Source organism: Rhizobium sp. CCGE 510 (genome assembly GCF_000292525.1).
In the GTDB taxonomy this organism is placed as follows: Bacteria; Pseudomonadota; Alphaproteobacteria; order Rhizobiales; family Rhizobiaceae; genus Rhizobium.
The window spans coordinates 1-40,495 of sequence record NZ_AEYF01000009.1 but is presented as its reverse complement, the minus strand read 5'-3'; the positions used below and the strand labels follow the sequence as shown (position 1 = coordinate 40,495).

40 protein-coding genes and 1 pseudogene are annotated in these 40,495 nt (G+C 61.1%); 12 read left to right on the top strand and 29 right to left on the bottom strand.

Annotated elements, in window-relative coordinates; all coding sequences use genetic code 11:
- Positions 1 to 232: 232 nt before the first annotated feature.
- The 11 genes from RCCGE510_RS05845 to RCCGE510_RS05795 all read right to left on the bottom strand — a co-directional run bounded on the left by RCCGE510_RS05845 (position 233) and on the right by RCCGE510_RS05795 (position 10,631).
- Complete coding sequence (locus RCCGE510_RS05845) at positions 233 to 1,108, bottom strand: FHA domain-containing protein (protein ID WP_007628075.1); 876 nt, start codon at positions 1,106 to 1,108, stop codon at positions 233 to 235.
- 2 nt (positions 1,109 to 1,110) lie between these two features.
- On the bottom strand, positions 1,111 to 2,016 hold the full coding sequence (locus RCCGE510_RS05840; RefSeq protein WP_007628072.1) for a type II secretion system F family protein: 906 nt from the start codon (positions 2,014 to 2,016) through the stop codon (positions 1,111 to 1,113).
- Positions 2,013 to 2,876 (bottom strand): type II secretion system F family protein, encoded by an 864-nt coding sequence (locus RCCGE510_RS05835; protein ID WP_007628070.1) that lies wholly within the window; start codon positions 2,874 to 2,876, stop codon positions 2,013 to 2,015. Before RCCGE510_RS05835 ends, RCCGE510_RS05840 begins: the two co-directional genes overlap by 4 nt.
- A 110-nt stretch (positions 2,877 to 2,986) precedes the next feature.
- The gene (locus RCCGE510_RS05830; RefSeq protein ID WP_007628068.1) at positions 2,987 to 4,885 is read right to left on the bottom strand and encodes an ATPase, T2SS/T4P/T4SS family; all 1,899 of its coding nucleotides are present in this window, start codon (positions 4,883 to 4,885) and stop codon (positions 2,987 to 2,989) included.
- Between the two features lie 20 nt (positions 4,886 to 4,905).
- Positions 4,906 to 5,844 carry an RcpC/CpaB family pilus assembly protein gene (locus tag RCCGE510_RS05825; RefSeq protein ID WP_007628067.1) on the bottom strand — a complete coding sequence of 313 codons (939 nt, stop codon included), beginning with the start codon at positions 5,842 to 5,844 and terminating at the stop codon, positions 4,906 to 4,908.
- Positions 5,841 to 6,758, bottom strand: a complete 918-nt coding sequence (locus RCCGE510_RS05820) for a hypothetical protein (RefSeq protein ID WP_007628066.1) — start codon at positions 6,756 to 6,758, stop codon at positions 5,841 to 5,843. Before RCCGE510_RS05820 ends, RCCGE510_RS05825 begins: the two co-directional genes overlap by 4 nt.
- Position 6,759: 1 nt before the next feature.
- On the bottom strand, positions 6,760 to 7,440 hold the full coding sequence (locus RCCGE510_RS05815) for a TadE family protein (protein ID WP_007628064.1): 681 nt from the start codon (positions 7,438 to 7,440) through the stop codon (positions 6,760 to 6,762).
- Positions 7,412 to 9,052, bottom strand: a complete 1,641-nt coding sequence (locus RCCGE510_RS05810; protein ID WP_007628062.1) for a Tad domain-containing protein — start codon at positions 9,050 to 9,052, stop codon at positions 7,412 to 7,414. The genes RCCGE510_RS05815 and RCCGE510_RS05810 overlap by 29 nt, the downstream gene beginning before the upstream one ends.
- Positions 9,049 to 9,846: a TadE/TadG family type IV pilus assembly protein gene (locus RCCGE510_RS05805; RefSeq protein ID WP_007628056.1), complete on the bottom strand. Its 798-nt coding sequence runs from the start codon at positions 9,844 to 9,846 to the stop codon at positions 9,049 to 9,051. The genes RCCGE510_RS05810 and RCCGE510_RS05805 overlap by 4 nt, the downstream gene beginning before the upstream one ends.
- A 5-nt stretch (positions 9,847 to 9,851) precedes the next feature.
- Positions 9,852 to 10,415 (bottom strand): prepilin peptidase, encoded by a 564-nt coding sequence (locus RCCGE510_RS05800; RefSeq protein WP_007628055.1) that lies wholly within the window; start codon positions 10,413 to 10,415, stop codon positions 9,852 to 9,854.
- Positions 10,416 to 10,427: 12 nt separating this feature from the next.
- Complete coding sequence (locus RCCGE510_RS05795; protein ID WP_007628054.1) at positions 10,428 to 10,631, bottom strand: hypothetical protein; 204 nt, start codon at positions 10,629 to 10,631, stop codon at positions 10,428 to 10,430.
- Positions 10,632 to 11,033: 402 nt separating this feature from the next.
- On the opposite strand from RCCGE510_RS05795, the pseudogene RCCGE510_RS05790 reads away from it, so the two are divergent.
- Positions 11,034 to 12,418, top strand: a pseudogene (locus RCCGE510_RS05790) (ATPase, T2SS/T4P/T4SS family).
- A 346-nt stretch (positions 12,419 to 12,764) separates the two neighbouring features.
- On the opposite strand, the gene RCCGE510_RS05785 reads toward RCCGE510_RS05790, so the two are convergent.
- The 7 genes from RCCGE510_RS05785 to RCCGE510_RS05755 form a co-directional block, all read right to left on the bottom strand.
- Positions 12,765 to 13,658: a LysR family transcriptional regulator gene (locus tag RCCGE510_RS05785; RefSeq protein ID WP_007628050.1), complete on the bottom strand. Its 894-nt coding sequence runs from the start codon at positions 13,656 to 13,658 to the stop codon at positions 12,765 to 12,767.
- 341 nt (positions 13,659 to 13,999) lie between these two features.
- A complete protein-coding gene (locus RCCGE510_RS05780; protein WP_007628048.1) occupies positions 14,000 to 14,941 on the bottom strand; it encodes an XdhC family protein in 942 nt (313 codons plus the stop codon).
- A 57-nt stretch (positions 14,942 to 14,998) separates the two neighbouring features.
- Positions 14,999 to 17,380, bottom strand: a complete 2,382-nt coding sequence (locus RCCGE510_RS05775; RefSeq protein ID WP_007628046.1) for a xanthine dehydrogenase family protein molybdopterin-binding subunit — start codon at positions 17,378 to 17,380, stop codon at positions 14,999 to 15,001.
- Positions 17,377 to 18,369: a xanthine dehydrogenase family protein subunit M gene (locus tag RCCGE510_RS05770; RefSeq protein ID WP_007628044.1), complete on the bottom strand. Its 993-nt coding sequence runs from the start codon at positions 18,367 to 18,369 to the stop codon at positions 17,377 to 17,379. Before RCCGE510_RS05770 ends, RCCGE510_RS05775 begins: the two co-directional genes overlap by 4 nt.
- Positions 18,366 to 18,857 carry a (2Fe-2S)-binding protein gene (locus RCCGE510_RS33130; protein WP_007628043.1) on the bottom strand — a complete coding sequence of 164 codons (492 nt, stop codon included), beginning with the start codon at positions 18,855 to 18,857 and terminating at the stop codon, positions 18,366 to 18,368. The genes RCCGE510_RS05770 and RCCGE510_RS33130 overlap by 4 nt, the downstream gene beginning before the upstream one ends.
- A 233-nt stretch (positions 18,858 to 19,090) precedes the next feature.
- Entirely contained in the window at positions 19,091 to 19,789 is a 699-nt protein-coding gene (locus RCCGE510_RS05760) for a DUF4405 domain-containing protein (RefSeq protein WP_007628041.1), read from the bottom strand.
- Positions 19,786 to 20,283, bottom strand: a complete 498-nt coding sequence (locus RCCGE510_RS05755) for a cytochrome P460 family protein (protein ID WP_007628039.1) — start codon at positions 20,281 to 20,283, stop codon at positions 19,786 to 19,788. The genes RCCGE510_RS05760 and RCCGE510_RS05755 overlap by 4 nt, the downstream gene beginning before the upstream one ends.
- A gap of 137 nt (positions 20,284 to 20,420) precedes the next feature.
- Between RCCGE510_RS05755 and RCCGE510_RS05750 the strand changes: the two genes are divergently transcribed.
- From RCCGE510_RS05750 to RCCGE510_RS05740, 3 genes are all read left to right on the top strand, one after another.
- Complete coding sequence (locus RCCGE510_RS05750) at positions 20,421 to 21,044, top strand: nucleotidyltransferase family protein (protein WP_007628037.1); 624 nt, start codon at positions 20,421 to 20,423, stop codon at positions 21,042 to 21,044.
- Between the two features lie 383 nt (positions 21,045 to 21,427).
- The gene (locus RCCGE510_RS05745) at positions 21,428 to 21,610 is read left to right on the top strand and encodes a hypothetical protein (RefSeq protein ID WP_007628035.1); all 183 of its coding nucleotides are present in this window, start codon (positions 21,428 to 21,430) and stop codon (positions 21,608 to 21,610) included.
- A 56-nt stretch (positions 21,611 to 21,666) separates the two neighbouring features.
- Positions 21,667 to 22,827 carry an MFS transporter gene (locus tag RCCGE510_RS05740; protein ID WP_240539631.1) on the top strand — a complete coding sequence of 387 codons (1,161 nt, stop codon included), beginning with the start codon at positions 21,667 to 21,669 and terminating at the stop codon, positions 22,825 to 22,827.
- Positions 22,828 to 23,037: 210 nt separating this feature from the next.
- Here the strand turns inward: RCCGE510_RS05740 and RCCGE510_RS05735 are convergent, their stop codons facing one another.
- From RCCGE510_RS05735 to RCCGE510_RS05715, 5 genes are all read right to left on the bottom strand, one after another.
- Positions 23,038 to 23,871, bottom strand: coding sequence for an SDR family oxidoreductase (locus RCCGE510_RS05735; RefSeq protein WP_037077891.1), 834 nt, complete (start codon positions 23,869 to 23,871; stop codon positions 23,038 to 23,040).
- A 74-nt stretch (positions 23,872 to 23,945) separates the two neighbouring features.
- On the bottom strand, positions 23,946 to 25,115 hold the full coding sequence (locus RCCGE510_RS05730) for an NADH-dependent flavin oxidoreductase (RefSeq protein ID WP_037077896.1): 1,170 nt from the start codon (positions 25,113 to 25,115) through the stop codon (positions 23,946 to 23,948).
- Positions 25,116 to 25,148: 33 nt separating this feature from the next.
- On the bottom strand, positions 25,149 to 25,370 hold the full coding sequence (locus RCCGE510_RS05725) for a hypothetical protein (RefSeq protein WP_007628027.1): 222 nt from the start codon (positions 25,368 to 25,370) through the stop codon (positions 25,149 to 25,151).
- 39 nt (positions 25,371 to 25,409) lie between these two features.
- Positions 25,410 to 26,270 carry an SDR family oxidoreductase gene (locus tag RCCGE510_RS05720; protein ID WP_007628025.1) on the bottom strand — a complete coding sequence of 287 codons (861 nt, stop codon included), beginning with the start codon at positions 26,268 to 26,270 and terminating at the stop codon, positions 25,410 to 25,412.
- Positions 26,271 to 26,452: 182 nt separating this feature from the next.
- Complete coding sequence (locus tag RCCGE510_RS05715; RefSeq protein WP_157179878.1) at positions 26,453 to 27,052, bottom strand: nuclear transport factor 2 family protein; 600 nt, start codon at positions 27,050 to 27,052, stop codon at positions 26,453 to 26,455.
- A gap of 155 nt (positions 27,053 to 27,207) precedes the next feature.
- Here RCCGE510_RS05715 and RCCGE510_RS05710 point away from each other — a divergent pair, with 155 nt between their 5' ends.
- Complete coding sequence (locus RCCGE510_RS05710) at positions 27,208 to 28,149, top strand: LysR family transcriptional regulator (protein WP_007628023.1); 942 nt, start codon at positions 27,208 to 27,210, stop codon at positions 28,147 to 28,149.
- A 99-nt stretch (positions 28,150 to 28,248) separates the two neighbouring features.
- On the opposite strand, the gene RCCGE510_RS05705 is transcribed toward RCCGE510_RS05710, so the two are convergent.
- From RCCGE510_RS05705 to RCCGE510_RS05680, 6 genes are all read right to left on the bottom strand, one after another.
- Entirely contained in the window at positions 28,249 to 28,572 is a 324-nt protein-coding gene (locus RCCGE510_RS05705; RefSeq protein ID WP_007628022.1) for a type II toxin-antitoxin system PemK/MazF family toxin, read from the bottom strand.
- Complete coding sequence (locus tag RCCGE510_RS05700) at positions 28,569 to 28,793, bottom strand: antitoxin MazE family protein (protein WP_007628020.1); 225 nt, start codon at positions 28,791 to 28,793, stop codon at positions 28,569 to 28,571. Before RCCGE510_RS05700 ends, RCCGE510_RS05705 begins: the two co-directional genes overlap by 4 nt.
- Positions 28,794 to 28,925: 132 nt before the next feature.
- On the bottom strand, positions 28,926 to 29,474 hold the full coding sequence (locus RCCGE510_RS05695) for a sarcosine oxidase subunit gamma family protein (protein ID WP_007628018.1): 549 nt from the start codon (positions 29,472 to 29,474) through the stop codon (positions 28,926 to 28,928).
- Positions 29,467 to 32,424, bottom strand: coding sequence for a sarcosine oxidase subunit alpha family protein (locus RCCGE510_RS05690; RefSeq protein WP_007628016.1), 2,958 nt, complete (start codon positions 32,422 to 32,424; stop codon positions 29,467 to 29,469). The genes RCCGE510_RS05695 and RCCGE510_RS05690 overlap by 8 nt, the downstream gene beginning before the upstream one ends.
- Complete coding sequence (locus RCCGE510_RS05685; RefSeq protein ID WP_007628015.1) at positions 32,421 to 32,702, bottom strand: sarcosine oxidase subunit delta; 282 nt, start codon at positions 32,700 to 32,702, stop codon at positions 32,421 to 32,423. The genes RCCGE510_RS05690 and RCCGE510_RS05685 overlap by 4 nt, the downstream gene beginning before the upstream one ends.
- Before the next feature lie 12 nt (positions 32,703 to 32,714).
- Positions 32,715 to 33,965 carry a sarcosine oxidase subunit beta family protein gene (locus RCCGE510_RS05680; RefSeq protein WP_007628014.1) on the bottom strand — a complete coding sequence of 417 codons (1,251 nt, stop codon included), beginning with the start codon at positions 33,963 to 33,965 and terminating at the stop codon, positions 32,715 to 32,717.
- Positions 33,966 to 34,052: 87 nt separating this feature from the next.
- On the opposite strand from RCCGE510_RS05680, the gene RCCGE510_RS05675 reads away from it, so the two are divergent.
- From RCCGE510_RS05675 to RCCGE510_RS05645, 7 genes are all read left to right on the top strand, one after another.
- Positions 34,053 to 35,012, top strand: a complete 960-nt coding sequence (locus RCCGE510_RS05675) for a GlxA family transcriptional regulator (RefSeq protein ID WP_007628013.1) — start codon at positions 34,053 to 34,055, stop codon at positions 35,010 to 35,012.
- A 70-nt stretch (positions 35,013 to 35,082) separates the two neighbouring features.
- Positions 35,083 to 35,766, top strand: coding sequence for a helix-turn-helix domain-containing protein (locus RCCGE510_RS05670; RefSeq protein ID WP_007628011.1), 684 nt, complete (start codon positions 35,083 to 35,085; stop codon positions 35,764 to 35,766).
- An 88-nt stretch (positions 35,767 to 35,854) separates the two neighbouring features.
- Positions 35,855 to 36,763: a glutamine amidotransferase family protein gene (locus tag RCCGE510_RS05665; RefSeq protein WP_007628010.1), complete on the top strand. Its 909-nt coding sequence runs from the start codon at positions 35,855 to 35,857 to the stop codon at positions 36,761 to 36,763.
- 38 nt (positions 36,764 to 36,801) lie between these two features.
- Positions 36,802 to 37,488: a GXGXG domain-containing protein gene (locus RCCGE510_RS05660; protein WP_007628009.1), complete on the top strand. Its 687-nt coding sequence runs from the start codon at positions 36,802 to 36,804 to the stop codon at positions 37,486 to 37,488.
- Between the two features lie 14 nt (positions 37,489 to 37,502).
- On the top strand, positions 37,503 to 38,831 hold the full coding sequence (locus tag RCCGE510_RS05655; protein ID WP_007628008.1) for an FMN-binding glutamate synthase family protein: 1,329 nt from the start codon (positions 37,503 to 37,505) through the stop codon (positions 38,829 to 38,831).
- Positions 38,832 to 38,910: 79 nt separating this feature from the next.
- The gene (gene glnT / locus RCCGE510_RS05650) at positions 38,911 to 40,218 is read left to right on the top strand and encodes a type III glutamate--ammonia ligase (protein WP_007628007.1); all 1,308 of its coding nucleotides are present in this window, start codon (positions 38,911 to 38,913) and stop codon (positions 40,216 to 40,218) included.
- Between the two features lie 87 nt (positions 40,219 to 40,305).
- On the top strand, positions 40,306 to 40,495 hold a 190-nt coding region (locus tag RCCGE510_RS05645; RefSeq protein ID WP_007627997.1), incomplete at its 3' end, for an ACT domain-containing protein.

Below are 40,495 nucleotides of genomic sequence, written 5' to 3'. Positions count from 1 at the left end.
CCCCGCTGGGGAGAAGAGGGAGATTGCCGCTTCGCCATCGATCCTATTGGACGGAATGGCTTCGAGGCGAAGGGTTCATTTGGGCAGTCTCGGCGCGCCTTGCTCCCTCTTCTCCCCAGCGGGGAGAAGGTGGCCCGAAGGGTCGGATGAGGGGGCCGCACGGCACGCCTTTCACGATCGCCCTTCCTCCTTCCATTGCCGGGTGAGGCTACGAGCAGCACCAGACCTGCGTTCAACGCTTGGCAGGTGGTTTCACCGCCGCCCGCCGCTGCAGCGCAAAGCGCGCCGCCGAACAGTTGATATCGGGCACGAGATCATAGGTCTGCTGGTAGAGGCTCAGCGCCAGCGTTTTGTTGCCGCGGTTCTCCGAGGCAAGCGCTGCAAGTGCGGTGCGTTTGTAAGCCTCGACGATCGGTTCGGCGGCCTTGGCCAGCGCCGCGTCGTCCGATGGTTCGGCGGCCAGCGAAAGGGCGGCATAGGTGGCGTCGCCATCGCGACCGACACGGCCGCCGACGGCGCCGTTGAAGCTTGGTTCGGAGACCTGGCGCATGCGGCGGGCATTCTTGATGCAGGTCGGAATGCGGGCCGCCTCGGCGTTGATGCGCTCGGCCGTCGGGCCGCCTTCCGTGCTGCCGCTGTCCGACAGGATCACGTAGCCGATGACGCCGACGATGGCGAGATAGACGACCCCCATGCCCGCGAGGAAGGCCGGCTGCTTCAGCAGCGACTTCTTCGGCTTGTCGTCGGTCGTCTTGGATGCCTCCTTCTTCGGCACCTCCTTGGCGGCGGCTTTGACGACGAACTGAAATTCGACATCCTTGCCGAGACGGAAGCTGTCGCCGGCTTTCAGCGAAGCCGTCTGCAGCAGCGCTTCGCCGCGCAGCATGATCGGGTTCAGCCCCATGCGGCGGATGATGAAGCCGCCGTCGCTCTGTTTTTCGATGCGCGCATGGATCGGCGCCAGAAACGGATCGTCGACGACGATATCGGCATTCGAAGCCCGGCCGATCGACATCTCAGACCGATCGAGCACATGGCTGCGGCTCTGGCCGCCGGGGCCGGTCTGCAGCAGGCTGGGTTTGTTTCCGCGAAAGAAGGAAAAGGCCATGATCAGAACATCCCACTCGACATCATCTCGACTATTGCCGGCGCCAGCACCAGAAGCAGGATCGACACGACGATCATCATCGCCGGCATGACGATCTTGGCCTTCAGCTTTTCACTGGCCCTGTCGGCTTTCTCCCAGCGGCGGAAGCGCAGGTCGCGCGCATGTTCGCGCAACAGCTCGACGCGGTTGCTGCCCTCGACCTCGCCCTGGATCACCGCACGGATGACGCGGATGACCTCTTCGGCAGTCATGCGGCGCTCCAAGCGCTGCAGCGCCTCAATCATGCCGGTGCCGAGCGCCACGTCCTTCAGCGTCTGATCGATCTCTTCGCTCATCACCGTGCCGGGTGCGGCTTCGGCATAAAGCCTCAGGCTTTCCGGCAAGGTCGCCTGCGCCTGCTGGGTCATGACGACGAGATCGAGGAAATAGGGAAATTCGCGCGAAATGCGTTCCTTGCGGTCCTGCATCTTGTCGTCGGCGACCACCCAGAAATAGATGGCCGGGATAAACCCGAGGATCAGCCCGGCCACCAGCCCGCCGATGATGCTGCCGCTGGCAATGCCGAACAGCACGCCGAGCAGGACGAAGCCGAAGAGGCTCAGCACAACGAGAAGCGCGATATATTCGCGCCCCGTCACGCCGCCGAACGGCCGGCCGCCATAGATCAGCTTCTGCTCGAGTTGGGTGCCGTAATCTTCCAGGAGCGGCTCGAAGTGCAGCAGCACGAATTCGACCGGCGTGCGCATGCCGATACTGTCGACAACGTTCGGCGGCGGACCATCGCCGCCTGCGGAGCGGCGCACCACCTGGATGCTGCCGAGCAGATCGCCGATCCACCAGACGAAGAGGGCTGCGGTGATGCCGGCAAAGACGACGGCGAGGGGGCCAAGAGGTATCGCCGACATCATACCGACACTTTCATCATCGAGCGCATCCAGAAGAAGCCGGTGGCATAGAGAATGGCGCCGACGATGGCGATAACGATGCCGATGGCGTTGCCGAACACCTTGTCGATCAGCTCCGGCTGGCCGAAAAAGATCATCAGGATCATGAACAGCGCGCCGCCGTTGACGACGCGGAAATTCATCCGCGCCTGCGACGACGAGGTGGTGATTTTCTGATCGAGCTTCCAGATTTCCTTGAAGGACTTCGACATCTCCGTCAGCGGTTCGGAAATATCGCCGCCCTGGCGGGCAAACAGACCGAGGGCCGCATCGACCATCTTGAAGTGCAGGCTCGGCACTGTGCGGGCGTGGCGGTCGAGCGCCTCGACCAGGCCGATGCCGAGCTTCTGTTCGCGGGCGATGCGCTCGAATTCGCGCGAGGCCGGCATCTGGCCGGTATCGGCCACCGCATTGACGGCGATGGCGAGCGGCTTGCCGGTGCGCACCGCCGAGACGATCTGGTCGACGGCATAGGGAAGCTGCGATTCGATCTGCAGCCAGCGCCGGTGCAGGAAATGGCGGATGACCGCCTTGGGCAGGAAGAAGGCGACGGGGATGGCGACGACCACACCGAAGATCGGCCCGAAGATCAGCGAGATCACGATGAAAACGACGATGGCCGTGATGGCGTAGGCGAGGATCATCGTATAGGGCGGAACGGCATCACGCCCGAAAACCTGTGCCGCCTCGCTGGCGAGCGCTATGTCGCGTTCGGTGGCGCGCAGCAGCGGCGCCGGCCAGCGCACCGGCGCGCCCCAGACGAGCAGCCCCGCCGTCACCGCGCCGAGGGCGACCGTAAAAATCTGCAGAATGCTGATATCCATGGTTTTTCCCTCAGAGCAATTCCAGGAAAAGTGCGAAGCGCTTCTGCCGGGAATCGCGTAAAAACAAAAGCTTAGAGCGGTTCTGCGCTTCCGCAAAAACCTGAACCGCTCTAGACGAACATATCGAGTTTTTCGATTTCACCGTCTTCTCCGAACTCGACGAGTTCGGCGACGAAACTCGGCAGGTAGCCGGTGAAGGCATGCACCGCCTGGCCGCCGGCGCGGCCGACGAGATGGAAGATCGGCTCGACGATGACGAGACCGGTGTCCGGATCGATGCCGATCACCTCCGATATCTCGGTCACCGCGCGCCGCCCGCTTTCCAACCGGTTCAGCTGCACGACGAGCTCGACCGCAGCAACGATCTGCTGGCGGATCGCCATCACCGGCAGCGAGCTCTGGCCCTGCAGCACCATCACCTCGAGACGGGTCATCATGTCCTGCGGCGTATTGGCGTGCGCCGTCGTCATCGAGCCGGCATGGCCGGTGTTCATCGCCTGCAGCATGTCGATCGCCTCGGCACCGCGGCACTCGCCGACGATGATGCGGTCGGGGCGCATGCGCAGCGCGTTGCGCACCAGGTCGCGGATGGTGACGCTGGTCTCGGATTCCGCCGTCTTCGGCCGCGATTGCAGATAGACGACATGGATGCCGTCGAGCTGCAGTTCCGAGGTGTCCTCGACGGCAACGACGCGCTCGCCGATCGGGATGAACTGCGACAGGCTGTTCAGCAGCGTCGTCTTGCCGGAGCCGGTGCCGCCGGAGACGACTATGTTCTTGCGCGAGCGCACGGCCGCCTCGAGAAAGGCGCGCATCGGCTCGCTGAGCGCCCCGGCGGTCACCAGCTTGGAGATGTCGAGCCGCGACTTGCCGCCGAACTTGCGGATGGTCAGGCAGGCGCCCTTGACCGCCAGCGGCGGAATGACCGCGTTGACGCGCGATCCATCCGGCATGCGGAAGTCGGCCATCGCCTCGCTCTCGTTGATCGAGCGGTTGGAATCGACGGCGATGCGCTCGATCACCTTCATCAGCTGCCGCTCGTTGGCGAAGGCGAAAGGGTAGCGTTCCAGCAGGCCGAATTTTTCGACGTAAATCTCGTCGTAGCGCGTCACCATGATTTCCGAGATCACATCGAGATCCATCAGCTCCGAGATCGTGCCCCAGCGATACATCAGCTCCTCGATGTTGGAGCGCAGGTGCATATGGGCGATCTCGTAGCGGTCGCCGGCGTTGAAGAGGGCCTGGCGGGACTGGAAGGCGGCGCTGAACCGCGTGTCGAGCTGGGCGAAATCGGCGCGGGTGGTCTCGAAATTCAGCTTCAGCTGCAGGGCCGAAATCAGCGCCTTGCCGACATCGAACAGGCGACGATTGTCCTGCTCCTCGCGTGACAGGCTCGCCGCATTCGCCGAAGCCTCGCGCCGGCCCGTGCGGGCAATGCGTTTTGCCAGCCAGCGGTAGACGGCGTTCTTGATGACGAGGATGACGAGATCCTGCGGCGCGCCGTCGAGCGCCTCCTTGATGAACATGTCGAGCCGTTCGCGGATGCGGTTTCGCGTGTCCTCGCGGCCGAAATCGGAGGATTTCACCAGCCGGTCGTATTGCGTGTCTTTTAGCAGTCGCTCATGGACTTCCATCTGCAGCGCCAGCACCCGCTCCTGGTCCGGAAACTGCGTCACCGCCTCGGCGGCCGCGGTCGGCTCGACCAGTTCGATGGTGACATTCGGCACCCAGATCGACATGCCGGCCGAGACCGCAACCGGCGTGCCGGCCCGCAGCGGCTGGTCGTCGACGCGGGTCGGGTTGCGGCCGTGATGCTGCACCGACCAGCCCTGGCCGGATTTGCGCAGCACGAATTGCGGCGAGGAGACATGGCTGCCGCGCAGGCGCACGACGGCCGCGCCGGCGGGCAGCGTCAGCGTGCTGCTTTCGCCGACGAAATAGGTCTCATTGGAAGAAAGCGGGATCACCTCCCGCCCGCTGCCATCCTCATAAGAAATCTTCAACAGCATGGCTCACTCCCCCGCAACGCTCACATGCGCGTCCAGTTGATGCTCGGCAGTTCTTCGACGCTATTGTCGGCCGGATTGCGCAGCACCAGGTTCAGGCTGCCGTTCGACTGGCCCATGGCAAAAATCAGCATCTCGGCTTCCGCCGGCGTTACTTCGACTGTCACATTGTTGTAGGTGCTGTTGGCCTTGGTGATGGCGCCCTCCGCCGTCGTCGCCGCGCCGACGGCGAGCACTTTGACGTTCTGCAGGAAGGTGCGGGTGACGACGCGGGTGCGCGAGCTGATGCCGAGCTCATAGTCCTGCGCCTGTTTGCGGTAGGCGTTGACATCGTTCTCGTCGGCGCCGGGATATTGGGTAAGGTAGTTCTTCAGCATCTGCTCGACCGGCGATGGCGGCTGTGTGGGAGCCGGCTGCTGTCCGGCAACGGCTGGCGCCTGACCGGGCGCGGCAGCAGGCTGGCCGGGGGCTCCCGGTTGGGCCGCAACGGCCGGCGCCACGGGCTCGACCGGCTCATCGACCGTGCCGAGGATATCGACATAGCTGCCCGGCTCGACGAAGTGGCCGACGGCCGCTGCCGCATTGACGGGAAGGGTGAGCGCCCGCTTGCCGGGCGCGATCATCGTCGTCAGGCGGCCGCCGTCATTATCGTCGAAATACTGGAAGAGCAGCACCGAGCCGGCCGGAATGTCGGCGGCGGCCGTCCTGTCCTTCAGCCATTCCTGGTAGGCGCTGGCAGCGGGAACGGCGAGCTTGGCAAGCGGCCCGAAGCTTTCCGGCAGCATGACCGGTTCGGCGAGCATGTCAGGCGTGATCGCCTGACCTCTCGTCACCTTCCTGTCGGGCTGGAGCCGCATGAAGGCATAGGCTACCTGCTCGTTCTTGACGCTCTCGGTCCAGAAGTAGAGCAGAACGCCGGTGATGAGCCCGACGATAACAGCCGCAATGAGCTTCCAGTTCATGGTGTTATTCCTTCGACGAAGGGTTGCCTGATTTGAATAACCTCGACGGTCCGGCCGTCGGTCTTGCTGCTGGTGTAGAGTACGTTAGCCTCGACGCTGCCGCGCCGGCCATAAAGGGCAGTGACCCCGCCGCGCTGTGCCGGCTGCGTCTCGATGGTGAAGCCGTCACGGGCGAGAAGATCGGCGCGCGCATCGGCCCAGCGCACGGCCGACATCGTGCCTTTCGACACGACCGTGCGTGACGTGTGGCCCTTGTCGCGATCGCCGATATCGCTCAGCACCTCGACGCCAGCCGGCGGACGCAGCGACTGCGGCAGCTTGCTGACATCGGCAGGCGCCGCAAAGGCCGGCAGCGTCGACGCTACGTCCTCGAAGCGGCTCATCAGCACGTCGGTCACCGGCGCATCGGCGGGCCTGCGGATCATGATCGAGACGCCGGGGATCGGCGCTCTCACCGAGGGATTTGCCGGATCCTGCCGTCTGAGATAATCGAGCGCTGCCTCGCCGTCGCCGTCGAAGAACCGCACCACCACGGCGAGATCATCGCGGATGCGGCTTACCTTCGGGACGATCAGCATGTTGGCGGCAATGACGGCTGTCAGTTCTTGGCTGTCGCTGCTTTTCGGCAGGGCAGGGCGGGTATCGGCGGCCAGCACCCGCAGCCATTCGTCGGTGATATCGGAAATGCTGCGATCGCTCTGATAGGGCGTGAATTCGAGCGGCTGGCCGTTGATCACGAGATCGCGCGGTGAGCGTTCCGGCGCGCCGAGAATGCCGGCCAGCATCGAATTCAGCGTCGCCCGGAAATCCTTGTAGACCTCCGCATGGCCCGGTGTGGCGACGACCACGGCAGCGAGCCCGATGACAAGCGCCATGCCAAGGAGGTGATAGGAGATGCGCGCGCTTTGTCTCATTCTATTTCGCCCCCGGAAAGACGCCGTCGAACAGATCGCCGGAATCGTCGGCTACATCACGGATTTCCCGGCGCAGCGTCGGATCGTAGCCGCGGCTCGTGGTATCGTTGTTGTGCGAAGCAAACAGCGTTGCGTCGTCCACCGTGAACGCGTCCTTCCAGCGGAGGCTCCTGATCGTATCGAGATCGTCGGAATCCCTGAACTTGTAGACCCGGTCGGCTGTCGCGGTGACCAGCTGCGGCTTTTCATTGGCAAGATCGCCGACCATATCGCCAAAATCGCGCCCGTCGCTCTTCAGCGTGTTCTGCACGTCGTCCCAGACGAAGGTGCGCTGGGGATCGCCGCCGCCTTCATGCGAGGGTGTGCGCGAGCAGCTCATGGCGTCGCGTCCAGGCAGTGCCGGCAAGGACGGAATTGGAAAGACGTTCGAAAAATCCGACGTGCAGTCCAGCCCATTCGCCTCGGCGAAGGCAGCGTTGCGCATGGCAAGCATGGTGTCCACCTTCTTGGTGGAAATCCTGTTGGCATGGATCATGAAGATCACGATCAGCAGGATGACCGGCGCTGCGAGCACGAATTCGATCGAGGCCAGGCCGCGCCTGTCGCGGTGCAGCCGCATCAGCAGGCCGCCGGCCGGAGCGGTACCCCTGGTCTCAGTGCGTATTGACGGCAGCCCAGGCATTGGCTCCTCCCCTGTCGAAGACGCGGGTCAGGCCGGTGAAACTATCGGCGGCCGGGCTCTGCTTGATGGTGTTCGAAACCTCGCCGGTATCGTCGGCAAGCGTGGCTGGCGCCAGCGATGCCAGCCAGTCCTGGGTGTAGAGATCGAAGGCCGTGTAATTATGAACCCAGCTCTGCGCCAAGGCATAGGCGGACGGCGTCTTGTCCTTGAAGATACGGATCTGCAGCCTGGCGCGCGGGGCGCGGGAAACGATCGCCAGCGTCTGGTAGTCGTCAAGCTGCTCGCCGCCGAAGGGCGTGAAGTTGAAAGGTGTGCGTCCTTTCAGCCAGTAAGGCTTCGGGAAGGAGATGACGGGCAGGGGAGCACCCGCCACGGAGATCGCGCCACCGGCCGGGCCGCAGACCTGGTTCCAGATCATGTCGAACTTGCGGGTGAAATCGTTCTCGTCTTTTGTCTGCTTGTCGGAATAGCGCGGCGGAACGTCGATCGGCAGCTGGAAGGGGTTCACGACGCCGAATTCGAGGCCGAAGAACTCCTCTGCAACGAAGAAGCTGGCATCGAGCGTTAGTTCCTCCCACCAGCTCAGATCGGCATATTGCTCGATGATCGCTTTGAACGGGATCTTGCTCAAATAGGCCGGGCCGAAGGCTTCATAGAAGATGTAGAAGTTCACCAGCGTATTGTCGATGCCGCTCTTGTGGTTGACAAAGTCGCGGATATGGCTGCCGTCGACCCCACCGGCGGTCAGCGGACCCTTGCCGTTGGGGAAGCCGCGATTGGCAAACTCGCCGCGCATCAGGAACGGGTCCTGTCCCTCCGTGCCCCTGCTCATCGCCAGGCACATTTCAGCATAGGCCGAGGCGGGATTGATGCCATCGCGATCGACCGGCAGGTTACCGCCCGCACCTTCTCCGGCGTCGTTGCAGGATTCGCACGGTGGGTGGAAAACGACATGGTCCGACTTGTTCATGCGCACCAGATGCAGGGCTTCGTTGCCGACCCGCTGCGGAAAGCTCTCGACCAGGTAGTCGTTGAGATCGTTCATGCCGTCGATGATGTCGCTGGACTTCACGATCAGGCCCCAGGGATCATAATCGATCTGTGCTTTTACGGTGTATGCAATCGCAATGGTGGCTTCTGTTGCCCGGAACCCCTGGAAAGCCAGGCAAGCGCCGTAGATGATGCCACCGACGATCGGGACCTTCTGCCAGCCCGGGCAATATGGCATCGGCGGCATCGGCGGCAGGAGCGACGCCGGTCCAAAACCTTCCGTGAAGGAGTATTCGGCGAGTTTCGCCAGAATGGCGGTCGAGCGCAGGGCCAGTTCCGCGGTGGTGAGCTGGAACGCGACCGAGGTCGCCATGACCACGGTTGCCTGCGAGGAGGCGACGTTGTTCATCGCCATGATGTTGAGATAGCGGGCCTCCCAGTCGGCATGGACGAGAGCGGCGGCGTCGGCCGTGTCCTGCGTGCGCTGCTTGTCGTAGATCATCTGTCCGGTATTCAGGATCCAGACGATCATCAGGGCGAGCGCAATGGTCATGTAGAGGATGATCGGCGACAGGAAGCCGCGTTCGTCGCGGTGCAGGCGCTTGATGAGGGTCGGTGTCATAGCAGGTTCACCTCCGCCGTCGAGATCGTGTAATAGCGGCCGTCTTTCCTCTGGCCGCGGGCAAAAACCCAGCCGGCATATTCGAGCAGCAGGAAGCGCGCTTCGACCTTGGCGGTCACCGGCACATGCGGCGAGCGGTTGATGGCGGCATAGAGAGCCATCGGCGCGCGGTCGACGGTGACCGTAACGTTCTGCGGGTCGAACATGTAACGGGCCTGGTTGCGCATCGCCCGCCAGTTCTTCGAAAGGCCCGAGGCATCGGCAAGGCTTTTTAGCGCCTCTTCCGGCGGCTGGCAGGCACCGACGCATTTCAGCTGGTCGTAGGGGGCGGCCGGGATCAATGCCAGGCGGGCGGCAAGATCAGCCTTCCCAGGGGCAGCGTCGTCATCGCAGGTCTTGGCGTCGATGAAGCTCCGAATGGTGATCGGCAGCGCCGGGCAGAAATAGACACGGGCGCTGCGCGCCGCCGCATAGGCGGCATAATGGGTGAAGAGGTGGTTTTTGGCCAGGATCGCGAACTGGAAGACCACGAACATGAAGAACACGAAGACGGGCGTGACCAGCACGAAATCCATCATCGTCGTGCTGCCGGAGATATCGCCGTGAAGCTCGGATATCCGGCGCCGGCGGGCGGAAAGCCGCGGCAGCAGCAGCATCGAGGCAAGCAAAATCATAGCGATCGCAAAGGTGCCGACGAGCGCGCCGTGATCCTCGGGGATCCAGAAGGTCCGCGAGTGCAGGATCGAACTCCAGAAGGCACCGTCGAAGAGGGGGCGTTCGAGTTCAGCGCGCATTGCCGTTACCTCACGAGTGAAAGAGGGGTGAAATCAGGCATGAAAAGGCACCAGAGAAGTCCGAGAGCGGCAGCAACGCCGAAGCGGACGGAATGATGTGTTTCGCGCGGCTTCAGCATCGACGCGGCATCGCGGAAACCGGCAGGCAGGAGCAAAGCGAACAATCCGACGTTCCGGAGGAGCACGCTCCACTGAACACGCCGCGCCATCGAGAAGACGGCGATCACGCCGCCGACCATCAGCGAGGCGAGCGTCACGTCGATGGCGGGCCAGAGGCCGAGAATGGCCCCGAGCGCCGCCATCAGCTTGACATCGCCGCCGCCGCAGCTTCCGGCTGCGAAGGCGATGATGAAGATCATGCCGGCCGCAATGAGGCCGGCAAAGGCAAGGCCGATCCCTGCCAGACCGCCGCTGACTGCCGCCAGCATGTAGCCGGCAAGCAAGCAGGGATAGGTGACGGCGTTCGGGATGTGACCTTGGCGGTGATCGAGCACCGCCGCGGTCGTGGCGCAGGCGACGGCAAGAGCCGCCGCCGCAGGCATCAGGGTCAGATCGTAGGTCGTATCCATGACACGGCCCGCTTATTGACCCGGCTCAGGAATTCTTTCGGCATCCGAGAGCGCCGTGTTCTTTTCGTTGAACCATTCGCCGATCTGTTTGCCGAATGCGAGCAGGATCAGCATCAGCGGAATGACGATCAAAGCGACCGCGAGAACGATCTGGGCCATGTCGCCGCGCTCGTCCTGGTGAAGTGCAATTGCGAGAGTCTTGAGTTTTCCAAACATCTGCGTATTCCTCGTTCCTAGGTTTGTTTCGGATCGAAGACCTTAGAGAAGATAACCAGGCATACGGTATCGATCCGAACGAGCACGTTGCTCGTTCCAATGATATGTTCTGCTTCAGTTTAACTTCCCCGGCGGCCAACGCTTGTTGAGCAACACCATTAAGACCCAAGAGTGCGCCCAAGGCCAGCCCTCCGTCAAGCAAACCAAACGAAGGGTTCCAATTGTCTTGGAGGCGTCTCTTGATGAAACGGAGTTGACGGCTGAAATTCCCAACTAACCGCCTGAACCTACTATAGTTTTACCCATCGGGAGGAACTCTTCGCCGGCTTTGCGAACTGTCGCTCACTGCCCCATAATTGGTCAATTCTTTCAAGGCGATAGAATAGACGGAGCAGAACCGCCATATTCGCCGTCCGCGCGGGGCGCGACCATGGCGTTGCTTGGCGATCTGGATTAAGCTTGTCCGACAGAGTGGGCTTGGCCCTTCAGTCGTTCCGGAGAAGAACTATGGAAACGATGAGCAGCATACTGATACTTGCATTGGTCCTCATTCCGCTGATGATGTTCTTTCCGACCGCGGTTCAAATGATGGCGACATTGTTCGGCATGAGCACGGTTCTGGTCGGGATGCCGCTCTGATGAAAGCCGTTTCCGACGACGCCGCCGAACAGGCAACCTTCCAGGTCCTGACCCGGGCGCTGGACAAGCTCTTGGGCCCGATCCGCTTCCTGCTCGAAGATCCGAGCGTTTCCGAAATCCTGATCAACGGGACATCCGACATCTTCGTCGAACGGCGGGGCAAGCTCGAACGCGCCGATACACGTTTTGCCAGCCGCGAGGACCTGGAATCGGCGGCGCGCAGCATCGCGCAATTCTCGGGCAAGCGATTGACGCCGGAAGAACCGAGCGTCGAGGCCCGTCTGCCGGACGGTTCGCGCGTGCAGATGATCCAGCCGCCCGCTTCCCGCACCGGGCTCTGCATCTCCATTCGCCGGTTTTTGAAAGAACATCGCAGCATTCACGATCTCGTCACCCAGGGCAGCCTGACCGGGCAATCGCTGTCGCTGCTGCAGGCGGCCGTCGGGCTGCAGAAGAACGTCATCATCTCCGGCGGCACCGGCACCGGCAAAACGACGATGCTGAACGCGCTGTCGGAAGCCTTTGCCGACCACGAGCGCATCATCGTCATCGAGGACACTTCGGAACTGCAAATCCGCAAGGAGCACGTGGTCTATCTCGAAGTGACGAAGCCCGACCGTTTCGGCCGCGGCGGCGCCAGCATCCGCGACCTGTTCCGCTCGTCGCTGCGCATGCGGCCCGACCGCATCATCGTCGGCGAGTGCCGCGGCGGTGAGGCACTGGATATGATCCAGGCGATGACCTCGGGCCACAGCGGCAGCCTGTCGACGGTGCATGCCAATACACCCTACGATGCCCTGCACCGGCTGGAAACGCTGGCGCTGATGTCGGATATCGACATGCCGCTCCGGCCGCTGCGCGCCCAGATCGCCTCGGCGGTCGACGTCGTCGTACAGATCGCCCGTTTCAAGCGCACCGGCCGACGCCGGGTGATCGAGATTTCCGAGATCAAGGGCCTCAATAATGACGGCCAGTATATCGTCGAGAGCATTTACAAGCTCGAAGGCGACGGCCATTCCAACTCCGACGGCGCCCTGCTCTGGACCGGCGTCATCCCCAGCTTCGCTGCCGACGCGGTGGAAGAGCTGCAAGGCGCGGATCCCTCGGAATGGATGAAGGCCGAAGCCGCTATGCAGCAAACGGCTTGAAACCTATCGGCAGAGGCTACCTGCGACTGTCTGCCCGACTCTTGAAGCTTGGTAGAAGCTGAAGCGTCTCGAAGACGAGAACGCTCGCTTGAACGCAACGCACTCATAATACTTCCCTCAAAACGAGCTGAGCATAACTGCGTAGAGGTTACAGGCTTGCCAGAGGGACTCAGTTTGCTTTGCTGGTTAACATTGATCGCCTTGAAGGGAACTGAACCGCCGACCCTCGATCGCGCGTCTCTGGTTCGTTGAAGTATTCGATTGATGTGTACGCCCATGCTGCGAATGGCAGGCGTGCAGTTGCATGCGTGCTATTCTGCATGCCCCGATGAGCGGCGAGCTAAAATCAACCTTTGAACCGCAGCGCTTCGACGAGCAAAGCAAACGCAGCCGTGTGCTGGCGTCTACTGGGATAATAAAGGTGATAGCCCGAAAAAGGCTGGCACCAGTCATCGAGAACCCTGACCAGCCGGCCGTCCGCGACGTACTGGGCAACCTGGCTTTCGAACGTGTAGGCAAGCGCCAGCCCATCCAAAGCAGCTGATTCAAGCATGAGACCATCGTTCATGATCAGCGGCCCGTTCATTCGGACTTGCAGTTCCTCGCCGTCGCGCTCGAATTCCCAGGCATATAACCCTCCGCCCGTGGTTTGCCGATAACTGACACCCAAATGCTCGCCAAGGTCACGCGGCGTTTGAGGGATTTTGCGGTTTTCGAAATAGGAAGGCGATCCAACAACCGCCATGCGAAGGTCCGGGCCAATCCTGACGGCGATCATGTCCTTTTGAACCTGTTCACCAACGCGAATACCGGCATCGAAACGGTCCGCCACGATATCCGTCAGTCCCTCATCGAGAATTATCTCCATTTCGATGTCCGGATATTCCGCCAGGAATTTCGCCACAACGGGCCAGAGCACACTGGTGGCGGCGTAGCGAAACGTCGTGATGCGAACCGTGCCCGACGGCTTGTCACGAAGTGCTGTGATCGCCGCGAGCTCATTTTCGATGTTCTCGAACGAGGGCCTAAGGTTTCGTAGCATCCGCTGTCCGGCATCTGTTAGAGACAGGCTCCGAGTGGTGCGGGAAATCAGCCGCACGCCAAGTTTCTGTTCCAGCATCCTGACGGAATAACTGACCGCGGATTGAGACAGTCCAAGCTTGGCGGCCGCGCGCGTAAAACTTCCGGCCTCGGCGACGGCGATAAAGGCTGCAAGCTCGCTAAAGTCGCCGCTTCTCATTCATTGATCCTGTTTCTAGCTTCAGGCGGATTATACCATATCGCCACTGGTTGTCTTCGTTGGAGGTCCCCTTTCACGACTCATTGAATTGTCGTGAGCGAACGTCGTCGATGAATGCAATTAGCTTGTCATGTCAGGGACCGGCCTTGACTAAATCGCGGGTGAGGCGTGATGAACCGCTAAAAAAGCTGACCGCGAAACGCAGATCGTCTTGCACCGCCGCGAGCATCGCCCTGATAGAGGTGAGCCAGTGATCTGAGACTATGTCGCGTATGAGACTCGATACCATGTCTGCTGTGACATGCAGCTACGTCACGTGCCCGTGGATCTGGATCAGCGAATTAGTGGAGCTGATGGACCGCGTACGCCTGGGAGACATCTGCCACGACTGACAGTGCAAGAGCGTTCGCATCGCGCGTCGGTCCGAACATCCCAATCGGCGCCTTGATCCGATCTGTCTGGGCATGTGTATAGCCAAGCGCCCACAATACAGCGCAACGGCGCTCATGCGTTCGTTTGCTGCCGAGCGCTCCGATATAGAATGGCTTTGTCTCCAAAGCTGCCTTCAACCAGGGCAGTTCCTGATCGAGATCATGATAGAGAACAGCGATTGCTGTGTCCTGATCGATGGTGGCGGTGTCAGCTCCCCTAGATGGCTGATCGAAGCACAATACCTCAAATTCCGAAGCGAGTGCGACCCTGGATGTTGTCGCTAGTTCGATCCCGCGTCCGCAGAGGACCAACCGCAGGTTTGGTCTATAGGAGCGCAAGAACGATGGACCGTTCCAGGTGCCTGCCACTTTATCCTGCGATTTGACGGCACTTATCGTTTGGGTGCCGGGGTCATAGCGCAGCGCGATCCTCTTGCGCCTCTCAAGCGCCGACAGAACCTGGCGAAGCGGCTTCACGTCCTTGACGACGTGAATCGCCAGAGTAATACCCCCGCCGCATGGAAGAACGATATCGAAGAATTGCGAACCTTCGCCGAGACGGAGATATCGATCCGTCCCTTTCCCGATCGCGGCGATCGCTTCAGCGGCGACGGCCGCTTCCGTACAGCCGCCGGAGACATAGCCGCAATAGCCTCCATCACCGCGAACGGCCATCTGGGCGCCGAGTGCCCGGGCAGCACCTCCCCGGATCTCAACGAGTGTTACAAGCGCGCTTCCATATTTCGTTTCTGCGCCATCGGCCGCATAGTTGATGATCGCCTCCGGGTCGTCGGTCATGAAGGCGCAGAACGGTATGGGTGGCGTGTGAAGCACGGAAAACGACGTCAGCATAAAAGGTCCTAACAAAGGGGACCGCTACGGCGCTGAGCTGCCGCAGCAATCATCACTTCAAGCCAGCTTTTCGAGCGTGATCGGCAGGCTGCGGATGCGCTTGCCCGTTGCGTGGTAGACGGCGTTGCCGATCGCAGGGGCAACCCCGACGACGCCGATCTCGCCAACCCCCTTGCCGCCAAGAGCCGTTGCCTGCATGTCCGGAATACCAACGGAAATCACCTGGATGTCAGGCACGTCGGCGTTGACCGGAACGGCATAGTCGGCAAAGTTTGCGTTGACCGTCCGTCCGTCTCGCTGGTCGACATACCCTTCTTCGAGCAGCGCCTGCCCAAGCCCCATCACCATGCCGCTGATCCATTGGCTTTCGGTCAGCTTCGGATTGAAGATCCGGCCGCTATCGAAGGCGGAAACCATGCGCTTGACACGGATCGTGCCGAAATCCTCGTCGACGCGGACTTCGACGAACTGCGCGCACCAGCTATGGGCCGAGACGCCACCTTCTACCGGGCCCTTCAACTGGGCGAAACTGCGGTCGGCGGCGTTTTTCATGTCTTCTGTAGCGCCCGCAGCAAAGGTATTGCCCTCAATTTCCAGTCTGTCCTTGCCCACCGCTTTCAGCAATTGTGCGATGCTGATACCGCCGGCTGGACGACGGGTGGGTCGTATTGCGCCGTTCTCGAAGGTCAGTTCAGCCAGCTTCAAGGACTGCAATGGCGACTTCGGATCGGAGGCAGCAAGCCTCAGCAGAGCCTCGCGAGCGTTTCTAGCAGCCTTGTCGACGGCTCCGGAAAGGTTGTTGGCTTGCTGGGAGCCGCCGGCGAGCGCCGATCGGGGAAGCGCGGTATCACCCAGCCTCACGACGACAGTCTCGACGGGAACGCCCAAGGCGTCCGCAGCAGTTTGGGCGAGAATCGTGTAGGTCCCCGTTCCCATGTCGGTTGCTGCGCTAAGAACCTCGATTTGACCGCTGGCATGGAAGACGAGCTTGGCTTCGCTGGCGGTGCGGATCATGGGATAGGAGCCAGCAGCCATTCCATAACCGATCAGCTCGCGGCCTTCGCGCATCGAGCGCGGGACCGGGTTACGCTTCCACCAGCCAATACCTTCAGCACCGGCGGCATAGGCTTCCCGTAACTGACGCGTGGTCCACGGCATGCTGTTGCTTGGGTCGATCTCCGCCCAATTTGCAAGACGCAGAGTGACCGGGTCCATGTTGAGCGCATAGGCCAGCTCATCGATGGCGCTTTCCAATGCGTAGGCGCTCGGATTTTCGCCGGGACCACGCTTCCAGCCGGGCTGGACGGCATTGACAGGCACGACATTCAGACGCGTCGAGAAGTTCGGCGTTGCATACATGATCTTCGTCACGTTGTTGCAGGCCTCGACATGGACCTCGTCGATCGCCGTCTCGTTCCAGCTCTCGTGAACGATGGATGTGATCTTTCCATCCTTCAAGGCGCCGATGGACAGCGTCTGTCTCGTTGCCGGACGGCCACCAAGACCCGTGAAGGTCTGCGGACGCGTAAGAGAAACCTTGACGGGCCGGCCGAGCTTGCGCGAGGCAGCGCATGCCAGGCCGACATGGGGATGCGCCCCGATCTTGGACCCGAAACCACCGCCGACATATGGCGAGATAACCCGCACATTTTCGATATCGATGCCGAGAAACTCGGCGACGACGCTTCTGGCGCCACCAACCCACTGGCTGGGCTCCCAGACGGTGATCTTGCCGTTATCCCAGGAGGCGATGGTGGCATGCGGCTCCATCGGCACGTTGTATTCCCGCGCGGTCGTGTAGGTGACATCGACCTTGACGTCGGCGCTGGCCAACCCCGCCGGCGCATCGCCCCAGGCTGTTCCCATCGGTTCGATGAGCTGCGCTTTTGCCTTGGGATCGTTGATGTCGAGAATGGCATCGCCGTCCTCGTACTCGACCTTGAGAAGGCTTGCCGCTTCCGTCGCCGCTTCAAAGGTTTCTGCAACCACGAGCGCGATATGCATGCCGTTGAAGCGGACCACATCGTCCTGGATCGGCGTAAACTCCTCCGTGGCGCCGCCGCCCTTGCTGTAAACGGTCGGCTTGTTGATCTTGAGGGTGTTCTGAAAAGTATAGACGTCAAGGATACCAGGCACAGCTTTGGCGGCGGATGTGTCGATAGTGACGATACGCCCTGCCGGACGGGTCGACTGGACTGTCACGCCATAGGCCATGTTCTCTAGCTTCTGCTCGATGGCATAACGCGCCTGGCCCGAGACCTTCAATGGACCTTCCGCGCGGGAAAGACGGGAACCAAGAGCTGGTGTCTTGGCAGTCGCGGGTTCAGCCGCAAAGGCGCCTGGCGCGAGATTGACCCCGGCGCCGGCCACAGCGGCAACGCCGGCTCCCAGTTTCATCACGGTACGGCGGTCGAGTGCGAAATCGTTCTTCTGTGTCATGCGATATCTCCTACCGTCATTAGGGCGCGGGCCACGACCTTCGGTGTCAGCTCGATCTTGAACGCATTGTGTCCGCTTGACTTTGCGCCATCAACGGCGGCGGCGGCTGCGGTCCGAAGCGTGGCCTCGTCAAGCGTCTTTCCTTTCAGGGTGTCTTCCACAGCGCGCAGACGCCACGGCTTGGTGGCCACACCGCCGACAGCGATGCGCACATCGCGGATCGTCTTGCCGTCGGCTTCCAGCTCGATCCCAACGGCAGTGCTGGCAGCGGCGAACTCGTAGGATGCACGGTCGCGGACCTTGAGATAATGCGAGCGCTTCAAGGCAGCGACACGCGGGATCTCGACGCCGACGATCATGTCACCAGGAGCAAGTTCGTGCTCGATATGTGGGGTCTGGCCCGGCAGCAGGTAAAAGTCATCGACGGGAATGCGGCGCTCGACCGATCCGCGAACGAGGACCGTAGCGTCGAAGGCAACGAGAGAGACCGCGAAATCACCGGGATAGATGGCAATGCAGGCGTCGCTGGTGCCGAGCACAGCATGGTTTCGGTTGACACCGCCGAGGGCTGCGCATCCGGACCCCGGATTGCGCTTGTTGCAGTTCGAATAGGCGCCCGGGTCGCGGAAATACATGCAGCGGGTTCGCTGCATCAGGTTGCCGCCAATGGACGCCATGTTGCGCAGCTGGGCCGAGGCGGCCCGCCACAAGCTTTCGGATAGCGCCGGGGCGGCATCCTTGATGTCGGCATGATCGGCAACCGCGCTCATCTTTGCAAGCGCGCCGATCCGGATGACATCGGCCGAAACCTCGATCGTGTCGAGACCGGACAGGCGGGTGATATCGACCAGGCGCGCCGGGCGCTCGACATTCAGTTTCATCAGATCAAGAAGCGTGGTGCCGCCTGCTAGGAACCTTGTTTCCGGCGTGGATGCATCGGCAATCGCTGTCGAGGTGTCTTCAGCGCGCACATAATCAAACGTTCTCATAGTGCTGCCTCCTTCTTGAGGCGGCTTGCGGCGTCGCGCACGGCGGCCACGATATGTGGGTAAGCGCCGCAACGACAAATATTGCCGCTCATATATTCGCGGATATCCTCGTCCGTGCCCGCGTGGCCTTCACGAATGCAGGCGACGGCCGACATGATCTGGCCAGGCGTGCAATATCCACACTGGAAGGCATCATGGTCGATGAACGCGGTTTGAACGGCGTGCATCACACCGTCGGCGGACTGCAGGCCCTCGATCGTCGTCACCGGGCGGCCCTCGACCTGGACCGCCAAGGTGAGACAACTCAGGAAACGCTGGCCATCGACGTGAACGGTACAGGCGCCGCACTGCCCGTGATCGCAGCCTTTCTTCGTTCCGGGCAAATCGGCGTGCTCGCGAAGCGCGTCGAGCAACGTCGTTCGTATGTCGAGTTGGAGGTCATGGCTTTTGCCATTGACCTCAAGCGATAATTGACGGGCGGTTGACATCTCGTCTCCTCTCGAACCCAGGTATCGATAATCGAACCTAGCTCGATGGCTGGCGAGCGATTAGCCGTCCATGACTGCATGAGGTTAGAAAGGGGATTGCTAAATCGCGCGTTCTGTTCTCGCCCTCGAGATCCCGGTGAGAGCCGGAGGAATGGCTCGACAGTTAGCGACATTGATGATCAAAGGCGGTCACATAAGGGTCTCAGAACGGGGACCACCTATACCTGAGAAATTCACTCAGTGGTCCCGGGAGAGCGCCGATCTCTCTTGTGCAGGCTGAGCAGCTTGAGGCTGTAATGCGCAATCATGGCGCACAGTACGATGATCGCCGTGTGGCGCAGGATAAATTCGATTGCCGCCGCCTCGAAGTCCCAAAAACGGAAGGTTGTTTCCATCCGAAGCTTCAGTCCGATATCGAGAACGAACAGACTGTGAACGCCGTAGACGGCGATCAGACATGCCAGTCCGCGCAGAGCCATGGTTTGAACCCGCGTGCCCGTCTTTACGTGCAAGGCCTGTCCCACAGCCCGCATGATCATCGACCATTGCAGTCCGACATGGAGGGCTGCAATCAAGAGCACGAGATAGGCGAGGAGTGTATGAACCTGTCGTACTGTAAATGTGCTGCGAAGAGACAGGAAGTCGAAGACGGTTTGCGAGATGATGACGCTGGTGGCGAGCAGCCCCACCATCATGAGCAAAAGACAGAGCGTGATGGTCTTGCTGAACACTCTCCGCGGCTCCCGCCAGCCTTTTGCCACCATACCGTACCAGCGCCGATTGAAGAGGTTATGGCTGATCAACAAGCCGAACATCAAGGTGCCGATGATTTCGTGGGGCCGGTTTCCGAACCAGTCATACGCGAAACCGGCCAGCAACAGGCCGATCGCGAGCATATCGAGGATCAAACGAAATAGAAAAAGCGGCTTCAAGGAAGGTAGGCCCGCATTTTGTCGGTCGTGAACATGAAATCGTTATCGGCCTGTCCGCCATGGCACGACTGGCAGCGATCGGCGATTGCTTCCCGCTTGACCTGTCCGTTGATATCGAACTGCTGGAAATGCCAGTCGCCGGTCCGCTGGTCTTCCGGGGAAGCAAGGCCCCAATCGACGCCTTTTTCCATGACGAAATAGCTTACGAGTTTGTAATCGGTCCAGATTCCCAGCACCAGCCGAGTGCCGGGCGGCAACGCCTTGCCCGACTTCGCAATCGCTATGGTCTCGGCAGTGGCAAAGGCCTCTTCTTTCGAGGAACCGCGATCGTAAATGCCGTACCGAACATATTCTCCAAAGTTCTTCGGAAAGGTCGCGCGATTCCCGGTTGCCTGCGCGAACGCCTGGCTGGCGATCGGACTTGCGATTGCGACAAATAAGCAGATGATGCCGGAAATTTTGGCGCAGACAGATCGTTGTCTCGTTGAAGGCATTCAAGTTCCCCACATACACTCATTGACGCGTAGCCTATCTTGGTGCCGTCCATCGCATTAGACGCCCTCGTTTGCATGAGGTTAGAAAGCAGCCTTCTAAATCGGCTGGTAGAACCAACGGAGTAGGTCGAGGAAGGATGGAACACCGCAAAGACGTTTCGGTCGCAGCCATCTTGTTGGCGGCCGGACAGGCAAGGCGCATGGGAGAAAACGGCCCGCACAAGCTGCTGGCCGAGTTCGATAACGTGCCGCTGGTGCGTCGTTCCGCAATTGCATTGCTGGCCTCAAATGCTACGCCGATCGTTGCCGTGACGGGGCATCGGCAAGGAGATATCGAGCAGGCCTTGGCGGGACTCGATATCACCACTCTATTCAACCCGTCTTACGTGACCGGCATGGGCAGCTCGGTGGCTTGCGGGGTCTCGCATCCTAAAATTGCCGAGTGCGACGGTGTGCTTGTCATGTTGGCAGATATGCCGGGCATCATGACCGAGCATATCGATAGTATGGTACATGCCTTCCAGCAATCCGGCGGAGAAGCGATCGTGCGGGCGAGTTTTGGCGACAAACCTGGACATCCCGTCTTGTTCCCCCGATTGCTCTACGACCGCTTGATGAGACTGGAAGGCGATGTCGGGGCACGAGAGTTGATTGCCGATAGCGAACTCCCGGTCGTGATGATTGATATCGGTCCGGCCGCTTTGCTTGATGTCGATACGCCGACGGCCATTATCGAAAACGGGGGTGTCTTGCGTGACTGAGCCACGTCAATAGGCCGCTGCTCAGGAGGGTTGCCGGCCGGCGCCTCCTGCCTGACTGGCAGTTCGAAACGGCCGGCGAGGCCTACCTGTCCGCCCGCCGGTTAGTTTTACCGTTGCCCGCTCGGACGCATTCGCCACCTAATTACCGAGATGTTTGCATCCGGTTCCCCGTGGCACTCGACGGCCGTAGCGTAACGACCATAACAAGGCGTACTTCCGGTAGAGCGGCGGGCCGAGCTACGTTACCTCGCCGCTTATTCATAAGCCTGGTTTCTAAACTCATGCGGAATTGCGTGGGTTATCAACCATCCGCCTTTGGCCGATAACGTTCGTATGAATTGATCCAAAGCTGTGCTCGAGACAGCAATCAGGAGCTGGTAAAAATGTCATACGATCCGAAGGACTACCATGTCGATGCCCGCAGCCTGTGTTCCGGCATGTTGCTCGTCGCCGTCGCTCTTTGCGGCATAGCGCTTGCAAGCCTGGATTTCCATGGGACAGTGCAGGCAGGCTGGTCCGCGATGGCTGGTGAAATGGCGTCAGGCAAAGTCACTCAATGCAGCTAAGCAGGACAGAAACGAGAAACCGGCAGGGCGATGGGTTATCGAGCAGACTCGCGGTTTTGTTCGCGATCGCTGGCGGGATCGCCGTTGGAAACCTCTACTGGGCACAGCCGCTCCTAACCGAAATCGCCACAGCACTTCAGGTCTCGAGCGGAACGATCGGCCTGCTGGTGACCATGACCCAGATCGGTTACGCGGTCGGTATTCTTCTGATTGTCCCCCTTGGCGACATGCTCCCGCGGCGTGGTCTGATACCGGGCGTCATGGCCTGCTCGGCTTTTGCACTTCTCGGCGGCGCGTTGTCGCCGAGTTTCCCGGCGTTGGCGGCGGCCCTCGGCGCCGTCGGAATGACCACGGTCGCCGGCCAACTCCTGACACCGCTCGCCGGAGATCTGGCGACACCTGAAGAACGTGGTAAGGTCGTCGGCACCATCGTCTCGGGCCTGCTGGCGGGGATCCTCTTGTCCCGAACGATCAGCGGCGTTCTCTCCGACGCCTTCGGCTGGCGCGTCGTCTACGGTGTCGCGGCGCTGTGCACGCTTTTGATGGCTGCTGTGCTTTGGTTCATGATTCCCGCTGAACAGCCACGCCCTCGCGTCGCCTATCGCAAGCTCATCCTGTCTGTCTTCCAGATCGTGGGGAGATACCGGACCGTTCAAGTCACTCTGTTGATCGGCGCTCTCGCGTTCTCCGTCTTCACCCTCTTCTGGACCGGTCTAACATTTCTACTGAGCGCTCCGCCTTACTCCTACACCGTTTCTCAAATCGGTCTCGTCGGCCTTGTTGGCCTCGCAGGGGCACTTGCGGCGCGGCGCGTCGGCAGATTCCACGATCGTGGCTGGTCGGTCGCGGTGACAGGTCTTGCTCTCTGTCTGGCGACCGCATCGCTTGTGATAACCACGGTGGGTGCCGGCTCGATCATTTTCGTGCTTCTGGCCGTGCTCCTACTGGATGTGGCGATCCAAGCCGTGAACGTGCTCAATCAATCGCGCATCCTGTCGGTGCACCCCGCCTCCCGAAGCAGGCTTAACACGGCCTTCGTGGCCTGTAATTTTGTCGGCGGAGCCCTGGGATCTGCTTTGTCAGGACCGCTGTGGTCGTGGGGAGGATGGACGGCGCTGATGCTGTGTGGCGTGTCGTTAACGCTGCTCGCACTGGCCATCTGGTTTGGTGCGAGGCAAATACTCGGCACCACGAGTGTGAACCGAGACGGCGCGTGACGCGTCCGAAGTCATACACAGGCCTGGCCGCAAACGAAGTACCAATGAGCTGAGAGACAGACCTGAAAAAACACGATCAAGACGTCAGCCGGCGAAGCACAAGCTTGGGTATTCCGGCCAGCCGAAGTTGCTCATCGACGCGGGTACCGGTAGAAATCTGAACACTGAAGCAGGTCGCTTGCGGCGACCCGCCTTCAGTATTTTTTGAGCTTATGCGTCGAAGGCAAGTGAGCTTGACAGTTCCTTGTGGGCATCAATTTGTTGCTGCACTAGGGCAAGCTTCTGTTCGACCATGCCAACCGCGTCGGCGCCGGCGATGAAGCGTCGGGGCAACTCGGGCAGATTGATCAAGGTGATCAGGGCCTGGGCGAGTTTGGCCGGATCGCCGGGCTGCTGGCCGTTGGCGGACTTCCAGCCGGCAATGTTCTGGGCTCGGCGTTCGGCATAATCGCCAACGGCTGACGCCGCGTACTGGGTTGAATCGTCACTCAGAAGCTCCGTGCGGAAGAAGCCGGGATTGACGATCATGGTCTCTATCCCAAACGGCGCCACTTCCGGCTGCAGCGACTCGATCCAGCCATCGAGCGCGAACTTCGCTGCAGCGTAAGCGCTGCAGAATTCAAAGCCGACAAGGCTTGCGGTGGACGAGATGGATACGATCTTGCCGGACCCCTGGCGCCGCATCACCGGCAACACGGCGCGCGTGACATTCATGGGGCCGACGAGACCGCTCGCCAGCTGCAGATCTATCTGCTCGGGCGTCAGATCCTCGAAATAACCGGCGTAGAAGCTAGCGGCATTGTTGACCAGTACGTCGATGCGTCCAAAACGCTCGATCGCCGCGTTGACGGCGGAAACCGCGTCGGCCGGCTTCGTCACATCAAGCGTGGTCACCAGCAGATTTTCTGATGGTCCGACCGCCTCGGCGACCCGCTCCGGATTGCGGCCGGTAGCAACCAGCTTGTCGCCGGAGGCCAAAACCGCCTTGGCGAAGTCCAGGCCCATGCCGCGGCCGGCGCCTGTGATCATCCAAACTTTACTCATAGATGTTTTCCTTGGTGTTGGATCCCGTACGGTGCTGACTTCATAGCCAGCACCGCCGGGGTTGGGACGGCATGCTAGGCCGTTGCGTTATTTAATTCTTTCGTGCGGTCGTCTTTGACCTGAAACCAGCCTGTGGCAGCCTGGATAACGCCCCACAGTTTGCCTGGGATCTCGATCTCCGGAACTTTCGAGGTTCTGACCTCAACCTCGATCTGATTTTCGCTGCCATTTTTCGACAGCTCGACCCAGTTCGGATTGATGACCAGCCCCTGGCCGACTGCTATGAGCGACAGGCCAAGATCGAGAGCACGCCGTGCCTGGTCAGGTGTCCGGATCTGGCCGGCCGCAATGACCGGAACACGTCCTGCCACCCGGGTAGCGATCAACTCGGCGATCGTGCGGTGCTCGCCGCCATTGAAGGGCTTTGCTTCAAGTACATTGCTCAGCGACGCGTGGACGTAATCTACGCCGGTTTCGATAAGACGGTCGATCAACCCGTAGGCGTCGTCGATACGAAGACCGCCCTCTTCGGGTTCTTCGGGCGAAATTCGATATCCCAAAAGGAAGGGTCGCTTCGCAAATTTGTCGATGACCCGTTTGACCTCGACGACGACGGCGATCGGAAAGCGCATGCGGTTTTCGGGCGAACCACCCCACTCGTCGTCGCGCTGATTATAGAGTGGCGAGAAAAAGTTCTGAAGCAGGAAGCCGTGCGCGCCGTGGAGTTCGATACCGTCAAAACCGGCTTCGATAGCACGACGTGTGGCAGCGCCAAATGCAGAAATCACGTTGAGGATTTCGTCATGGGTTAAAGGGCGCGGCGTCACTCCAGCGGCGTTGAAGGGCCCAGCCGCCACCGGAACGGAACTGGCGCTGACAATATCCTCGACGGCTACCAGACTTGCCTCTGCCTTGTTGCCGGCATGGAAAATCTGAAGCACCGCTGGCGCTCCGCCACTTTTGGCTGCATCTGCCAGCCGGCGCAGACTTGGTGTGAATTTGTCATCGTAGGATGCGAACTCGCCGGTAAAGCCAATGCCGTTCGCCATGATATGCGTGCAACCTGTCAAAACCAGGCCAACGCCCTGTGTCCTGCGCCGGTAGTAGCCGATTTCCTCATCGGAGACGGTCCCATCGTCGTTCCCTGACCAAGTGGTCATCGGCGCCATGACGACATGGTTCCGGAGGGTCAATCCGTTCTGAAAGGTGAACGGTTCGAAGAGTGGAGTTTTCATGGTAAGCAGTCTTCCTTGCAATGTGAGCTGTTGAACAGACATTTAGCAACAAAGACGGGCGTTGATTATTCCGCGCAATCTGCATGAAGTTAGAAACGCGGCTTCTGAATAGGGATGTCGCGGCCAGTAACGAAAAAAATGCCGCCGCAGGATCAGCTGCGGCAGCATTTCATTGTGGGTGATGACCCAGGAGCGAAAGCGTTCCATCAGGTCAATCGATTCCCATCCAAGTCTCTGGAAGAGGTCGATCGCATTGACGCCCATGCGGGTCGGCCGCCTCGCGTTCGGCCCGAGGCATAAAACTTAGATCAGGCCACCATTCGCGAGAATCGTCTGGCCGTTCACCCACATGCTGTCGAAGGAACACAAGGCAGCGATCACGTCCGCGATGTCCTCCGGTTCGCCCAATCGACCATGCGGCGTGCGCTGAACAAAGCCGGCAATCGCCTGCGCATTATTTAGGTCCGTGAACAGCGTGGTATTGACTGGACCCGGCGCTATCGCGTTTACGGAAATCATGCGCCCTGCCAGTTCCTTGGCCAGGACATTGGCATAGATCTCCTGCGCGGCCTTGGTGGCTCCATATGGCCCGGTGGCGGGTAATCTCGCGTGCGCGACCGTAGAAGACAACGTGATGATGCGACCGTTGTTTCGAACGCGCCGTGCAGCTTCGCGCATCGTGTAAAAGCCGCCTTTCATGTTGACGTCAATCAACCGATTGAAGTTTTCATCCGTCATGTCGCTCATGGGTGTCTGACGTATGATCCCCGCATTTGCGACAACAACGTCGACGCCACCAAAAGCCTTGTCGTTTTCATCGAACAGTCGGCGCACCGCTTCGGGGTCACTAATGTCTGCCTGCACCGCGATCGCTTTTCCGCCTGCGCTCTCGATGTCGCGCACGACCTCATTGGCGAGATCGCGGTTCACGACGAAGTTCACTGTCACCGTGTATCCCTCGCGCGCAAGGCGTTTGGCCACAGCGCCCCCGATTCCGCGGGACGATCCCGTCACGATGGCCGCTTTTCCAGTGCCGCTGCCAGTGGTCTGCGCTGAGGCAGTTCCGGCGACGACGCCCGCTGCCAGCGGAGCGATCGCTACAGCGCCCAGTAGGCCGCGACGCGACATGGATGCCGGAGGTTGAAGGTCGTTCTGATCGGTCATGGTGCTTTCACTTTCCTGGGTGTTTAAGTTTTTGAAGCTGGCGATTGACATCCCAGAGCGCAGCGATGCGGTCGCCGCTTCCGGCGTCAGTCTAAGCAGGGGAACGAGAGGCTCGGACGGGTTTTTGGGCGGTCCGGCTTTGGGACCGCATCAGCTGTCCTAATTTGAAGAGCCGATTTGGCTTAGTTGCCCTTGCCAACTTCATATGGCGAACCGGCAGGATCAGTCTTCACAGTCCACTTGCCGCTCACCCGGAATGCAGAGGCCGTCCCGTAGCTATCTTCCATGAATTGGAAGAGTACGATTTTGCCGCCGCGGACCTTGGCGCGAATAGCTAGGGGTGACGTAACGGCTATCCCGGTTGCTTTAGCGCGATAGGTGAACTGGCCGAAGACGGCAACATTCTCACCTGCTCCAAATATGTCGAGAACCTTGAAGTCCTCCAGTGTTCCAAATTGCTGAACCCGCATAATCGCGTTGCTGTAGGCTTCTGGCCCCTTCTGGGTCCCGACCCACGGTATGATCTGCTTGAGTTCCGGGTTGTCGAAGTTCAACGAAATGTACGTAGCATCGGAAGCGACCAGACGCTTGGCAGCTGCCTCGACCTTGTCGGCACCGGTGTTGTTGAGGAAGTCGGCGACGATCCCGACGTTGTCGGATACTTCGGCTTTGTTTTCTTGGGCGATCGCGGCTGGCGCAGCCATCATGGCAGCGGTCGATACTGCTCCGGCCGTGGCAACCGCCAGAACAAGGCCAAAGCCGAGATTTTTAAAGTTGGACATCGATGTCTCCATATCGTTGCGATTCGTCAGATCGATGGCGCCAAGACACTTAAAGTGTAATGGACCACGTTCCGGCATCCGGAGATGCAGTGGTAGGACGAATAGATCCAAACTCATCGATTGATAATCCGGGCGATGTTCGCTTTAATAGTGCCATGGCGGAACAAATCGGAATAGACCGACTGACAGGTATCATAGCGTTTGCTCGTGCCGCATCGCTTGGCAGTTACACCGCTGCCGCTCGCTCCCTATCGATTTCTCCCTCGGCGATCAGCAAGAGCGTGCAGCGCCTGGAGGAACGGCTCGGAGTCCGGCTCTTCAGCCGCACTACGCGCTCTTTGACCCTGACTCCTGAAGGGCTTGCTCTTCATGAACGGGCGCTACGCTTGTTGCAACAGGCCGAGGAAATCGAACAGGCCGCAGCCGCGACGCGGGCCGAACCTGCCGGATTGATGAAGATCACTGCGCCTCTGCCGGTTGGAGTGCATCTCATCAGTCCGCATCTCCCGGCGTTCCGGGAGCGTTACCCGAAGGTCTCTATCGATCTCCGCTTGGGCGATACCTTCACAGACCTTGTCGAGGAAGGGATCGACGTGGCAATTCGCGTGGGCCAGCCGGTCGATTCACGCCTTATCGCCAGGATACTTGCGCCGAACAGGGTCTGCGCGTTCGCGTCGCCAGCCTACCTCGATCGACGTGGCATTCCGACGCGCCCCGAGGACCTCGATGGGCACGACTGCGTCAATTTCCGCTATCAGAGCTCGGGACAGTCGATGCGATGGCCCTTCCGGACTGGCGAGCGGATCCAGGAGATCTTGCCCAATGCCGGCATCGTCGTCGACAACAGCGATGCCGTCGTGGCGATCCTCGTGAACGGCGGAGGCATCGGTATTTCGGCGACGTACATCGCCGGTCCGTACGTCGCCCGCGGGGAATTGGTCCCGGTGTTGAAGACCTACTGGATGGACAGGCACCACATAACGGCGCTGTGGCCGGAAAGTCGGCGTGGCAATCCGAACGTAAGGGCGTTCGTTGCGTTTCTCGTCGAGCTTTTCCCAGATCCTACGCCGTGGGATACTGCATTCGCCCTCGCATAAACCGTTGATATACTGGACGACGGCTGCCGATCCGGCCGTGCGGGAAACGGCTTGAGGCCCCATCGACGGATGCGACCTGGAAAGCGGTTTGGATGTGTCTTAGGCGATACCCAGAAAAACGGCGAGCGATCTTGTGACTGCCAGGAGAGTATCGTCCTCCAGGCGGCCGATTTTCGGGCCAATTCTATCCCGTTTCACGGACATGGTTTTGTCCACCATCACTTGCGAGACTTTGCGCAAGCCGCTGAGCGTTGTCGGCTCGATTGTCGGCCGAATGAGCGGCGCATCGATGAGCGTGCTGGAAATCAACAGCACGGTAACCGTGCCGGTTGCATCAAACTGATCTGCCTGGATGATCAGCGCCGGACGCGGTTTGCCGAAATCGCCGGTGATGGCAACGGTTACGATGTCACCGCGCCTCACGCTTCACCGTCAGGATCCATGTCGGCGAGAGCGGCATCGAGGAAATCCTGCAAATCGCGATCGCCGACATCGGCAAGGGCCGCCTGAACCGACTGTCGATGGCATTCATCGGCAAAACCGGGGCGACGAGTATCTGGAACCCATATTTGCACGGGACGCAGCCCAGCGGCCCGCATGGCTTCACGGCGCTTTTGAACTCTTTCGTTGACCGGCGTTGCCATGACCAACTCCATTATGGCGTTACATGTAACATAAGAGCCCGGTACTACCATGTCAATGTGCCGACGGCCCAGGGCTGCGCGGGCACATGGAGAAAGACGAGATGCGCCTGGTGTTGGCCGGACGCATGGTCCCTACAGGCCGCCGTCCTTTTCGGCACTCGCCGCCATATGCTTGAGTTCGTCCCAGAGGCTTTCGGCGAAGCTGCGCAGGACCGTCAGCTCGAAGCTGTCGTCGCCGGTGCGGACGATCTGCACCGAGAGGTGACCGACCATCGTCATTGCCGAATGGCCTTCCGGGAAGATGGCGGGATCGAGATCGACGGCCGTGCCCTTTGAAAGAAGCGACCGCGAGGACCGGCCGGAAACGCCGATGCGGACGCGTCCGTGGCTCTGGTCCATGACGACGGCTTTTCCGGCCAGCGCTGCTGTAAGTGCGTCGAGACCGGCAGGCGCAAGCGGCTCGTCGCCGGCGACGAACCATTGGCGGAAGCCGGCCTTGCGGATCGAACTGTTGGTAAAGCCGGCTTTAACCAGTTCGGCGGCAAGGGCCGCCGGCTCGATCGTGCCGAGCACGTGCAGCAGATGGCCTTCGGCCAGGGCTTCCAGCCGAACGCCTGCCTCTGAGATACCGGCATATGCTGCTCTGGCGAGAACCGGTCTGTGCTTGGGAAGATCAGCCATGGAGCTTCTCGTTTTCAGGATCGACAAAGACGGGATGGCAGAGCACAGCATCGGTGAATTCATTGCGCAGCCCGTTCCAGACCGTCACCTTTTCACCGATGCGCTCCGGCCCGCGCCGGACCAGCGCCAGGCCGATCGTATGGCCGAGGGTCGGCGAAAAGGCGCATGATGTGACGTAGCCCTGGTCATTTTCGAGCGTCGCTGCATCACCGTCGGCAAGGATATGCGAGCCGGTGCGGAAGCCGCTTGCCGGATTGAGCGGCTTGACGCCGACGAGGCGGGGACGCTCGGGATCCTGCAGACCCTCGCGGGCAAGCATCGCCTTGCCGATGAAATCCGGCTTGGTCGATGACACCATGCGGCCGAAGCCGAGATCGCCTGGAGTGACCGTGCCGTTGATCTCGGCATGGGTGACATGGCCTTTCTCGATGCGCAGAACGCCGAGCGCTTCGGCGCCATAGGCGCAGATGCCGTGTTTCTTGCCCGCGGCCATGACGGCGTCGGCAACGCCTTCGCCGTAACCGGCCGGCACGGCAAGCTCGTAAGCGAGTTCGCCGGAGAAGGAGATGCGAAAGAGCCGGCCTTCGAGGCGGCCGCCGAATAGCGACACCTTGCGGGCGCTCATGAACGGGAAGGCCGCATCGGAGATGTCCTCGTCGACGATTTCGGAGAGGATGGCGCGCGATTTCGGCCCGGCAACGGCCATCTGCGCCCATTGATCGGTCGACGAGGCGAAGCAGACGTCGAGCTCCGGCCACAGCGTCTGGGCGCAGAATTCGAGATGGGTGAGCACGCCGGCGGCAAGCGCCGTCGTCGTCGTCATGAAAAAATGCTCGTCGCTGAAGCGGCTGGTGGTGCCGTCGTCATAGATCAAGCCGTCCTCGCGCAGCATGATGCCGTACCGCGCCTTGCCCAGAGCAAGCTTGGCGAAGCCGTTGCAATAGATGCGGTCGAGGAAGGCCGCGGCATCGCGGCCGAAGATTTCGATTTTGCCGAGGGTCGAGACGTCGCAGAGCCCGGCATTCCTGCGGATATTCAGCACCTCACGGTCGACGCTGTCGCGCCATGTGGTTTCCCCGGCGCGCGGGAACCAGGAAGATCGGTACCAGAGGCCGGTTTCGACGAAGACCGCGCCGTTCCTCTCGGCCCAGCCATGCAGCGGCGATTTGCGCCCCGGCTGGAAATGCTTGCCACGCGATGTTCCGGTCAAGGCGCCGAACGCGACCGGCGTATAGAACGGCCGGAAGGTTGTGGTTCCCACTTCGGCGGGCGAAACGCCGCGCGCCTCGGCGAGGATGCCGATGGCGTTGATGTTGGAAAGTTTGCCCTGGTCGGTCGCCATGCCTGATGTCGTGTAACGCTTGGCGAGCTCGACATGGCCGTAGCCTTCGCGCACGGCGAGGCCGAGATCCTTGAGATGCACGTCGTTCTGATAGTCGACGAAGGCCTTGCCCTTCGAGCCCTTGACCGACCAGAGCGGCTTTGCGCGCTGAGCGGCCTCCGGCGCAACAGCAAAGGCTGGCTCCGCCACTGCAAAGCCGATCGCCTTCAAGGCAACCGTCGCCTTTGCGGCACCATCGCCGAGGCAGGCCGCGGTTTGCGCAAGGCCGGCAGCCGAGCCGGCAACGGCAAGGCCTTCCTGGCCGGCCGGCGCCAGAAATGCCGAAGCTTCGTCCGACCATTGCGGCTTGGCGCCGCGATGGCAGGCAAGGTGGATGATCGGGCTCCAGCCACCCGACATGGCAAGCGCATCGGCGTCGATGCGGCGGATGCCGCCTGCGGTTTCGACGCTGACGCCGTTGAGGTGCTTGCCGCCAAACGCATCGATCACCCGGGCGCCCTTCAGCACCTCGGCGCTGCCCTGCCAGCTCCGACCTGCATCCGCACGGCTGTCGACGATCGCCGCGACCTGAAGGCCGGCGGCTTCAAGGTCGGCGGCGGTGCCGTAACCAGAATCGTCGGTGGTGAAGATCACCGTGCTTTTGCCAGGGGCCACTGCCTGCCGATTGAGATAGCTGCGCATGGCGCCTGCCATCATCACGCCGGGAATATCGTTGCCGCCGAAGACCAGCGGCCGCTCCTCGGCGCCTGTCGCCAGGATCGCCTGGCGGGCGACGATGCGCCACAAGCGTTCGACCGGGCGCTCGGGATCGGGCATCGCCACATGCTTCTGCACCCGTTCGACCGCGCCGAAGACATTGTCGTCGTACCAGCCGAACACGGTCATGCGCGGCAGGCGGCGTACATTCGAAAGCCCTTCCAACTCAGCCAACAGCTCGCCGAGAAGCGTGTCGGCCGGCTTGCCCTCGATCGTGCCGCCGTCTGAAAGCAGGCTGCCGCCGAGTTCGGGTCCCTCGTCGGCGAGGATGACCCGCGCGCCGGCCCGGCCGGCGGTGAGTGCCGCGGCAAGACCGGCCGGGCCGCCCCCGATCACCAGTAGATCGCAATGCGCCCAGCATTTCTCATAGGCATCGGGATCGGCCTCATAGGAGGCCCTGCCGAGGCCCGCCGCCTTGCGGATCACCGGCTCGTAGAGTTTTTCCCAAAGCGCCGCCGGCCACATGAAGGTCTTGTAGTAGAAACCGGCACTCAGGAAGGGCGAGAGCAGCCCGTTGACGGCGCCGACATCGAAGCCGAGCGAGGGCCAGCGGTTCTGGCTCTTGGCCGCCAGCCCCTGGTGAAGCTCGATCATCGTCGCGCGCGTGTTCGGTTCGGTGCGGCCGCCGCTGCCTGTCGTCACCAGCGCGTTCGGTTCGGCAGCCCCGGCCGTCAGGATGCCGCGCGGGCGGTGATATTTGAAACTGCGGCCGACGAGCTGGACGCCGTTGGCAAGCAGCGCCGAGGCGAGCGTATCGCCCTGATGGCCTGTGAGCGCCTTGCCGTCGAAGGTGAAGCCGAGTGTCGTGGCGCGGTCGATGCGGCCGCCCGAGGAAAGACGGAAGCTCGTCATGCCAGGTCCCCGCCAAGCTTGGAAAGCGCAGCATCCCGGACGCCATGGACTTTATGGGTGATGGTATCGCGCTCGACGATCAGCCAGCGGCGGCATCCAGAGGAATGGTGCCAATATTCGCTGTGGCTGCCACGCGGATTGTCGCGCAGATAGACATAGTCGAACCAGGCCTCCGCACCGGCATCCGGGGCCGGTCTGATAAGGCCCGCATCGCCGCGGATCGAGAATTCCTCCTTGGGCCGGGCGCCGCAATGGGGACATGAAATCAGGCTTGCCATCGTCAAATGTCCTCAGTGCAAATTGGGCTGGGCGCCGACGCCCTTTTCGTCGATCGGATAGCCGCGGGCGAAGCGGTCGAGCCGGAAGGCGCGGGCGGTCTGATGCGGGGTATTGCGGGCGATCAGATGGGCGTAGCAGAAGCCAGAGGCGGGTGTGGCCTTGAAGCCGCCGTAACACCAGCCGGCGTTGAGATAAAGATTGTCGATATGGGTGCGGTCGATGATCGGCGAGCCGTCCATGCTCATGTCCATGACGCCGCCCCAGGAACGCAAAAACCGCACGCGCGACAGCGACGGGATCATCGCCAGTCCAGCTTCGGCGACATGTTCGACCGAGGCCAGATTGCCGCGCTGGGCATAGGAATTGTAACCATCGATGTCACCGCCGAAGACGAGGCCACCCTTGTCCGACTGGGAGACGTAAAAATGACCGGCGCCGAAGGTGACGACATTGTCGATGAAGGGTTTCAGCCCTTCTGAGACGAAGGCCTGCAGCACATGGCTTTCAATCGGCAGGCGAAGGCCGGCCATATCGGCGACGGTGGTGGAATTGCCGGCCGCCGCCAGCGCCAGCTTGCCGCAGCCGATGAAGCCCCTGCTGGTCTCGACGCCGGTTACCTTACCATTTTCGCTGCGGATACCGGTCACTTCGCACTGGGTGATGATATCGACGCCGCGGCTGTCGGCGCCGCGCGCATAACCCCAGGCGACCGCATCGTGGCGTACCGTGCCGCCGCGCGGTTGGTACAAAGCGCCCATCACCGGGAAACGGGCATTGTCGAAATCGAGGAAGGGCAGTTTTTTACGCACGGTCTGCCGGTCGAGAAGCTCGGCGTCGACGCCGTGCAGCCGCATGGCATTGCCGCGGCGTGTGTAGGCATCGCGCTGCGCATCGGAATGGAAAAGGTTGAGGACGCCGCGCTGCGAGACCATGGCGTTGAAGTTGAAGTCCTGCTCCAAGCCTTCCCAAAGCTTCATCGACAGCTCGTAGAAGGGATTGTTGCCGGGCAGCAGGTAGTTCGACCGGATGATCGTCGTGTTCCTGCCGATATTGCCGGAGCCGAGATAACCCTTTTCGAGGACGGCGACATTGGTGATGCCGAATTCCTTGGCGAGATAGTAGGCGGTGGCAAGGCCGTGGCCGCCGCCGCCGACGATGATGACGTCGTAATGCGGCTTCGGCGCCGGATCGCGCCAGGCAGGCGCCCAGCTCCTATTGCCGCGAAGGCCGTTCAGGAAAATCGAAAGAGCGGAATAGCGCATGAGTGAGCCTCGAAAGAACAGGCCCATGATGCCAGAAAGCCAAGAGCGGACTTGCACAATAGGGACATGAATCGTAGAGAAAGAGACATGTCCTCACATGACAGCAGAAGCGTGCAGACGATCGGCTTCATCCTGATCCCGGGATTTGCGCTGATGTCCTATGCCTCGGCGACCGAACCGTTGCGGGCGGCCAATCTGCTGGCCGGTCGCGAAATCTATCGGCTGCAGACCTTTTCGCCGGATGGGACGCCCGCTCTCTCCTCCTCCGGCGTGACCGTGCCGGCCGAACCTCTTCCCGCCAGGGGCGCAGGCCTTGGAACGGTCTTCGTCTGCGCTGGCGGTTCGCCGCGCGACTGGCGTTATCCCGCTGTGCTTGCCTGCCTGCGGCAGCTGTCGCGCGAGGGTGTGAGGATCGGCGGCATCTCGGGCGGTCCGTATCTGATGGCCGCGGCCGGATTGCTTTCCGGTCGCGACTTCACCATCCATTGGGAACATGCGGCTACCCTTCTCGAGGCCTTCCCGGATCTCACGCCGCGCCAGGCGCGCTTCAAGATCGACGGCAACCGGATCACCTGCGGCGGCGGCATCGCGCCGCTCGACATGATGCATGTGCTGATCGCCGAGCGCATGGGGCCGGATTTCGCCCGCCGCGTCAGCGACTGGTATCTTCATACCGAGGTCAACGAGCCGGCGGCCCCCCAGCGCGCCTCGCTGGCGGAGCGTTACGGCGTCCACCATCCCGGCCTGCTCAGCGTTCTCGAACGAATGGAGGAGACGATCGAGATGCCGCTGGAGCGCGTCGCCATGGCACGTATCGCCGGCGTCACCACCCGTCATCTCGACCGGCTGTTCTCGACCCATCTCGGCACCACCTATCTCGATCAGTATCGCCGGATCCGACTGCAGCATGCCCACCGCCTGTTGAAGCAGAGCCCGCTTTCCGTCTCGGAGATCGCCGTCGCCACCGGCTTTTCCAGTCTGAGCCATTTTTCCCGGATGTTCCGCGCCGTCTACGGAACCGCTCCGCGTCAGGCGCGGCGGGAATAGTTTTCTTCACGGTTGAGGAATTTTCACTATGGCGATAGGGTTGCCTTTGAACACAAGCGAAGGTGGCAGCATGAGATCCAAGCTTCAAGCGGCAGAGCAACTGGAACAGACGCAAGGTGGACGCGCTGCCTTTTCCCAGGATCCGCACGCCGTTCGCGAGCCGAAGGAAAACAACCTCGAAATGGCGATCGGCCACGAGGTGCGCGCCTACCGCAAGAAACTCGGCATCACGGTCACCGACCTGGCCGCCGCCACCGGCATTTCGCTCGGCATGCTGTCGAAGATCGAGAACGGCAACATCTCGCCGTCGTTGACGACGCTGCAATCGCTGTCGCGGGCGCTCGGCGTGCCGCTGACCGCTTTCTTCAGGCGCTACGAGGAACCGCGCAACGCCGTCTTCGTCAAAGCGGGTCAGGGTATAGAGCTCGAGCGGCGCGGCACGCGCGCCGGCCACCAGTATAATCTGCTCGGCCATATCGACAACAACACCAGCGGCGTCATCGTCGAGCCCTATCTCATCACCCTGACGGCCGATTCGGACACCTTCCCGACTTTCCAGCACGAGGGCATGGAATTTCTCTACATGCTCGAAGGCGAGGTCGTTTACCGCCATGGCGACCAGCTTTTCCAGATGCAGCCGGGCGACAGTCTGTTCTTCGATGCCGACGCGCCGCATGGGCCTGAGCAACTGGTGAAACTGCCGAGCAAATACCTTTCGATCATCACCTATCCCCAGCGCGGCTCGAAAGGCTAACTTGCCTTAAAAGAAAAAATCTTTCTTACCAGTTGATATGCGAAAACAGACCTGCTAGTCCTTTCTCAACGCGAACGGAGGTTTGGTCATGTGCGGAATTGTGGGGCTGTTCCTCAAAGATAAAAGTCTCGAACCGGAGCTCGGCGCACTGCTGTCGTCCATGCTGGTGACGATGACGGATCGCGGACCGGACAGCGCCGGCATCGCGATCTACGGCAATGCCGTCGGCAGCAATGCCAAGATCACCATCCAATCAGCCAATCCAAAGGCGGATTTCGCCGGCCTCGATGCCGAGCTCGGCCAGGCGATCGGCACGCCCGTCGCCATCCAGATCAAGAGCACACACGCCGTCATCACCCTTGCGAAGGACCTGATCGACGCGGGCAGGGCAGCCATTGCCGAACTGCGCCCTGACGTGCGCATCATGAGCAGCGGCGATGCGATCGAGATTTACAAGGAGACCGGCCTGCCGAAGGACGTCGTCTCCCGCTTCGCGGTCAACTCGATGGCCGGCACCCACGGCATCGGACATACCCGCATGGCGACCGAATCGGCGGTGACGACGCTCGGTGCCCATCCTTTCTCCACAGGTTCCGACCAGTGCCTGGTGCATAACGGCTCATTGTCGAACCACAACAATCTGCGCCGCGAGCTGAAGCGCGAAGGCATGTCCTTCGAAACGGAAAACGACACCGAGGTCGCGGCCGCCTATCTGACGGCAGAAATGGCCAAGGGCAAGAATCTCGGCCAGGCGCTGGAAGGCGCGGTCGATGATCTCGACGGTTTCTTTACCTTCGTTGTCGGTACCAAGTCCGGCTTCGGCGTTCTGCGCGATCCGATTGCCTGCAAGCCCGCTGTCATGGCCGAAACGGACCAGTATGTCGCCTTCGGTTCTGAATACCGGGCACTGGTCAATCTGCCCGGCATCGAGACTGCCCGGGTCTGGGAGCCGGAGCCTGCAACCGTCTACTTCTGGGATCACCAGAAATCGGATTGACCGGCGCCTCATGCGTATTCTCCAAGGGTTATTGAAACATGCCTGTCATTGATCTTGCCACTACGCCGTTGCGTGAACTCAACAGTGCCCTGCACAATATCCAGCAAGGTTCGAACGACCTTTCCTTCGAAGTCGTCAATCCGCGCGGCAGCCATTCGGTTGCCGTCGGGATCGATGCGCCCGTCACCGTCGATGTGAAGGGACCCGTCGGCTACTACTGCGCCGGCATGAACGACGGCGGGACCGTCACCGTTCATGGTTCGGCAGGTCCGGGTGTCGCCGAAAACATGATGTCGGGAACCGTCGTCATCGAGGGCGATGCCAGCCAGTATGCCGGCGCAACCGGACGCGGCGGCCTGCTCGTCATCAAGGGCAATGCGGCGTCGCGCTGCGGCATCTCGATGAAGGGCATCGACATCGTCGTTCACGGCAATATCGGCCACATGTCCGCCTTCATGGGCCAGTCCGGCCACCTCGTGGTGCTCGGCGATGCCGGCGATGCGCTTGGGGATTCGCTTTACGAGGCAAAGCTCTTCGTGCGCGGGTCGGTCAAGAGCTTGGGTGCCGATTGCATCGAAAAGGAGCTGCGGCCCGAGCATCTGACGAAGCTCGCCGAACTTCTCGAAAAGGCTGGCGTGACCGAAGTAAGGCCGGAGGAGTTCAAGCGTTACGGCTCGGCCCGCAAGCTCTACAATTTCAACATCGACAATGCCGACGCGTATTGAGGCGAGGGACCATCATGAGCTATCACAACCCCCATACCCCGCCACGCAAGTCCGCGACTTTCGACGATTACACGCTGGCGGAGATCCGGCGTGCGGCGGCGACCGGCATCTACGACATTCGTGGCGCCGGCACCAAACGCAAGGTTCCGCATTTCGACGATCTGCTGTTTCTCGGCGCATCGATCTCGCGTTATCCGCTCGAAGGCTACCGCGAGAAATGCGACACGTCGGTCGTCCTCGGCACGCGCTTTGCCAAGAAGCCCATTTACCTGAAGACGCCGATCACCATTGCCGGCATGAGCTTCGGCGCCCTGTCCGGCAATGCCAAGGAAGCGCTCGGACGCGGCGCGACGATAGCCGGAACCTCCACCACCACAGGCGATGGCGGGATGACCGATGAAGAGCGCGGCCATTCGCAGACGCTGGTCTACCAATATCTGCCGTCGCGATACGGCATGAATCCGAAGGACCTGCGTCGCGCCGATGCGATCGAAGTGGTTGTCGGCCAGGGCGCCAAGCCCGGCGGCGGCGGCATGCTGCTCGGCCAGAAGATCTCCGATCGCGTCGCCAACATGCGCAACCTGCCCAAGGGCATCGACCAGCGCTCGGCTTGCCGCCATCCGGATTGGACTGGCCCGGACGACCTCGAAATCAAGATCCTCGAACTGCGCGAGATCACCGACTGGGAAAAGCCGATCTACGTCAAGGTCGGCGGCGCGCGTCCCTATTACGATACGGCGCTTGCGGTGAAAGCCGGTGCCGACGTGGTGGTGCTCGATGGCATGCAGGGCGGAACCGCCGCGACGCAGGATGTCTTCATCGAGAATGTCGGCATGCCGACGCTCGCCTGCATTCGTCCGGCGGTTCAGGCGCTGCAGGATCTCGGCATGCATCGCAAGGTGCAGCTGATCATCTCGGGCGGCATCCGTTCCGGCGCCGATGTAGCCAAGGCTTTGGCGCTGGGTGCTGATGCCGTCGCCATCGGCACGGCGGCGCTCGTTGCGATCGGCGACAACGATCCGCATTGGGAAGACGAATACAAGAAACTCGGCACGACGGCCGGCGCCTATGACGACTGGCATGAAGGCAAGGACCCGGCCGGCATCACGACGCAGGACCCGGAACTGATGAAGCGTCTTGATCCGGTCGCCGCGGGCCGCCGTCTCGCCAACTATCTGAAGGTGATGACGCTGGAAGCCCAGACCATCGCGCGCGCCTGCGGCAAGAACCACCTGCATAACCTGGAACCGGAAGATCTTTGCGCGCTGACGATGGAGGCGGCCGCCATGGCCCAGATCCCGCTCGCCGGCACAAATTGGTATCCGGGCAAGGGAGGCTACTGATTTTTACCGGCCGGGCGAAAGTCCGGCCGTCTCGCATTCATAACCAAGGTGTCTCCAAAAAATCCAAAGGGGAACGAGAATGACACTGGATCTTGCTGCTTTTGCTAGAGACAAAGGCATCAAATATTTCATGATCAGCTACACCGACCTGTTCGGCGGCCAACGTGCCAAGCTGGTCCCGGCAGAAGCCATTGCCGATATGCAGAAAGATGGCGCCGGCTTCGCGGGCTTTGCAACCTGGCTCGATCTGACGCCCGCCCATCCCGACCTGTTTGCGGTTCCCGATGCGTCCTCCGTCATCCAGCTCCCGTGGAAGAAAGACGTCGCATGGGTTGCAGCCGACTGCGTCATGGAGGATCAACCCGTCGAACAGGCACCGCGTGTGCTCTTGAAAAGACTGGTCGCTGAAGCTGCGAAAGAAGGGCTCCGGGTGAAAACCGGCGTGGAGCCCGAGTTCTTTCTGATCTCCGCCGACGGCTCGGTGATTTCAGATCAGTTCGATACCGCCGAGAAGCCTTGCTACGATCAGCAGGCCGTGATGCGTCGCTACGACGTCATCGCCGAGATCTGCGACTACATGCTGGAACTCGGCTGGAAGCCCTACCAGAACGATCACGAGGATGCGAACGGCCAGTTCGAGATGAATTGGGAGTATGACGACGTTCTGAAGACGGCGGACAAGCACTCCTTCTTCAAGTTCATGGTCAAGTCGGTCGCCGAGAAACACGGGCTTCGCGCCACCTTCATGCCGAAACCCTTCAAGGGCCTGACCGGAAACGGCTGCCACGCCCACATCTCGGTGTGGGACCTCGACGGCAAGGTCAACGCCTTCGCGGACAAGGAGATGGCCTTTGGGCTCTCGGCTCAAGGCAAGACCTTCCTCGGCGGCATCATGAAACATGCCTCGGCGCTTGCCGCGGTCACCAATCCGACGGTCAACTCCTACAAGCGCATCAACGCGCCACGCACGACCTCGGGCGCTACCTGGTCGCCGAATACCGTGACCTGGACCGGCAACAACCGCACCCACATGGTGCGCGTGCCGGGACCGGGACGTTTCGAGCTGCGTTTGCCGGACGGCGCTGTCAATCCCTACCTGCTGCAGGCGATCATCATCGCGGCCGGTCTCGACGGTATCCGCAGCCAGGCAGACCCCGGCCGGCACTACGATATCGACATGTATGCCGAGGGGCATCTGGTGAAGGACGCGCCGCGCCTGCCGCTCAACCTGCTCGATGCGCTGCGCGCCTATGATGCCGACGAGGGCCTGAAGCAGGCGATGGGGCCGGAATTTTCCGCCGCCTACCTGAAGCTCAAGCATCGGGAATGGGATGCCTATTGCTCGCATTTCACCCAATGGGAACGCGACAGCACGCTCGACATCTGAGCGCCGACCGATGTCTTCGACATGCCGGAGCGGAAGCTTCGGCATGATCGCATTATCGGTACCTGATCTCGCAAAGGAAAAGACGGCATGAAAAACGTCGTACTCACCGTATCCTGCAAGTCGACGCGCGGCATCGTGGCGGCGATTTCGAGTTATCTGGCCGACAAGGGCTGCAACATCATCGACAGCTCGCAGTTCGACGATCTCGATACCGGCAAGTTCTTCATGCGCGTCAGCTTCATTTCGGAAGAGGGTCTTTCGGGGACCGAGATCGGCG

Excerpts from the sequence above, each read along its gene's own strand:
- RCCGE510_RS05845 (WP_007628075.1), bottom strand. The coding sequence starts at position 1,108 with ATGGCCTTTTCCTTCTTTCGCGGAAACAAACCCAGCCTGCTGCAGACC.
- RCCGE510_RS05840 (WP_007628072.1), bottom strand. The coding sequence starts at position 2,016 with ATGATGTCGGCGATACCTCTTGGCCCCCTCGCCGTCGTCTTTGCCGGC.
- RCCGE510_RS05835 (WP_007628070.1), bottom strand. The coding sequence starts at position 2,876 with ATGGATATCAGCATTCTGCAGATTTTTACGGTCGCCCTCGGCGCGGTG.
- RCCGE510_RS05830 (WP_007628068.1), bottom strand. The coding sequence starts at position 4,885 with ATGCTGTTGAAGATTTCTTATGAGGATGGCAGCGGGCGGGAGGTGATC.
- RCCGE510_RS05825 (WP_007628067.1), bottom strand. The coding sequence starts at position 5,844 with ATGAACTGGAAGCTCATTGCGGCTGTTATCGTCGGGCTCATCACCGGC.
- RCCGE510_RS05820 (WP_007628066.1), bottom strand. The coding sequence starts at position 6,758 with ATGAGACAAAGCGCGCGCATCTCCTATCACCTCCTTGGCATGGCGCTT.
- RCCGE510_RS05815 (WP_007628064.1), bottom strand. The coding sequence starts at position 7,440 with ATGCCTGGGCTGCCGTCAATACGCACTGAGACCAGGGGTACCGCTCCG.
- RCCGE510_RS05810 (WP_007628062.1), bottom strand. The coding sequence starts at position 9,052 with ATGACACCGACCCTCATCAAGCGCCTGCACCGCGACGAACGCGGCTTC.
- RCCGE510_RS05805 (WP_007628056.1), bottom strand. The coding sequence starts at position 9,846 with ATGCGCGCTGAACTCGAACGCCCCCTCTTCGACGGTGCCTTCTGGAGT.
- RCCGE510_RS05800 (WP_007628055.1), bottom strand. The coding sequence starts at position 10,415 with ATGGATACGACCTACGATCTGACCCTGATGCCTGCGGCGGCGGCTCTT.
- RCCGE510_RS05795 (WP_007628054.1), bottom strand. The coding sequence starts at position 10,631 with ATGTTTGGAAAACTCAAGACTCTCGCAATTGCACTTCACCAGGACGAG.
- RCCGE510_RS05785 (WP_007628050.1), bottom strand. The coding sequence starts at position 13,658 with ATGAGAAGCGGCGACTTTAGCGAGCTTGCAGCCTTTATCGCCGTCGCC.
- RCCGE510_RS05780 (WP_007628048.1), bottom strand. The coding sequence starts at position 14,941 with ATGCTGACGTCGTTTTCCGTGCTTCACACGCCACCCATACCGTTCTGC.
- RCCGE510_RS05775 (WP_007628046.1), bottom strand. The coding sequence starts at position 17,380 with ATGACACAGAAGAACGATTTCGCACTCGACCGCCGTACCGTGATGAAA.
- RCCGE510_RS05770 (WP_007628044.1), bottom strand. The coding sequence starts at position 18,369 with ATGAGAACGTTTGATTATGTGCGCGCTGAAGACACCTCGACAGCGATT.
- RCCGE510_RS33130 (WP_007628043.1), bottom strand. The coding sequence starts at position 18,857 with ATGTCAACCGCCCGTCAATTATCGCTTGAGGTCAATGGCAAAAGCCAT.
- RCCGE510_RS05755 (WP_007628039.1), bottom strand. The coding sequence starts at position 20,283 with ATGCCTTCAACGAGACAACGATCTGTCTGCGCCAAAATTTCCGGCATC.
- RCCGE510_RS05750 (WP_007628037.1), top strand. The coding sequence starts at position 20,421 with ATGGAACACCGCAAAGACGTTTCGGTCGCAGCCATCTTGTTGGCGGCC.
- RCCGE510_RS05745 (WP_007628035.1), top strand. The coding sequence starts at position 21,428 with ATGTCATACGATCCGAAGGACTACCATGTCGATGCCCGCAGCCTGTGT.
- RCCGE510_RS05735 (WP_037077891.1), bottom strand. The coding sequence starts at position 23,871 with ATGAGTAAAGTTTGGATGATCACAGGCGCCGGCCGCGGCATGGGCCTG.
- RCCGE510_RS05725 (WP_007628027.1), bottom strand. The coding sequence starts at position 25,370 with ATGGGCGTCAATGCGATCGACCTCTTCCAGAGACTTGGATGGGAATCG.
- RCCGE510_RS05720 (WP_007628025.1), bottom strand. The coding sequence starts at position 26,270 with ATGACCGATCAGAACGACCTTCAACCTCCGGCATCCATGTCGCGTCGC.
- RCCGE510_RS05715 (WP_157179878.1), bottom strand. The coding sequence starts at position 27,052 with ATGTCCAACTTTAAAAATCTCGGCTTTGGCCTTGTTCTGGCGGTTGCC.
- RCCGE510_RS05710 (WP_007628023.1), top strand. The coding sequence starts at position 27,208 with ATGGCGGAACAAATCGGAATAGACCGACTGACAGGTATCATAGCGTTT.
- RCCGE510_RS05700 (WP_007628020.1), bottom strand. The coding sequence starts at position 28,793 with ATGGCAACGCCGGTCAACGAAAGAGTTCAAAAGCGCCGTGAAGCCATG.
- RCCGE510_RS05695 (WP_007628018.1), bottom strand. The coding sequence starts at position 29,474 with ATGGCTGATCTTCCCAAGCACAGACCGGTTCTCGCCAGAGCAGCATAT.
- RCCGE510_RS05690 (WP_007628016.1), bottom strand. The coding sequence starts at position 32,424 with ATGACGAGCTTCCGTCTTTCCTCGGGCGGCCGCATCGACCGCGCCACG.
- RCCGE510_RS05685 (WP_007628015.1), bottom strand. The coding sequence starts at position 32,702 with ATGGCAAGCCTGATTTCATGTCCCCATTGCGGCGCCCGGCCCAAGGAG.
- RCCGE510_RS05680 (WP_007628014.1), bottom strand. The coding sequence starts at position 33,965 with ATGCGCTATTCCGCTCTTTCGATTTTCCTGAACGGCCTTCGCGGCAAT.
- RCCGE510_RS05675 (WP_007628013.1), top strand. The coding sequence starts at position 34,053 with ATGTCCTCACATGACAGCAGAAGCGTGCAGACGATCGGCTTCATCCTG.
- RCCGE510_RS05670 (WP_007628011.1), top strand. The coding sequence starts at position 35,083 with ATGAGATCCAAGCTTCAAGCGGCAGAGCAACTGGAACAGACGCAAGGT.
- RCCGE510_RS05665 (WP_007628010.1), top strand. The coding sequence starts at position 35,855 with ATGTGCGGAATTGTGGGGCTGTTCCTCAAAGATAAAAGTCTCGAACCG.
- RCCGE510_RS05660 (WP_007628009.1), top strand. The coding sequence starts at position 36,802 with ATGCCTGTCATTGATCTTGCCACTACGCCGTTGCGTGAACTCAACAGT.
- RCCGE510_RS05655 (WP_007628008.1), top strand. The coding sequence starts at position 37,503 with ATGAGCTATCACAACCCCCATACCCCGCCACGCAAGTCCGCGACTTTC.
- glnT (WP_007628007.1), top strand. The coding sequence starts at position 38,911 with ATGACACTGGATCTTGCTGCTTTTGCTAGAGACAAAGGCATCAAATAT.